Annotated in this window: 28 protein-coding genes and 4 tRNA genes (1 of these 32 running past the window's edge); 21 read left to right on the top strand and 11 right to left on the bottom strand. The window is 67.0% G+C overall.

Annotated features, from left to right (window positions below; translation table 11 throughout):
• Positions 1-558, bottom strand: the beginning of a protein-coding gene (locus tag A5707_RS12145) for a glycoside hydrolase family 15 protein (protein WP_065014712.1). Its footprint begins 1,230 nt before the window's first position; only the first 558 of its 1,788 coding nucleotides appear in the window; the start codon lies at positions 556-558; its stop codon lies beyond the left edge, outside the window.
• Positions 559-618: 60 nt separating this feature from the next.
• Between A5707_RS12145 and A5707_RS12140 the strand changes: the two genes are divergently transcribed.
• From A5707_RS12140 to A5707_RS12130, 3 genes are all read left to right on the top strand, one after another.
• Positions 619-1,731 carry an enolase C-terminal domain-like protein gene (locus A5707_RS12140; protein ID WP_065014711.1) on the top strand — a complete coding sequence of 371 codons (1,113 nt, stop codon included), beginning with the start codon at positions 619-621 and terminating at the stop codon, positions 1,729-1,731.
• A gap of 154 nt (positions 1,732-1,885) precedes the next feature.
• Positions 1,886-3,625 (top strand): DUF7159 family protein, encoded by a 1,740-nt coding sequence (locus A5707_RS24765; RefSeq protein WP_065014710.1) that lies wholly within the window; start codon positions 1,886-1,888, stop codon positions 3,623-3,625.
• 87 nt (positions 3,626-3,712) lie between these two features.
• Positions 3,713-4,486 (top strand): GAP family protein, encoded by a 774-nt coding sequence (locus A5707_RS12130; protein WP_065014709.1) that lies wholly within the window; start codon positions 3,713-3,715, stop codon positions 4,484-4,486.
• A 16-nt stretch (positions 4,487-4,502) separates the two neighbouring features.
• Here the strand turns inward: A5707_RS12130 and A5707_RS12125 are convergent, their stop codons facing one another.
• On the bottom strand, positions 4,503-35,672 hold the full coding sequence (locus A5707_RS12125) for a non-ribosomal peptide synthetase (protein WP_065014708.1): 31,170 nt from the start codon (positions 35,670-35,672) through the stop codon (positions 4,503-4,505).
• Positions 35,673-36,836: 1,164 nt separating this feature from the next.
• Positions 36,837-36,908 (bottom strand) — tRNA-Val (locus tag A5707_RS12120).
• A 170-nt stretch (positions 36,909-37,078) separates the two neighbouring features.
• On the opposite strand from A5707_RS12120, the gene A5707_RS12115 reads away from it, so the two are divergent.
• The 3 genes from A5707_RS12115 to A5707_RS12105 all read left to right on the top strand — a co-directional run bounded on the left by A5707_RS12115 (position 37,079) and on the right by A5707_RS12105 (position 37,341).
• Positions 37,079-37,151: transfer RNA gene (locus A5707_RS12115), tRNA-Gly, on the top strand.
• A gap of 28 nt (positions 37,152-37,179) precedes the next feature.
• Positions 37,180-37,250 (top strand) — tRNA-Cys (locus A5707_RS12110).
• A 16-nt stretch (positions 37,251-37,266) separates the two neighbouring features.
• A tRNA-Val gene (locus tag A5707_RS12105) sits at positions 37,267-37,341 on the top strand.
• A 40-nt stretch (positions 37,342-37,381) separates the two neighbouring features.
• On the opposite strand, the gene A5707_RS12100 is transcribed toward A5707_RS12105, so the two are convergent.
• On the bottom strand, positions 37,382-37,621 hold the full coding sequence (locus tag A5707_RS12100; protein ID WP_065014707.1) for a hypothetical protein: 240 nt from the start codon (positions 37,619-37,621) through the stop codon (positions 37,382-37,384).
• 302 nt (positions 37,622-37,923) lie between these two features.
• On the bottom strand, positions 37,924-38,253 hold the full coding sequence (locus tag A5707_RS12090; protein ID WP_197495317.1) for a DUF732 domain-containing protein: 330 nt from the start codon (positions 38,251-38,253) through the stop codon (positions 37,924-37,926).
• Positions 38,254-38,352: 99 nt separating this feature from the next.
• Between A5707_RS12090 and A5707_RS12085 the strand changes: the two genes are divergently transcribed.
• The 5 genes from A5707_RS12085 to A5707_RS12065 all read left to right on the top strand — a co-directional run bounded on the left by A5707_RS12085 (position 38,353) and on the right by A5707_RS12065 (position 42,315).
• Positions 38,353-39,537 carry an NAD-dependent formate dehydrogenase gene (locus A5707_RS12085; RefSeq protein ID WP_065014705.1) on the top strand — a complete coding sequence of 395 codons (1,185 nt, stop codon included), beginning with the start codon at positions 38,353-38,355 and terminating at the stop codon, positions 39,535-39,537.
• Positions 39,534-40,019: an SRPBCC family protein gene (locus A5707_RS12080; protein WP_065014704.1), complete on the top strand. Its 486-nt coding sequence runs from the start codon at positions 39,534-39,536 to the stop codon at positions 40,017-40,019. Before A5707_RS12085 ends, A5707_RS12080 begins: the two co-directional genes overlap by 4 nt.
• 435 nt (positions 40,020-40,454) lie before the next feature.
• Entirely contained in the window at positions 40,455-41,192 is a 738-nt protein-coding gene (locus A5707_RS12075) for a Clp protease N-terminal domain-containing protein (protein ID WP_065014703.1), read from the top strand.
• A 74-nt stretch (positions 41,193-41,266) separates the two neighbouring features.
• On the top strand, positions 41,267-41,773 hold the full coding sequence (locus A5707_RS12070; RefSeq protein WP_065014716.1) for a hypothetical protein: 507 nt from the start codon (positions 41,267-41,269) through the stop codon (positions 41,771-41,773).
• Positions 41,761-42,315 (top strand): GNAT family N-acetyltransferase, encoded by a 555-nt coding sequence (locus tag A5707_RS12065; protein WP_082969420.1) that lies wholly within the window; start codon positions 41,761-41,763, stop codon positions 42,313-42,315. The genes A5707_RS12070 and A5707_RS12065 overlap by 13 nt, the downstream gene beginning before the upstream one ends.
• Here A5707_RS12065 and zapE read toward each other — a convergent pair.
• Positions 42,312-43,391, bottom strand: a complete 1,080-nt coding sequence (zapE, locus tag A5707_RS12060; RefSeq protein WP_156657841.1) for a cell division protein ZapE — start codon at positions 43,389-43,391, stop codon at positions 42,312-42,314. The two genes, A5707_RS12065 and zapE, sit on opposite strands and share 4 nt — an antisense overlap.
• Between zapE and A5707_RS12055 the strand changes: the two genes are divergently transcribed.
• The 4 genes from A5707_RS12055 to msrB are packed head-to-tail and all read left to right on the top strand — an operon-like array spanning position 43,390 to position 47,486.
• Positions 43,390-44,160, top strand: a complete 771-nt coding sequence (locus A5707_RS12055) for a pyrimidine reductase family protein (RefSeq protein ID WP_065014701.1) — start codon at positions 43,390-43,392, stop codon at positions 44,158-44,160. The two genes, zapE and A5707_RS12055, sit on opposite strands and share 2 nt — an antisense overlap.
• 10 nt (positions 44,161-44,170) lie before the next feature.
• Positions 44,171-45,730, top strand: a complete 1,560-nt coding sequence (locus tag A5707_RS12050; protein WP_065014715.1) for an alpha/beta hydrolase — start codon at positions 44,171-44,173, stop codon at positions 45,728-45,730.
• Between the two features lie 22 nt (positions 45,731-45,752).
• On the top strand, positions 45,753-47,057 hold the full coding sequence (gene aftC, locus A5707_RS12045; protein WP_065014700.1) for an arabinofuranan 3-O-arabinosyltransferase: 1,305 nt from the start codon (positions 45,753-45,755) through the stop codon (positions 47,055-47,057).
• Between the two features lie 15 nt (positions 47,058-47,072).
• Entirely contained in the window at positions 47,073-47,486 is a 414-nt protein-coding gene (msrB, locus tag A5707_RS12040; protein WP_065014699.1) for a peptide-methionine (R)-S-oxide reductase MsrB, read from the top strand.
• Between the two features lie 66 nt (positions 47,487-47,552).
• Here msrB and A5707_RS12035 read toward each other — a convergent pair whose 3' ends face one another.
• From A5707_RS12035 to hemE, 4 genes are read right to left on the bottom strand one after another with little or no spacing between them, the layout of a single operon-like run.
• Entirely contained in the window at positions 47,553-48,293 is a 741-nt protein-coding gene (locus A5707_RS12035) for a class I SAM-dependent methyltransferase (RefSeq protein ID WP_065014698.1), read from the bottom strand.
• Complete coding sequence (hemQ, locus tag A5707_RS12030; protein ID WP_065014697.1) at positions 48,290-48,985, bottom strand: hydrogen peroxide-dependent heme synthase; 696 nt, start codon at positions 48,983-48,985, stop codon at positions 48,290-48,292. The genes A5707_RS12035 and hemQ overlap by 4 nt, the downstream gene beginning before the upstream one ends.
• Positions 48,986-48,989: 4 nt before the next feature.
• Positions 48,990-50,384: a protoporphyrinogen oxidase gene (locus A5707_RS12025; protein ID WP_065014714.1), complete on the bottom strand. Its 1,395-nt coding sequence runs from the start codon at positions 50,382-50,384 to the stop codon at positions 48,990-48,992.
• An 11-nt stretch (positions 50,385-50,395) separates the two neighbouring features.
• On the bottom strand, positions 50,396-51,445 hold the full coding sequence (hemE, locus tag A5707_RS12020) for a uroporphyrinogen decarboxylase (protein ID WP_065014696.1): 1,050 nt from the start codon (positions 51,443-51,445) through the stop codon (positions 50,396-50,398).
• Positions 51,446-51,600: 155 nt separating this feature from the next.
• On the opposite strand from hemE, the gene A5707_RS12015 reads away from it, so the two are divergent.
• The 6 genes from A5707_RS12015 (at position 51,601) to A5707_RS11990 (ending at position 57,290) form a co-directional block, all read left to right on the top strand.
• Complete coding sequence (locus A5707_RS12015; RefSeq protein ID WP_419866422.1) at positions 51,601-52,071, top strand: hypothetical protein; 471 nt, start codon at positions 51,601-51,603, stop codon at positions 52,069-52,071.
• Positions 52,072-52,080: 9 nt separating this feature from the next.
• Complete coding sequence (locus A5707_RS12010; protein WP_065014694.1) at positions 52,081-52,818, top strand: gluconate 2-dehydrogenase subunit 3 family protein; 738 nt, start codon at positions 52,081-52,083, stop codon at positions 52,816-52,818.
• A complete protein-coding gene (locus A5707_RS12005) occupies positions 52,811-54,499 on the top strand; it encodes a GMC family oxidoreductase (protein WP_065014693.1) in 1,689 nt (562 codons plus the stop codon). The genes A5707_RS12010 and A5707_RS12005 overlap by 8 nt, the downstream gene beginning before the upstream one ends.
• A 10-nt stretch (positions 54,500-54,509) precedes the next feature.
• Positions 54,510-55,313 (top strand): enoyl-CoA hydratase/isomerase family protein, encoded by an 804-nt coding sequence (locus A5707_RS12000; protein WP_065014692.1) that lies wholly within the window; start codon positions 54,510-54,512, stop codon positions 55,311-55,313.
• A 182-nt stretch (positions 55,314-55,495) separates the two neighbouring features.
• Positions 55,496-56,032, top strand: coding sequence for a DUF3000 domain-containing protein (locus A5707_RS11995; protein ID WP_232000709.1), 537 nt, complete (start codon positions 55,496-55,498; stop codon positions 56,030-56,032).
• A 1-nt stretch (position 56,033) separates the two neighbouring features.
• Complete coding sequence (locus A5707_RS11990) at positions 56,034-57,290, top strand: HRDC domain-containing protein (RefSeq protein WP_065014690.1); 1,257 nt, start codon at positions 56,034-56,036, stop codon at positions 57,288-57,290.
• Here the strand turns inward: A5707_RS11990 and A5707_RS24150 are convergent.
• Entirely contained in the window at positions 57,287-57,667 is a 381-nt protein-coding gene (locus tag A5707_RS24150) for a glyoxalase superfamily protein (protein ID WP_065014713.1), read from the bottom strand. The two genes, A5707_RS11990 and A5707_RS24150, sit on opposite strands and share 4 nt — an antisense overlap.
• Between the last annotated feature and the right edge of the window lie 4 nt (positions 57,668-57,671).

The raw sequence follows: 57,671 nt of genomic DNA, 5'->3' as shown, positions 1-57,671 counted from the left end.
GTGGTCCGTGCCGGGACTGGCTTCGACGATCGCCTCCAGCGCGCCGTCGTCGCCGCGTCGCGCGTCGCCGGCGCCCACCCAGCGGAAGCGGTGGGGCCCCGAGCGACCGGTCCAGACTCCGTCGGTGCAGGACAAGTCGCCAATGCCCTTAGCGCCGAACTCCGCGCGCAGGTCGAGTCTGATCCGCATCCGGGTGGGCCGGTCAAGCGCGCGAATGCGCCGAAGTATCACCGCGGTGTGCGGGTCGCCGGGAAATGCCAGCGCCTCGCGGCATTCGACGATCCCGTCGGTGGTCACCCACCGTGACCGCCAGATCAGCGACCGGTGTTCGTATCGTCCGCCCCAGACGTAGCGCGGGTGATCCGGTGAGACGGCGTAGACGCCGCCGCCGCCCAGCAATGAGCTGAACACCGCGGGACTGTCCCAGCGCGGCAGACACATCCAGCAGCAATCACCACGCGGCCCGACGACAATCCCCCGCTCTCCGTCGGCCAGCAACGCGTACTCCCGAAGTACATGCGGCGCAAGCTGTTCAGCCAGTAGTGGTTCGTTTGCCATAGTCCCTTTCATTTCGCCACGTCGGGCATACCCGCTTTGCGTTGCGGGTAGTCACCGTCCATGCCTTCGCGTGCCGGCTCAGCAATCCCTGTCGAATCCGTCGATGCTTCGGCCTACTCGATTCCCACCGACGCCCCAGAATCCGACGGCACCCTGACGTGGGATTCGACCACCTTCGTGCTGGTCACCGTGCGGGCCGGCGGTCAGGTCGGCACCGGCTACACCTACGGCGGCACAGCCGTGGTGACCGTGATCCAGTCCAAGCTGGCCGACGTCGTCAAGGGCGCCGACGCGCTGCAGCCACCGGCCCGATGGGCCCAGATGCAACATGCCGTGCGCAATCTGGGCAAGCCGGGCGTGGTCGCCGAGGCGATTTCGGCGGTCGATATCGCGCTGTGGGACTTGCGGTCCCGGCTACTCGACGAACCACTGGCGGTCGCGCTCGGCGCGGTGCACGACGCCACGCCGGTCTACGGCAGCGGCGGGTTCACCTCCTACGACAACGACACTCTGCGCGAGCAGCTGTGCGGATGGGTCGATGCCGGAATACCGCGGGTCAAGATGAAGGTCGGCCGCGACCCGGCCGCCGACACCGACAGGGTGGCCGCGGCCCGCTCGGCGATCGGCGACTCCGCGGAGCTTTTTGTCGACGCCAACGGGGCCTACAACCGCAAGCAAGCGCTGCTGTGGGCGCAACGTTTCGCCGAGTACGACGTGCGGTGGTTCGAAGAACCGGTGTCCTCCGATGACCTCGACGGCCTGCGCCAGCTCTGCGAGCAGGGCCCCGGCGGGATGGACATCACCGCCGGCGAATACGGCTACCACCTGCCGTATTTCCACCAGATGCTGGCGGCGGGCGCGGTGGACTGCTTACAGGCTGACGTCACGCGCGCGTTGGGGATCACCGGTGTGCTCAAGGTCGCCGCGCTGTGCGACGGTCGCGGCATGGACCTGTCGCTGCACTGCGCGCCGCAGATCAGCGCTCACGTCGGGACGGCGGTATGGCACCTGCGCCACCTGGAGTACTTCCACGATCATGTGCGGATCGAAGGCATGGCGTTCGACGGCACCATCGACCCGGAGCCGGACGGGGCCCTACATCCGGACCGGACCGCGCCCGGCCACGGGCTGACCGTCAAAGAGGCCGACCTGCAGCAGTACCGGGTGGCTTGAGACGTCGCACTGCTCATAGCTAGTTCACAGCCTGCGCTCATCTGCGCGGCGTAACGTCACACGTTGTTAGTTCGACAAAGTATGTAGATGACGGCCCGTGCGGTGCACTCCTTCGCCCAGACCGTGGCTCGATGGCAGAGAAGTTGGAGGAGAAGTGGACATTGTCCTCGGCGTGTCGATGGCGCCCACCACTATCCGCATGGTGCTGGTCGAGGGTGATGCTGCCGACGGCGTCACGGTCGAGGAAGACCACTTCGACGTTGCTGACGACGCCGCCACGCTCAGCAGCCCTGACCAGGTGATCTCTGCGATTCTGGGGACGCGCGAGGCCGCAACCGCAGGCGGGTACCGGTTGACCTCGACAGGCGTCACCTGGACCAACCCCGTCGACGCGGTCGCGCTGCGGGAGGCGCTTGCCGCCCGCAAAATCGAGAACGTCATGTTGGTCTCGGCGTTTCTGGCCGCCGCCGCGCTGACCCAGACGGTCGGCCAAGCAATCGGCTACCAGCAGACCGCAATGCTGTTCGTCGAACCGCGGACCGCCACGCTGGCCGTGGTCGATGCGTCCGACGGTTCGGTCACCGACGTCTACCGGCGCCCGCTGCGCAGCAGCGACATGGCCGGCGAGCTCGCCGCCATGGTCGCCGATCTGGACGGATCGGCGACCCGTCCGGATGGCTTGTTCGTGGTCGGCTGCGGGGTCGACATCGCACCGATCAAGCCGGTGTTGGAGAGGGCGACCTGGCTTCCGGTGAGCGCACCCGAGGAGCCCGGCACGGCGCTGGCTCGCGGGGCGGCGCTGGCGTCGGCCAACGCACCGTTGTTCGCCTCGTCGACGGCAGCGTTGGCGTATGCGCAGGATCCCGGTACTGGCCGGGTGGATCCCTATGCCGTCGCCCCGGGTTATCTCGACGTGCCAGCTGTTGGCCCCGGCGTCGAGATCGGGGAAGAAGATATTGCCTACAGTGCGGTGACCGACGACGACGTCGATACCACCGTGCTGTCCGCGGACGGCGGCCTCGACGAACCACGGTCGGGCCGGCGGCCGCTGCTGTTGGTCGGTAGCGCGTTGGCCGTCGTGTTCGTCATCGCGGCCGTGGCGCTCGAAGTCGCGCTGGGACTTGGTATCCGGACGACCGTGGCGCTGCTGCCCAACCCGGTGCAAAACCTCATCGTGCCGACCGAGCAGGCGCCTGCGCCGCCCGCGCCGCCGGCGTCGGAGCCGCAACCGCAAGCGGTTCACATGACCGCACCCGCTGCACCACCCGCACCCGCTGCACCACCCGCGCCGGTTGATCCCGTCGTCGCGCCGCCACCGGTTGCGGTGCCGGCGCCCGCGCCTCCGCCACTTCGGGACGCGGCGCCCGTGCCGGTTCCTGCCGCGGTCCCGGTGCCGGTGCCGGTGCCGGTCCGGGTGCCCGCACCGCCCATTCACGTTGCGGTCCCGCGACCCGTCCAGGCGCCGCAACCGCCTGTCCATTTGCCAAGCCCGCCATTGCAACTGCCGAAGCCGCCCGCCCATCCGCCGACGCCGCCGGCACAGGTTCCGACGCCGCCGGTGCAGGAGCCCACCCCGCCCGTTCAATTTCCGAAACCACCCACCCAGGTACCGACTCCGCCGCCCTGGCAGCTACCGACGCCGCCCTGGAAGCGCCCTGAGCCACCCGTTCACGTGCCCACGCCGCCGGTGAACCTCCCGGCGCCGGAGCCGCCGATGCAGTGGCCGGTTCCGCAGGCACCGCAGATGCCGACGATGCCCGCTCCGCAGGCACCTCGGCTGCCGACCCTGCCGACTCCGCAATTCCCCCGGATGCCCGCGATGCCGGCTCCCGCCGCCCCGGCAATGCCGGCGATGCCGCACTTCGACTTCCCGAAGCCGTCATTCCGGTTCTGAGGCAGGGCAATCGAGGCGCACACCTAGCGGTATACAGCCAGCGCCGAACCAGCCGATGCCGGCCAGCCGGTAGGTAGGGTTCGGGCCATGTGGGGCTCGGTATTGGTGCTCGCATTTCTGGCGGCGCTCAATCCGGTGCGCCTCGGCGTCGCCCTTCTGGTGATGTCTCGACCGCGGCCCGTGCAAAACCTCTTCGCCTTCTGGGTGGGTTGCCTGGCAGTGAGTGTTGTTGCGCTGCTGGTTCCCTTGATGGTGCTGCACTTCACGCCGAGGTTGAGCTCGTTTGCGCACGACCTGGCTACCCCGGCAACGGCCGCGAGCTCGACGGTGCGGCACATTCAAATCGGCCTCGGTGTGTTCGCGCTGGCCGTCGCCGCGCTGATGACAGCACGCCTGTCGACGCGTCGGCGGGGCGGCGCCGCCAAGCAGGAAACCCTTGCGCCGCCTGCGATGTCACGACTGCTGGACGCCACACACGACCCGCGCACCGACGGCGGATCGGTATTGCGGCGGCTGTTCGGCCGGGCGCAGCACGCGTGGGAACACGGAGCCTTGTGGATCTCGTTGGTGGTTGGTCTCGCAGCGGGGCCGTCGCCGGATGGGCTGCTTTACGTACTCGCCATCATCGTGCCGTCCGGAGTTTCGTTCGCCACACAGGTCGTCGCCGCAATCGCCGTCGTCGTCGGAATGCTCGCCGTCATCGAAATCACGCTCGCCGGGTTCCTGGCCACACCGGCCAAAACCGAGGTGGTGGCGCGTTGGCTGCACGATTGGGCATTGGCCCGTCGCCAGCAGATTGTGATAGCCGTCTGCGCTGTGGCCGGGATCTCGCTAGTAGCTCTCGGCATGCATCACGTCTGAGCCGCGGGGCGGGCGCTCAAGCCTGCAGCAAAAGCTTGAGTCGTTTGGCATACGCATTGAGCGATTCGCTATCCAACATTTCGTGGTGCGCGCAGTCCACCGACTGCTCGGTGATGTCCCCGGCGACGTAGGGGCGCCAGCTTTGCAGCTTGGATGCACCGTTTCCATTTCCGTTTCGGGTAGCGGAGAAGATGAACATGTCACCGTCAAACACGGCAGGCACGTGCTCGAGCAGATGCATCCGGTTGGCATTAGCGCTTTCCACGATGAACTTCAGCAGCGGTCGCGGCGGCAGAGGATATTCCGCCTCCTCCTGTTGGTGAATCAATTCCTCCACTTGCCGATAGGTCAGCGGTTCAGGCTGGGCCGGGATCGGTATCCGATTGCTGCGCAAGATGCGATCCAACAGGCGACTCTCGTCGACGGCCCCATTTTTGGTGGCCTTTCCGCTGCCGTTTGTCCCAGCGTCGAGCAGCACGAGACGCCGGACTATGCATCCGCGTCGGCGAAGCTCGATGGCGAGCTCGTGGGCGACCACGCCTCCGAAAGACCAGCCGAGGATGTTGTAGGGCCCAGTCGGATAAACCGCTTGGAGCCGGTCCGCATAGTTCTGCGCCATCTCACGAATCGACCCAGCATCAGGCTCACCATTCTGTTGGGCTTGCTGGATGCCGATGATCGGGCAGTCCAGATGATCGCCCAGCGCGCGATACCGCCAGCTCAGCCCAAGACCGTCATGGATACAGCACAGCGGAACGCCGGTACCTTTCCTGAGGATCTGGACCGGCGCCACTTCCACCGCGTTGGCGCGGCCGCCCAGTTGGCGGCTCAAACTTCTCACCGTGGGCGCGTCGAATAGCGTGCGCACTGCGACATCGACATCCAGCGCACTGTCGATCGCCGCGATCAAGCGCATCGCGGAAATGCTGTCGCCGCCCAGGTCGAAGAAGGAGTCGTCGACTCCGACCCGCTCGAGGCCGAGTACCTGGGCGTAGCTTGCAGCCAAAATCTCTTCGGTCCGGTTGGCCGGAGCGCGATATGTCGTCGCGGTGTATTCCGGCGCGGGCAGCGCGCGGGTGTCGAGTTTGCCGTTGGGCGTCAACGGCAGCGCGTCTAACACCATCACCGCGCCCGGCACCATGTAGGCGGGTAGCCGCTGCGCCAGTTGGCCGCGCGCCTCGGCCGGGTCGGCGGTGCCGGTCACATAACCGATCAGGCGTTTGTGGCCGGGCCGGTCCTCGCGGGCGATCACCACTGCCTGGTCCACGCCGTCCACGGCGTTCAGCGCGGCCTGGACTTCGCCGAGTTCGATGCGATAGCCGCGGATCTTGACCTGCTCATCGGCACGCCCCACATACTGCAGTTGCCCGTCCGCACCCCAACGCACCAGATCCCCGGTGCGATACATCCGCTCCCCGGACTCCCCGAACGGGCAGGCCACAAACCGCGCCGCGGTCAACGAATTCCGGCCCACATAGCCGCGCGCGACGCCGGCGCCGGCCACATACAACTCGCCGACCACCCCGGCCGGGACCGGCCGCAGCCAGCCATCCAAGACGAGCAACGCCGCACCCGGCACCGGCGAACCGATCGGCACCACGTCCGACCCGACGCTCAGCGGCGCACTGATCGCCACACACATCGTCGTCTCGGTCGGGCCGTAAGCGTTGACCATCACCCGCCCCGGCGCCCACTGCTCCACCACCTCGACCGGGCATGGCTCACCGGCCATCACCAGCGCCGTCGACTCCAGTCCCTGCTTCGGCAACGCCGCGACGGCCGAGGGAGTTTGGGTCAACACAGTGACGCCTTCGGCAACCAGCACGTCGTGCAGCTCGTGCGGCGAACGTGCCACCGCGTCGGGCACGATCACCAGCCGCCCACCACCCAGCAGCGCTCCGAAGATCTCCCACACCGAAACATCGAAGGCCAACGAGTGACACTGCGACCACACCCTGACCGCCGGCAAGCCGGCATCCAGCGACGCCAACAGTTGCGTCACATTGCGATGGGTGATCGCCACGCCCTTGGGCACCCCGGTGGTGCCCGACGTGTAGATGACATACGCGGCGTCATCGACGTCCGGCACCGGCAGCGCTGCGCCGGGCGGGATTTCGACAGCATCCTCGACACCTACGAGCGGCACCCCGAACCCGGCGAGCCGGTCCGCCACATCAGCGGTGGTGATCACCGCCACCGGCGCAGCATCGCCGAGCATGAACTCGATCCGCGCTGCGGGCAACGTGGGATCGATCGGCAGATACGCCGCCCCGCTTTCGAGCACCGCCAACATCGCCACGATCGCGTCGATCGAGCGCGGCACCAGCAACCCCACGCGCTGCCCGGGGCCCGCGCCGTGGCCGGCCAGCACGTGCGCCAGTCGATTCGCCGCCTCCGCGAGTTCCCGATATGTCATCGACTCGCCCTGACACGTCACCGCGATTGCATCCGCGGTGCGGGGCAGCTGCTCGGCCAACAACTCCGGAATCGACACCGCTACGCTCGCAGATTGGGCCAACGCCGCCCGGTTCCCGACCTCATCGAGTCGCGCATGCTCAGCTGCTTCGAGTACATCCACCGACGACAGCGGCCGGCTCGGATCGGCCGTCATCGCCGTCAACACCCGCTGCAGCCTCCCGATCAACGCGTCGATGTGGGCGGGATCGAACACGTCGGTGTCATATTCGACGCGCAACCCCAGTTCTCGGCCCGGCTGGGCCTGCACCGTCAACGGATAGTGGTTGTATTCGCTGATGGTGGAGTCGGTCACGGCTAACTCGTTGTCGCCCAACAACGCACCGGTGTCGATCGGATAGTTCTCGTAGGCGAAAAGCGTGTCGAACAGCTTCTCCTGACCGGTGATTCGGTGGATTTCGCTGAGCGCCAGGTGGTGATGCTCGAACGTGTCGTTGTAGGCGCCTTGCAGCTGGTCCAGCAGATCTGCGGTGGTGGTCGCCGGTGTGAAGTGGGCCCGCACCGGCACCGTGTTGATCAACAGCCCGACCATCGACTCGACACCGGCCACCTCGGCGGGCCGACCCGAGACCGTGGTGCCGAACGCGACGTCGTGCTGACCGGTCACTGACGCCAGCAGCAGCGCCCAGGCGCCCTGCAGCACGATGTTGACGGTGGTGTGACGCGACCGCGCCAACTCGTACAGCGCTTGGGTGGTCTCGGCGGACACCGTTCCCGCGATGACGCCGCGGGCACCCAGCCGTCGTGGTTGTGGCGGGCCGACCAGCGTGGGGGCGTCGAAGCCGGCGAACGCCTCGGCCCAGGCGGCGCGGGCGGCGTCGCGGTCTCGGCCGGCCAGCCAAGTAAGGAATGTGCGGTACGGGACCGCCGCGGGCAACGGCTGACCGGTGAAGCTCGCGAATATCTCGCCCAGCAGGATCGGCAGCGACCAGCCATCGAGCACGATGTGGTGAATCGTCAGCACCAACCGGTGCCGGTTCGCCGCGGTGCGAATCAACGCCGCCCGAAACGCGGGTTGGTCGGCGAGGTCGTAAACCGCGGCACGCTCGGCGGCACAGAGCTGTTCGATTTGCTCATCGCCATCGAGGTCGTCGTCGTCGAGTTCGACGTAGCGCCACGCCACCGCGGGGTCGTCCGGGATGATCTGCACTGGCTCGTCGAACTGTCGGCAGAACCGGGCCACCAGGTTCGGGTGCCGGATGGCCGCGGTGTCCAGCGCGTCACGCAGGCGGTGGCCGTCGAGCCGGCCGCTCAACGCGACATTCAACTGCACTGCATACAGGTCGTCTGCGCTGTCCTGTGCGGTGGCGTGGAAGAGCAGCCCCTGCTGCAACGGCGTCAACGGCAAAATATCGGCGACGTCGTAATGGCGCTGCAGATCGTCGATCTGGCGTTGGTTGAGCCGGGCCGGCGCGATATCCGACGGAGTCAGCCCGCCGCCACCGGCTCGCACATGCGCACAGATACCGGTGAGCGCCTCGAACCACAACCGGCTGAGCCGGGTGATCTGCTCTTCGTCGAGCGCCGATGCGGCCCATGCCCAGTCGGCGTGTAGATGTGGGCCTGCCGAAGTGTCGACGGTGCCGGCGTTGAGTTCCACGGTGTGCATCATCGGCATCGGTATGGCCGTCGCCGCGCCGGTGATCGAGGCGGTGTCCGGGCAGATCCGCCAGCCATCCCCGGTGTCGTCGACCGCCGCGCCCGAACGCCCGAAGTAGTTGAACCCGATCCGCGGGTCGGAGCCGCCCAGATCGACGTCGCCGTTCACATAGCGCAGCACACCGTACGTCAGGCCGTCGGGCAGAGCGCGAAGCTGCTCTTTGGCATGTTTGACCACCGCCCCCAGCGCCGCGTCGCCGCCGACCACCTGCGCCCAGGACAGTTCGCCGACGCTCAGCGACGCCGGGTATTTGGCGGTGAACCATCCCACCGTGTGGGACAAGTCGATGCTGGGGCCCAATTCCTCACGGCGACCGTGGCTTTCGACGTCGATACCGATTGGGGCGCTGCCGCTGCCGACGAATTCGCCGACCGCCAACCCGAGCGCGATCAGCAGAATGTCGTGTATCCCGGCGTGGAACGCTGCAGGCACCTCGGCCAGCAGCAGCCTGGTGGTCTCGACATCATCCAGCGAGACCGACAGATGCCCCGCCGTGGCATAGGTATCGGTTTGCGGCTGCACAGCCGGCAAGACCGGAGGCGTCTCCGCCACCTGTCGCCAACGCTGCTCTTGGGCAACCACTTCCGGCGCCCGAGCGTGCTCACTGAGCAGCGCCGCCCATCGGGCGAACGAGGTGCCGGCCGCCGGCAACACCACCGGCTGCCCGCTGTGCTGCTGAGCCCAGGCGATGTTGAGGTCCTCCAACAGAATCCACCACGACACCGCGTCGACAGCCAGGTGGTGAATGATCAACACCAACTGACCGCTGCGGGCGACCCATAGTGCGCTGAGCATCGCCCCGGCGCTCGGGTCCAACCGCGACCGCGCCTCGAACAGCGCCGCATCCGACAACTCCGCCACCGACTGCAGACACCCGCGCGCGTCTACCGAACCGACCTCGGGCACCGTCAACGACCAGCCACCGGCATCATCGTGGGCGATGCGCAACCGCAACATGGCATGGCGATCCAGCAAGGCCTGCAACACAATCCGCACGTCGGCCTCGTCAGCCCCCGCGGGAGCCTGCAACACCATCGTCTGGTTGAACTGCTCGACGGGGCCGTCCACGCTTTCCAGCCAACGGATGATCGGAGTGGCCATCACCGGCCCGACGCCGTCGTCACCCTCGTCAATGCGGCTGTCAGACACTGCGGCCACCACCGCCAAGCGGGCCACCGTCTGCTCGACGAAAACATCGCGCGGCCGGCACGACATGCCCGCGGCGCGGGCCAGCGCCACCACCTGCATCGACAAGATGCTGTCCCCACCGAGTTCGAAGAACGAGTCGTCGACGCCGACCCGCTCCAGCCCCAGCACCTGGGCGTAGATGCCGGCCAGGACCTCCTCGATGGCATTGCCGGGGGCGCGATACCGGTCGGCATCGCGATACTCGGGCGCGGGCAGCGCGCGAGTGTCGAGTTTGCCGTTGGGCGTCAACGGCAGCGCATCCAGCGCCACGACCGCTACCGGCACCATGTAGGCCGGCAGCCGCTGCGCCAGCACGCGCCGCGCCTCGGCCGGGTCGGCGCTCCCGGTGACGTAGCCGACCAGGCGCTTGTCGCCCGGGCGGTCTTCGCGGGCAATCACCACCGCCTGCTGGACGCCGTCGAGTGCGTGCAGCGCTGCCTGTACTTCGCCGAGTTCGATGCGGTAGCCGCGGATCTTGACTTGCTCATCGGCACGGCCCAGATACTGCAGCTGCCCATCCGCGCCCCAGCGCGCCAAATCCCCGGTGCGATACATCCGTTGACCGGAGTCACCGAACGGGCAGGCCACAAACCGCGACGCCGTCAACGGACCCCGGCGCACGTACCCGCACCCGACCCCGGCACCGGCCACGTACAACTCTCCGACCACACCCGCGGCCACCGGCCGCAGCCAGTTGTCCAACACAAACAATGCGGCCCCCGGCACCGGCGAACCGATCGGCACTACTGCCGATTCCGCGGTCAACGGCGCACTGATCGCCACGCACATCGTCGTCTCGGTCGGGCCGTAGGCGTTGACCATCACCCGCCCCGGCGCCCAGCGATCCACCACCTCGGCCGGGCAGGCTTCGCCGGCCACCATCAACGTCGCCGACTCCAACCCGTCTGGCGCCAACATCCCTACCGCAGAGGGGGTCTGGGTGATCATCGTGACTTGCTCGGCAACCAGCAATTCGGCGAGGTCTTTCGGTGAGCGTGCCACCTCCTCGGGCACCACCACGAGGCGCCCGCCGTGTAAGAGCGCGCCGAAGATCTCCCATGCCGAAACGTCGAAGACCAGTGAATGACACTGCGACCACACACCGGTCGTCGGCAGGCCGGCGTCCAGTGTCGCCAACAGTTGGACGACGTTGTGGTGGTTGATCGCAACGCCTTTGGGCATCCCGGTGGTGCCTGAGGTGTAGATGACGTAGGCGATGTCCTCAGGGCGGGGTGCCGGTGGTGCTGTGTTGAGCTGGGCGTCGATAGCGGGCTCATTGACCTCGGTCACCGCGATGTCAACGTACCCATCGAATCGCCCAGCAAGTTCAGCGGTGGTAACCGCAGCGATCGGCGCGGCATCATCGAGCATGAACCCGATCCGCGCCGCCGGCAGCGCCGGGTCGATCGGCAGATAGGCGGCTCCGCTCTTGAGCACCGCCATGATCGCCACGATCGCCTCAGCTGAACGCGACAACAGCACCGCCACACACTGCCCGGGGCCAGCTCCGTGACCGACCAGCAGCTGCGCCAACCGGTTAGCAGCCTCGTCGAGCTCCCGATACGTCAGTGACTGGCCCTCGCAAGTCACCGCCACCGCCTCCGGAGCGCGAGCCACCTGCTGGGCGAACAACATCGGAACCGACACCGGCACTGGCGAATTCGCGGTCAACGCTGCCCGGTTCCCGAGGTCGTCGAGCCCGGCATGCTCGGCCTCGTCGAGCAGATCCATCGACGACAACGACCGCGTCGGATCGGCCGTCATGGCCATCAACACCCGGCGCAACCGCTCGATCAGCGTCGCGATACTGGCAGCGTCGAACACATCGGTGCGGAATTCCACCCTGCCGCCGATCCCGGCCGGCTCACCATCATCGGTCCACCGCTCGGCCAGCGAAAACACCAAATCCATGCGGGCCGACTGGGTATCGATGGGCATCGACGTCACATGCAGATCACCCAGAGCCAGCCCGCCGGAGGGATCGGCGCTGTGCCCGCCGAAGTTCTGCCAGGCCAGCATCACCTGCACCAGCGGGTGATGGGCCATAGATCGAGTCGGGTTGAGCCGCTCCACCAGTACCTCGAACGGCACATCCTGATGCTCGTAAGCGGCCAGGCTGCGTGCCCGCACCTGACCCAGCAGCTCGGCAAAGCTGGGATCACCGGTCACCTCGACCCGCAGCACCAACGTGTTGACGAAAAAGCCGACCACATCATCGAGCACCGGATCGCGGCGTCCGGCGATCGGGAACCCTACCGCCACATCAGAATTCATGCTGACGTTGGACAACAGGATGGCCAATGCGGCTTGCATCACCATGAAGCTGGTGGCGTTGTGCTCACGGGCCACCCGGGCAACCTGCTGTTGCAACTGCCCCGGCCACTCCACCGCCACGGTAGCGCCGCGCTGATCGGCCACCAGTGGATAGGGCCGGTCGGTGGGCAGCTGCAGCCGCTCGGGCATCCCGGCCAGCGCCTCTTCCCAGTAGTCCAGCTGGGCGGCGATGGGACTGCTGCTGTCATCGAGGTCGCCGAGCTGGGCGCGTTGCCACAGCGTGTAATCGACATACTGCACGGCCAAATCGGCCCACCCCGGGGCTTGCCCCGCACACCGGCTGGCATACGCCATACCCAGGTCACGCACCAGCGGAGTGATCGACGAGCCGTCGGCGGCAATGTGATGTACTACTGCCGCCAACACGTGCTCGTCTTCGGCGATCTGGAAAAGCTTCGCCCGCAAAGGGATCTCGGTGGCCAGATCAAATGCGTGGCGCGCTGTCGCGCCGACAGCCTCGGCAAGCCGGTCGGTCGTCCAGGTGCTGGCATCGACATTCTGCCAACCGAAGTCGGCCCGCTCGACGGGGATAACCACCTGCTGAGGCGTGCCCTCGGGCGCCGGGAACAGCGTTCGCAGGCTTTCGTGACGGGCGATCACATCGACTAACGCCGCATGCAGCGCGTGGGTATCAAGCTGGCCCCGCAGCCGCAGTGACACCGGGATGTTGTAAACCGACGAGGGGCCCTGCAACTGGTCCAAAAGCCACAATCGGGTTTGGGCAAACGACAGCGGGACAGTCGCGGGCCGCTCAGCTGCCGCCAAACCGGGTAGCCGGCCCGCACCCTCGCCGACGCTGCGCGCCAACTGGGCGATGGTGGGCGCCTCGAATACCGCACGTACCGAAAGTTCGCCATCCAGGGCAGCATTGATCGCCGCGATCAAGCGCATCGCGGAGATGCTGTCGCCGCCCAGATCGAAGAACGAGTCGTCGATCCCAACGCGCTTGAGTCCGAGGACCTCGGCGTAAATGCCGGCCAGAAGCTCCTCGGTGGGGTTGGCCGGGGCGCGGTAATGATCGGCGTCCCGGTATTCCGGCGACGGCAGGGCCCTAGCGTCGAGTTTGCCGTTGACGGTCAACGGCAGTGCGTCTAACACCACCACCGCTGCGGGCACCATGTAGGCCGGTAGCCGCTGCGCCAGTTGACCGCGCGCCTCGGCCGGGTCGGCGGTGCCGATCACATAACCGACGAGGCGCTTGTCGCCGGGCCGGTCCTCGCGGGCGATGACCACCGCCTGCTGGACGCCGTCGAGGGCGTTCAGGGCGGCCTGGACTTCGCCGAGCTCGATGCGATAGCCGCGGATCTTGACTTGCTCATCGGCGCGCCCCAGATACCGCAGCTGCCCATCAGCGCCCCAACACACCAGATCTCCGGTGCGATACATCCGCTCGCCGGTCCCCCCGAACGGGCAGGCCACAAACCGCGCCGCGGTCAATCCTCCGCGGCGCACGTACCCGCAGGCCACCCCGGCGCCGGCCACATACAACTCGCCGGCCACCCCGGCGGGGACCGGCCGCAACCAGCCGTCCAACACGAACAACGCCGCGCCTGGCACCGGCGAACCGATCGGCACCACACCCGTCCCCGCGGTCAACGAGCTGACCGTCGCATACACCGTCGTCTCGGTCGGACCGTAGCCGTTGATCATCACCCGACCGGGCGCCCACCGGTCCACCAACTCGGTTGGGCAGGGCTCCGCGGCGATCACCAACGCCGCTGAATCCAGCCCCTCGCGTGACAACATGCCTATCGCAGAAGGGGTTTGGCTCAACACGGTGACCTGTTCATCAACCAGCAGATTGTGGAGGTTCTCCGGGAAACGGGCTACCGACTCGGGCACCACCACCAGGCGACCGCCGTGCAGCAGTGCACCCCAGATCTCCCACACCGAGTAGTCGAAGGCGTAGGAGTGACACTGCGTCCACACGTGTTCCGGCCCGAGGTGCAGCCCCACCTGCAGTGAGTCGAACAGCCGAGTCACGTTGTGATGGGTGACTGCCACGCCTTTCGGAATCCCGGTGGTGCCGGAGGTGTAGATGAAGTAGGCGATATCGTCGGGCTCCGGCGCCGACGGCGCGGTGCTGGGTTGGGCGTCGACGGCGGGGTCGTGCACATCGATGATCTCTAGTTCGTATCCGTCGAGCCGGTCAGCCAAATCAGCGGTGGTGATCGCCGCGCGCGGTGCGGCATCGGCGAGCATGAACTCGATCCGGGCCGCCGGCAGCGCCGGGTCGATCGGCAGATAGGCCGCCCCAGCCTTGAGCGCCGCCAAGATCGCCACGATCGCATCGGTCGAGCGTGAAAACAGAAGCGCCACAGACTCACCCGGGCCTACGCGGCGGCCGGTCAGCAACTGCGCCAACCGGTTAGCGGCGTCGTCTAGCTCCCGATACGTCAGTGACCAGCCGTCGCAGGTCACCGCCACCGCCTCCGGAGCGCGGGCCACCTGCTCGGCGAACAACGCCGGGATCGACACCCGCGCCGACGGTCGGGTCAGCACCGCCCGGTTGCCGAGCGCATCAAGCCGGGCATGCTCGCGCTCGTCGAGCAGATCCATCGACGACAACGGCTGTGCCGGGTCGGCGATCATCGCCGCCAACACCCGCCGCAACCGTTCGACCAGTGCCTCGATACTGGTCCCGTCGAACACATCAGCGTCGTATTCGAGGCGCAGCCGCAGTTCGTGGCCCGGCTGGGCTTGCATCGTCAGCGGGTAATGGGTGGATTCCCGGCTGGTGATATCGGTGATGGCGAATTCGTGGTCACCTACCAACGCTCCGCTGTCGATCGGGTAGTTTTCGAACGCGAACAGCGTGTCGAACAGCTTGTCCTGACCGGTGATTCGGTGAATCTCGCTCAGCGCCACGTGCTGGTGCTCAAGCGTGTTGGTGTAGGCGCCCTGCAGCTGATCCAGCAGGTCGGTGGTCGTCGTCGATGCGGTGATGCGCGCACGCACACCCACCGTGTTGATCAGCAGTCCGACCATCGATTCCGCGTCGGCCAGGTCGGCCGGCCGCCCCGACACCGTGGTGCCAAACGCGACATCCTGTTGGCCGGTCAGCGAACTCAACAGCAGAGCCCATGCACCCTGCAGCACGATGTTGACCGTGGTATGACTCGAGCGGGCCAGTTCGTTGACGGCTTGGGTGATTTCTGCCGGCAGCCCAAGGGCTTTCACACCTCGAGGGCCCGGCTCCAACCCGTCCTGAGGCCCGACCAACGTCGGAGCGTCGAAACCGGCGAACACCTCGCGCCAGGCGGCGCGGGCACCCTCGGCGTCCCGGGCGGCCAGCCAGGTAACGAAGCTGCGGTAAGGCGATGCCGGGGGCAGCTGCTGCCCGTAATACGCGGCGAAAAGCTCGCCCAGCAGGATCGGCATCGACCAGCCATCGAGCACGATGTGGTGATTGGTCAACACCAACCGGTGCCGGTCTGGTGCGGTGCGGATCAGGACGCTCCGAAACGCCGGCTGGTTGGCGAGGTCGCAGACCGCGGCGCGCTCGGCCGCGCAGAGCCGCTGGATCTGCTCATCGCGGTCGACGTCGTCGTTGAGTTCGAGGTAGCGCCACGCCACCACCGGATCAGCGGGGATGATCTGCACTGGCTCGTCGAACTGCGGGCAGAACCGGGCCACCAGGTTGGGGTGCCGGTCGACCACTGTGTGCATCGCGTCGCGCAGCCGGTGGGGATCGAGGCCGCCGGTCAGGCTGATGTCCAACTGCCCGGCGTACAGGTCGTCGGTGCCCCGCACCGTATTTGCGTGGAAGAGCAGCCCCTCTTGCACCGCTGTCAGCGGAAGCACGTCGGCGATGCGGCATTGCGTCTGCAGTTCGTCGATCTGATGCTGGCTGAGCCGGGCCGGAGTGATATCGGATGGCGTCAATCCCCCGCCACCGTCTCGGACATGCGTGCAGATTCCGCCCAGCGCCTCAGACCACAACCGGCTGAGCCGGCTGATCTGCGCTTCGTCGAGCGCCGACGGCGCCCACGTCCAATTCGCCTGCAGCCGCGGTCCGGCTTCGGTGTCGACGGCGGCCGCGTTGAGCTCCACGGTGTGCATCAGCGGCATCGGTATGGCCGTCGCCGCGCCGGTAACCGACAAGCCGTCCGGGCTGATTCGCCACAGGTCACCGGACGCCTCGGCCGCCGAGATACCCACGCGGCCCAGGTAATTGAATCCGATCGGCGGCTCGCAGTCACCGAGGTCGACATCGGTGTTCAGATAGCGCAACAGACCGTACGTCAGACTGTCGGGCAGGGCGCGAAGCTGCTCTTTGGCGTCTTTGATCATTGCCCCCAGCGCCGCGTCGCCGGCGACCACCTGCGCCCAGGACAGCCCACCGACGGTCAGCGCCACCGGGGATTTGGTGGTGAACCATCCCACTGTGTGAGACAAGTCCACGTGCGGGCTCAGCTCCTCGTGACGCCCGTGGCCTTCGACGTCGATGCCGATCGGGGCGCTGCCGTTGCCCACGAACTCCGCTACCGCCAACCCGAACGCGATCAGCAGGATGTCGTGTGTCGCGGCGTGAAACGCTGCCGGCACCTCGCTCAGCAACATGCGGGTGATTTCGGCGTCCACCGGCATCGACAAATGCCCGGCCGTGGCAAACGTGTCGGTTTCGGGCCGCACAGCGGGCAAGGCCGCCGGTGTCGTCGCCACCTGCCGCCAATGCTGCTCGTGGGCAACGACTTCCGGTGTTCGAGCGTGTTCACTGAGCAGCGCCGCCCACCGGGCGAACGAGGTGCCGGTCGCCGGCAACATCACCGCATGACCGTCGCGGTGCTGAGCCCACGCAGTGTTGATGTCTTCCAACAGAATCCACCAGGAGACCGCGTCGACGGCCAGGTGGTGAACGATCAATACCAGTTGGCTGCTGTCGGCTACCCACAGGGCGCTGAGCATCGCGCCGGTGCTCGGGTTCAGCCGCGCCCGGGCCTCGATCAGCGCTGCATCCGTCAACTCCGGCACCGCCTGCAGGCGCCCGCGCGCGGCCACCGTCCCTGGCTCGGGCACCGTCAACGAGAAGCCACCGGCACCGTCGTCGTTGACGCGCAGCCGTAACATGGCGTGGCGATCGAGCAAGGCTTGCAACACAATCAACGCGTCGGCCTCGTCGGCCCCGCCGGGAGCGTGCAGCACCATCGTCTGGTTGAACTGGTCCACCGGACCGTCGACGCTGTGCAGCCAATGCATGATCGGAGTGGCCGCGACCTCGCCGACGCCGTCGTCACCGTCGTCGGCGCTGTCGGCCACTTCGACCACCCGGGCCAGCCGGGCCACGGTCTGCTCGACGAACACGTCGCGCGGCCGGCACATCAGGCCCGCGGCGCGCGCCCGTGCCACCACCTGCATCGCCAAGATGCTGTCCCCGCCCGAGTCGAAGAACGAGTCGTCGATTCCGACCTGCTCGAGCCCCAGCACCTGGGCGTAGATGCCGGCCAGGATCTCCTCAACGGCGTTGCCCGGAGCGCGATACTCCCCGGCCGTGTATTCCGGTGCCGGCAGGGCGCGGCTGTCGAGTTTGCCGTTGGGTGTCAGCGGCAGCGCGTCGAGCACCATCACCGCCGCCGGGACCATGTAGCCCGGCAGTTGGTCGGCCAGCCGGGAACGCACCTGGGCTGGATCGGCAGTCCCGGTGACGTAACCGACCAGGCGCTTGTCGCCGGGGCGGTCCTCGCGGGCGACCACCACTGCCTGCTGGACGCCGTCGAGCGCACTCAATGCCGTTTGGATTTCCCCGAGTTCGATACGGTAGCCGCGGATCTTGACCTGCTCATCGGTGCGCCCCAGGTACTGCAGTTGCCCATCGGCGCCCCACCGCACCACATCACCGGTGCGATACATCCGTTCCCCGTCCCCGCCGAACGGACAGGCCACAAACCGCGACGCAGTCAATGCCGCGCGTCGCACATACCCGCATGCCAATCCGGCACCGGCTACATACAATTCACCGACCACACCGTGTGGCGTCGGCCGCAGCCACTCGTCAAGGACAAACAGTGCCGCGCCGGCCACCGGCGAACCAATCGGCACCACATCGGATCCCGCGGTCAGCGGTGCACTGATCGCCGCGTACACGGTGGCTTCAGTCGGGCCGTACGCGTTGATCATCAGCCGCCCCGCCGCCCAGCGGTCCACCAACTCGGTCGGGCAGGCCTCACCGGCCACCACCAGCGCCGTCGACTCCAAACCGTCGGCGGAGAGCATCCGCGCCGCCGACGGCGTCTGACTCAACACGTTGACCTCTTCAGCGACCAGCAACGCGTGCAGGTCTTCCGGCGAGCCCGCCACCGATTCGGGTACCACGACTAGCCGTCCGCCATGCAGCAGCGCGCCCAGGATCTCCCACACCGAGACGTCGAAAGCCAACGAATGCCATTGGCTCCACACCGCCATGCGCGGCAGGCCAGTATCGGCTGTTGTCAACAACTGGGTGACGTTGTGATGGGTGACGGCAACCCCTTTGGGAACACCGGTGGTGCCCGAGGTGTAGATCAGGTAGGCAATGTCGTCCGGCTCCGGCGCCGACGGCGCCGTGTCGGGCTGCGTGTCGACGGCGGGGTCATGGACATCAAGGACCCGCACGTCATGACCGGCCACCCGCTCCGCGAGATCAGCGGTGGTGACCGCAGCGATCGGCGCGGCGTCGGCGAGCATGAACCCGAGCCGGGACGCCGGCAGAGCCGGGTCGATCGGCAGATAGGCCGCCCCGCTCTTGAGCACGGCCATGATCGCCACGATCGCTTCGGCTGAACGCGACAACAGCAGCGCCACACACTGCCCGGGGCCGGCCCCGTGGCCGACGAGCAGCTGCGCCAATCGGTTAGCAGCCTCGTCGAGTTCGCGATATGTCAGTGACCGGCCCTCGCAAGTCACCGCCACCGCTTCCGGAGTGCGAGCCACCTGCTGGGCGAACAACGCCGGAACCGACGCCGGCGCCGGCAAATTCGCTGTCAACGCTGCCCGGTTCCCGAGCGCATCAAGGTGGGCATGCTCGGCCTCGTCGAGCAGATCCATCGACGACAACGACCGTGTCGGATCGGCGGTCATGGCCATCAACACGCGGCGCAACCGCTCGATCAGCGTCGCGATACTGGCAGCGTCGAACACATCGGTGCGGAATTCCACCGTGCCGCCGATGCCTGCGGCCTCACCATTTTCGCTCCACCGTTCGGCCAGCGAAAACAGCAAATCCATCCGCGCGGTGTGGGTGTCCACCGGGATCGGGGCGACGTGGACATCACCCAACGCCAGCCCGCCGGAGGGATCGCTGGTGTGGCCCGGCAGGTTTTGCCAGGCCAGCATCACCTGCACCAGCGGATGATGGGCCAGGGATCGAGTCGGGTTGAGCCGCTCGACCAGTACCTCGAACGGCACGTCCTGATGCTCGTAGGCGGCCAGGCTGCGTGCGCGCACCTGAGTCAACAGCTCGGCAAAGCTGGGATCACCGGCCGCGTCGACCCGCAGCACCAACGTGTTGACGAAAAAGCCGACCAAATCATCAAGTGCCGGATCGCGACGCCCGGCGATCGGGAAACCCACCGCCACATCAGAACTGGCGCTGAGCTTGGCGAACAGTACCGCCAGGGCGGCCTGCATCACCATGAAGCTGGTGGCGTTGTGCTCACGGGCCACCCGGGCAACCTGCTGCTGCAGCTCCGCCGGCCAATCCACCGCCACGGTGGCGCCGCGCTGATCGGCCACCAGTGGATAGGGCCGGTCGGTGGGCAGCTGCAGCCGCTCGGGCATCCCGTCCAGCGCCTCTTCCCAATACGCCAGTTGCGTAGCGATAGGACTGCTGTCATCGTCGAGGTCACCGAATTGGGCGCGTTGCCACAGCGTGTAATCGACATACTGCACGGCCAAATCGGCCCACCCCGGGGCTTGCCCCGCACAGCGGCTGGCATACGCCACACCCAGATCACGCACCAGCGGAGTGATCGACGAGCCGTCGGCGGCGATGTGATGCACTGCGGCCACCAACACATGCCGATCCTCGGCGACCCGGAAAAGGGTTGCCCGGAGCGGGATTTCGGAAGAAAGAACAAAGGCGTAGCGCGCCGCAGTGTCGATCGCCTCGTCCAGCTGCGCCGTCGGCCAGCCCGCCGCATCGACGACGTGCCAATCCAACTCGGCTCGGTCGGCGGGCACCACCACCTGCTGAGGTATCCCGTCGGGAGCCATGAACAATGTGCGCAGGCTCTCGTGACGTGCCACCACGTCGGCCAGTCCCGCACCCAACGCCTCGACGTCAAGGCGCCCGTCCAACCGCAACGCTGTCGACATGTTGTAAACCGGCGAGGGTCCCTGCAACTGATCCAAGAACCACAACCGGCTCTGGGCGAACGACAACGGGACCACCGCCGGACGCTCCCCGGCCGTCAGCGGCTCGAACCGGCCGGCGTCCTCCCCGATTCGCGGCGCCAACTCGGCCACCGTGGGCGCTTCGAACACAGCGCGAACCGCAAGCGCGGCATTCAAATTGGTGTTGATCTTCGCGATCAGGCGCATCGCCGAAATGCTGTCGCCGCCCAGGTCGAAGAACGAGTCGTCCATCCCGACGCGCTGGACGTCGAGCACCTGGGCGTAGATGCCGGCCAGGATCTCCTCGACGGCGTTGCTCGGTGCTCGATACTCGCCGGCGGTGTATTCGGGCGCGGGTAGGCCGCGAGTGTCGAGTTTGCCATTCGGTGTCAGCGGCAGCGCATCGAGCACCACCACTGCAGCTGGCACCATGTACGCCGGTAACCGGTCAGCCAGCGCCGCGCGCATCCCGGCGGGATCACCGGTGCCGGTCACATAACCGACCAGGCGTTTGTCGCCGGGGCCGTCGTCGCGGGCGATGACCACGGCCTGATCCACCCCGTCGAGCGCGTTCAGGGCGGCTTGGACTTCGCCGAGTTCGATGCGGTAGCCGCGGATTTTGACCTGCTCATCAGCGCGCCCCAGATACTGCAGTTGTCCGTCGCGGCGCCAACACACCAGATCACCGGTGCGATACATGCGCGTTGCGGGCGCCCCGAACGGGCACGCCACAAACCGCGATGCGGTCAACCCCGCGCGTCGCACATACCCGTATCCCAGACCGGCGCCGGCGACATACAACTCCCCGACCACGCCTGCGGGCACCGGACGCAAGGAGCCGTCCAGTACGAACAGCGCCGCGCCTGCTACCGGCGAACCGATCGGCACCACACCGGGCGCTGGTGTCAGCGGCGCGCTGATCACCACACACATCGTCGTTTCGGTGGGGCCGTACGCGTTGACCATTACCCGTCCCGACGCCCAGCGGTCCACCACCTCGGCCGGGCACGCCTCACCGGCCATTACCAACGCCGTTGATTCCAGCCCGTCGGGTGATAACGCCATCACCGCCGACGGAGTCTGGGTCAAGACGGTGACCCGTTCATCGATCAGCAAGTCGTGCAACGCTTTCGGAGAGCGCACCGCCGGCTCGGGCACCACCACCAGCTGTCCACCGCGTAACAACGCGCCGAACATCTCCCACACCGAGACGTCGAAGGCCAGCGAGTGACTCTGGCTCCATACCCCCGCGGCCGGGAGCCCGGCTTCCAGCGAGGCCAGCAGCTGGGTCACGTTGTGGTGCGTAATTGCCACACCCTTTGGCGTGCCGGTGGTACCGGATGTGTAGATGAGGTAGGCGATATCGGCCGGGCTTGGCTCCACCGGCGCGGTGCTGGGATGCGCGTCGACGGCAGGGTCATTGACGTCGACGACCAGCACGTCGTTGCCGTCGAGCAAATCGGCCAGCTCGGCGCTGGTGATCGCCGCAACCGGCGCGGCATCGGCAAGCATGAACTCGATCCGCGCCGCCGGTACCGCCGGGTCGATCGGTAGGTACGCTGCCCCGGTTTTCAGCACCGCCAACACCGCGATGACCGCCTCGGCCGACCGCGGCAACAGCAGCGCCACACACTCCCCTGGGCGCGCTCCGTACCCAAGCAGCAAGTGCGCCAACTGATTCGCCGACCCATTGAGCTCGCGGTAGGTCAGCGACCGACCTCCGCTTGTCAGCGCCACCGCCTCGGGTGCGTGGGCGACCTGCTGGGCGAACAACGCCGGAATAGACAGCGGTGCCGGCACCGGCCCGGTCAACACCGCCCGGTTCCCGACCTCATCCAGCCGGGCGTGCTCAGTCTCATCGAGCAGATCCACCGACGACAACGACCGCGTCGGATCGGCCGCCGCGGCCGTCAGCACCCGCTGCAACCGCTCGATGATTGTCTGAATGCTGACCGCGTCGAACACATCGGTGCGAAATTCCACCCTGCCGCCGATCCCGGCGGGCTCGCCGGCCTGACTCCACCGTTCGGCCAACGCAAAGACCAGATCCATCCGGGCGGTGTGGCTTTCCACCGGCAGCGGCGTGACTTCCAGGTCACCCAAAGTCAGCCCGGCGGCGGGATCGTCGTCTTGCCACGGCAAGTTCTGCCAGGCCAACATCACCTGGACCAAAGGGTGATGGGTCAGGCTTCGGGTGGGGTTGAGCCGTTCCACCAGCACCTCGAAGGGCACGTCCTGATGCTCGTAGGCGGCTAGGCTGCGCGTCCGCACCTGGTCCAGCAGCTCGGCAAAGCTGGGATCACCGGACAGGTCGACCCGCAGTACCAGGGTGTTGACGAAAAAGCCGACCAGCTCATCGAGTGCGCGGTCACGACGTCCGGCGATCGGAAAGCCAACCGACACATCAGGACTCGCGCTGAGTTTGGCGAGCAGTACCGCCAGGGCGGCCTGCATCACCATGAAGGTGGTCGCGTTGTGCTCGCGGGCCACTTGCCGAACCTGCTGCTGCAGCGCTGCCGGCCAATACACGGCCACGGTGGCGCCGCGATGGTCAGCGACCGGTGGGTAAGGCCGATCGGTGGGCAAGTCGAGGCGTTCGGGCATTCCGGCCAGCGTCTGCGTCCAGAACTCGAGCTCCGCAGCGACACGGCTATCCCGGTCGTCGAGGTCGCCAAGCCAATTACGCTGCCACAAGGTGTAATCGACATACTGCACCGCCAACGCAGCCCACCCGGGGGCTCGGCCGGCGCACCGGCTGGCATAGGCAACCCCCAAATCAGCGGCCAACGGCCGCAACGACCAACCGTCCGCGGCGATATGGTGCACCACGATCAGCAGCACATGTTCGTGCTCGGCGACCCGGAACAGACTTGCCTGCAAAGGGATTTCAGCGGCCAAGTCGAACGTGTAGCGTGCCGCCGAATCAACGGCCTGATCCAGTTGGCTTGCCGGCCATTCGGTGGCGTCAACGACGTCACACCCGATGTGCACCCGCTCAACGGGCACGACCACTTGCTCAGGTGTTCCCTGCGGTGCCGGGAACAGTGTGCGCAGACTTTCGTGGCGGCCGACGACGTCGGCCAGCGCCGCCCGCAGCGCCTCGACATCAAGCGGCCCGGTCAGCCGCAGCGCGGCCGCGATGTTGTAAATCGGTGAGGGGCCCTGCAACTGCTCGATGAACCACAACCGGCTCTGGGCGAACGACAACGGAATCGCCGCGGGTCGTTCCCCAGCCGCCACGAGCTCCAACCGGCCCGCGCCCTGATCGACATGCGGTGCCAGTTGGGCGACCGTGGGCGCTTCGAATACGGTGCGCACCGAAAGGTCGACGTCCAGCGCGCCGTTGATCGCCGCGATCAGGCGCATCGTCGACAGCGAATCCCCACCCAGTTCGAAGAACGAATCGTCGACCCCGACCCGCTCGATTCCCAGCAGTTCGGCATAGATGCCGGCCAGGATCTCCTCGGTGGGGTTGGCCGGAGCGCGGTAACGGCCGGCCTCCTGATATTCGGGTGCGGGTAGCGCGCGGGTGTCGAGTTTGCCGTTGACCGTGATGGGCAGAGCATCCAGCACTACCACCGCCGACGGCACCATGTAGGCCGGCAGCCGCTGAGCCAGCGCGGCGCGCGCCTCGGCGGGATCGGTTGTCCCAGTGATGTAGCCGACGAGTCGGTGGTCACCGGGCCGGTCCTCGCGGGCGATCACCACCGCCTGCTCAATTCCGGGCAGCCCGGACAACGCCGAGCGCACTTCACCGAGTTCGATGCGGTAGCCGCGGATTTTGACCTGTTCATCGGCGCGGCCCAGGTAGCGCAGCTGTCCATCGGGCCCCCAGCACACCAGGTCCCCGGTGCGATACATGCGAGTCCCGGCACCGCCGAACGGACAGGCCACAAACCGTGATGCTGCCAGCCCGGACCGCCGCCAATAGCCAACCGCCACACCGCGTCCCGCCAGATACAACTCACCCACCACGCCCGGCGGCACCGGCCGCAACCAGGCATCGAGCACGAAGAAGGCCGCGCCTGTCACCGGCGAGCCGATCGGCGGAGCGCCCGATCCCGGGGTCAACGGGGTGCTCTTGGAGGCCCACATTGTCGTCTCGGTCGGACCGTAGACGTTGACCATCACCCGTCCGGCCGCCCACCGATCCACCAACTCGGGCGGGCACGGCTCAGCGCCGATCACCAACGTCGCCGACTCCAGCCCCTCGGCTGCGAGCACCCCCACCGCTGAAGGGGTTTGGGTGAGCACGCTGACGTGCTCGCCGACCAACAGCGTGTGGAAGTCTTGCGGTGAGCGTGCCACCAAGTCGGGCACTACCACCAGTCGCCCGCCGTGCAGCAGCGCACCCCAGATCTCCCACACCGAAAAGTCGAACGCGTAGGAATGGAACTGCGTCCAGACCTGTCCGGTCGCCAATTGCACGCCGGCTTCCAGTGAGTCGAACAGCTGGGTGACGTTGTGGTGAGTGACGGCCACCCCCTTGGGCACACCGGTAGTGCCCGATGTGTAGATCAAGTGAGCGATGTCGTCCGGCGCGGGCGTCGGCAGCGCCGTGCCCGGCTGGGCGGCGACAGCGGCATCGTTCACGTCGACGACGACGAGGTCATGGCCGTCGAGCCGGTCGACGAGATCCGTGGTGGTGATCGCCGCGACCGGCTCGGCGTCGGTGAGCATGAACCCGATGCGCGCCGACGGCAGCGCAGGATCGATCGGCAGATAGGCCGCCCCGCTCTTGAGGACCGCCAAGATCGCCACAATCGCCTCGGCGGAACGCGAAAACAGCAGCGCCACAAACGTGCCCGGGCCGGCGCCGTGCGCGGCCAACAGGTGAGCCAACCGGTTAGCCGCCTCATCAAGCTCGCGGTAAGTCAGTGACCGACCCTCGAAGGTCACCGCTGCCGCGTCCGGGGTGCGGGCCACCTGCGCGGCGAACAGTGCCGGCACCGACACCGGGGTCGCCGGCCGCGTCAACACCGCGCGATTACCCCAGCTATCCAGCCGGGCATCCTCGCGCTCGTCGAGCACACTCACCGACGAAACCCGCTGTGCGGGATCGGCGGTCATCGCCGTCAACATCCGCTCCAGTCGCCCGACGAGCGCCCCGATGCTGGCGGCGTCGAACACATCGGTGCGGAATTCCACCTGTCCGCCGATCCCGGCGGGCACCCCGGCCTCGCTCCACCGTTCCGACATCGAAAACGCCAGATCCATTCGAGCGGTTTGGGTGTCGACCGGCATCGGCGTGACGTGCACGTCACCCAACGCCAGGCCCGCGGCCGGATCATGGTCCTGGAAGTTCTGCCAGCCCAACACCACTTGAATCAGCGGATGGTGAGTGAGGCTCCGGGTGGGATTGAGCCGCTCCACCAGAACCTCGAAGGGCACATCTTGGTGCTCGTAGGCGGCCAGGCTGCGCCGCCGCACCTGACCCAGCAGCTCGGCGAACGTGGGGTTACCGGACACGTCGACCCGCAACACCAAGGTATTGACGAAGAAGCCCACCAGCTCGTCGAGCACCGGGACGCGGCGCCCGGCGATCGGGAAGCCCACCGCCACATCGCTGCTGCCGGTGATGGTGGATAGCAGCGCGGCGAAAGCGGCCTGGATCACCATGAAACTGGTCGAGTTGTTTTCGCGGGCCACCCGGCGAATCTGCTGCTGCAGCTCGGCCGGCCAGTCGATGGCTACCCGGGCGCCGCGGTGGTCGGCCACCGGCGGGTAGGGCCGGTCGGTCGGCAGCTCCAGGCGCTCGGGCATGCCGGCCAAGGCCTGCTCCCAGTAGGCCACCTGCGCGGCGATCGGGCTGTCGCTGTCGTCGAGATCGCCGAACTGCGTGCGCTGCCACAACGCGTAATCGACATACTGCACGGCCAGCGGCTCCCAGTCGGGGGCTTGACCTGCGCAGCGGCTGGCATAGGCCACCGCGAGGTCGCGCGCCAGTGGCCTGATCGACCAGCCGTCGGCGGCGATGTGATGCACCACCGCCACCAGCACGTGCTCGTCGTCGGCGATCTGGAAAAGCGGTGCCCGCAAGGGGATCTCGGCTCCCAAGTCGAACGCATACCGTGCCGCCGCTCCGATGGCCTTGCTCAACCGGTTCTCCGGCCACCCGGCCGCATCAACGATCTCGCAACCGAATCCGGCCCGCTCGGCCGACATGACCACCTGCTGCGGGATCCCGTCGGGTGCCGCGAACAGCGTGCGGAGACTTTCGTGACGGGCCACGACGTCGCCCAGGGCCGCACGCAGCGCCTCCGCGTCAAGCCGTCCGCGCAGCCGCAACGCCACCGCGATGTTGTAGGTCGGTGAGGGTCCCTGCAGCTGGTCGATGAACCACAACCGGCTCTGGGCAAAGGACAAGGGAATCACCGCGGGCCGCTCGCCGGCCACCAGCGGCTCCAGCCGGCCCGCGTCTCCACCGATCCGGGGTGCCAATTCGGCCACCGTCGGCGCCTCGAACAATGCGCGCACCGAAAGGTCGGTGTCCAGCGTGGTGTTGACCGCGGCGATCAACCGCATCGCCGAGAGCGAATCGCCACCCAGATCGAAAAACGAGTCATCTCCGCCGACCCGCTCCAGTCCCAGGACTTGGGCGTAGATTCCGGCCAGAATCTCCTCGACCGCGCCGACTGGAGCACGGTAACGATCCGCGTCCTGATACTCGGGCGCGGGCAGGGCTTTTCGGTCCAGCTTGCCTGACGAGGTCAGCGGGAACTCGTCGAGCACCAGAATGTGCTGCGGCACCATGTATTCGGGCAACCACGCGCTCAACCGCCGACGGACGGCGCTGACTTTGGTGTTGGTTTGTGGATCGTTGGCGTAGCTCGCGCGTTGCGGGGTCCCCGCCGGGGGCAGATACACGTCGGTCAGCGGTGGGCTGCACTCGCGGTGCGGGCCGACGGCGGCGAGGAAAACCGCGTCCAGGGTGCCCGGTTGGGCGTCCCAGGTCACGGCGACGTGGTATCCGGTGGCTTCCCCGAGGCGATGCAGTTCCTCAGGGACGGCGGTGTCGGCGGTCGCGGGGGCGTGGGCCAGCGCGTCGCCCAGCGACTGCCCGGCGGCCAGAGCGGCTTCGAGATGGACGTCGGCGATCACCCCGGTGCGCGGGATGCCGGTGACCCGAACGACGGCCGGGCGTCGAGTCGCCAGCCTGCTCTGCAGGCCCGGCAGGTCGGTGCATTGGGCCCACGTCCAAGTGTCCGCGGTGGCCGTCGAGTGCACCGGTGCAGGAGTCTTGTAGGCGACGACGTCGTAGCGATACCGGGTCAGTTCGTTGTCGGCCCATCCGCGTTTGACTTGCACGTCAACGCCAGCCACCGCCGAATGGTCAGCAGCCCAGGTGGTGAAAAACTCCGGGGCCAAAAGTAATTCGGGCTCACCGCGCAGTGCGTGCTGGACTCGTTGACGGATCTCGGCGGCGTCGGCACTGTCGGTGCGGGCCAACGCGATCGCGGTTTGGAACGCACCCTGCAAGCTATGGTTGCGCACATCGCCGATGAACACTGCCCCGCCCGGTGCCAGCAATCGCATCGCCGCTGCCAGCACATCGAGCAGATAGCTCGCGCTCGGGAAGTACTGGACCACCGAGTTCAGCACCACCACATCGAAATGCCCTTCGGGCAATCCATCCGCCACATCCGCCGGCTGCACCCGCAACCGCACCCGGTCACCCCAGGACTGCGCAGCCACCTGCTCTTGCAGGGTCTGGATCGTCGGTGCGGAGAAGTCGGTCGCCCAATACTCGGCGCACGTCGGGGCCAACTGCGCCAGTAACAGCCCCGAACCCACCCCGACCTCCAACACCCGCTGCGGCGTCAGCGCGCTGATCCGGTCCACGGTCGCCGACCGCCACTCCATCATTTCCTCGAGCGGAATCGGATCACCGGTGTAGCTGCTGTTCCAGCCCCGGAAATCCATTCCGAATCCCGGTGCCTCCAGCTCAGCGCCGTACAACTCGTCATACAGGTGGTGCCACTCTTCGACCACCTCGACGTCGTGGTCGGCGGTGGCGGCGGGGTCGAGAATGAGGTAGGCCACCAGGTGTGCGCCGGTCTCGCCTTCGTGCACGGTGACGGCGGCCTGGGCAACCTGCGGGCAGGTCAGCAAGGTGTTCTCGATTTCGCCCAGTTCGATGCGCTGCCCGCGCAGTTTGATCTGGGTGTCGGCGCGCCCCAGGCAGTCCAGGGTGCCGGCGGACGTCCAGCGCACCAGGTCACCGGTGTGGTACATCCGAGATCCGGCCGCCCCGTAGGGATTTGCGACGAACCGTTCCCCGGTCAACTCGACTCGGCCTACATACCCGTGCGCCAGCACGGGTCCGCCCAGATAGAGCTCACCGACCACGCCCACCGGGGCCGGCTTCAACCAGGCATCGAGCACCAGCGCGCACACCCCGGGGAGCGGGGTGCCGATGCTGATCGGCTGTCCGGGCGCCAATGGCGCACTGGCGGTGACCCAGATGGTGGTTTCGGTGGGGCCGTAAACATTGAGCATGCGCCGGCCCGGCGCCCAGGCGGCGACCAACTCTGCCGGGCAGGCCTCTCCGCCGGCCATCAGCGTGCCCAGCCCGTCCAGCCGGGTCCGGTCCAGCGACGACAAGACCGACGGAGTCAAAAACGCCGCGTTGACCTGTTGGTCCTGGAGCAGCGCGGTGAGTGCCTCGCCGGCGTAGACGCCCGGCGGTGCCACGACAACTGCGGCGCCAGACCCCGCCGCCCACACCATCTCGCCGATCGACGCGTCGAAGGTCGGCGCGGCCACCATAAGCACCCGTCCATCGGCACCAAACTGGGACCTGTCGCGTTGCGCTGCAGCCCAACCCAATAGACCGCTGTGACCGACGACCACCCCCTTGGGTACGCCGGTTGATCCCGACGTGAAGATCACATACGCGGTGTTGTCCACCTGCAACGGTGCCAGCCGATCAGCGTCGGCAATCGAATCCGCGCTGTGACCGCGGAGGTCCAGGCCGTCGATGCGCAGCACCGGCCGAGCGTCGGCAGCCGCCAGATCATCGGCGCCGCAAGTCAATACGCACACAGCCTTCGCCGCATCCAACACCGCAGCGATCCGCTCCACCGGATGGGCCCGATCCACCGGCACATACACGCCGCCGGCTTTGACCACCGCCCACCACGCCACCACCAATTCCACAGAGCGCTCGATCGCCACACCCACGGCGCGCTCTGGACCGGCCCCGGCTTCGATCAGCACCCGCGCCAACCGCGTCGACCACGCATCGAGCTCGCTATACGACAGCCGCCGGTCACCGTCGATCACCGCCACCGCTGCGGGATCGGCGGCCACCGCCGCAGCCAACAACTGCGGCGCCACCTCCACTGGCGCCGCAACGCCGGCGCCAGACCACTTCGACAGCAACAGGTCTCGCTCACCATCGTCGAGCAGATCCAGCGACGACAGGCGGCGGGTGGGATCGGCTGTCATCGCCGCCAGCACTCGTCGCAGCCGTCCGATGAGCGCCTCGATGCCCGCCGCGTCGAACACGTTGGTGTCGTATTCGACGTGCAAACCGAGTTCGCGGCCCGGCAGCGCTTCCACCGTCAGCGGGTAGTGGTTGTATTCGCGGTTGGTGAACCCGGTGATGACCAAACCGTCGGCACCCAAAGGGACGTCGGCGTCGATCGGATAGTTTTCGTACACGAAAAGGGTGTCGAACAGTCTCTCGTGACCGGTAGCGCGATGGATCTCGCTGAGCGCCAAGTGTTGGTGCTCAAGCGTGTCGTTGTGAGTGTTCTGCAGCTGGCACAGGAGGTCTGCGGTGGTAGTTGCCGCTGTGATGCTGGCCCGCACCGGCACCGTGTTGATCAACAGACCCACCATGGATTCCGCGCCGGCTACTTCGAGCTGACCTACCCGAGAGCGCGGCGTGCCGAAGACGACATCACGTTGGCCGGTCAGCGAGGTCAGCAGCAGCGCCCAGGCGCCCTGCAACACGGTGCTGACGGTGGTGTGGCAGGAGCGCGCCAGGTCCTTAAGTGCCTGTGCGGTTTGCGCCGGCACCCGGAACGACGCAGAGCCTCGGTCAAAGCCTCGGCGCCCCAGGTCCAACCGATCTTGCGGGCCGACCAGGGTTGGGGTTTCGAAGTCGGCCAGCACCTCACGCCAGGCGGCGCGCGCGGCATCGAGGTCTCGATCGGCCAGCCAGGTAAGGAATGTCCGGTAGGACCCGGCCGCGGGCAGCCGCTGGCCGTAATAGCTGGCGAATAGTTCCCGCAGCAGGATCGGCAGCGACCAGCCATCGAGGACGATGTGGTGGTTGGTCAACACCAACCGGTGCCGCTCTGCGGCGGTACGGATCAACGCGACCCGGAAAGCCGACTGGTCGGCCAGGTCGCAGACCGCGGCACGTTCGGCGGCGCACAAGTGCTCGATCAGCTCGTCGGGATCGCCATCGAGGTCAGCGCCGACGCCGAGATCGACATACCGCCACTCGACGACCGGATCGGCGGGGATAACTTGCACCGGCTCGTCGAACTGTTGGCAAAATCGGGCCGCCAGATGTGGATGGCGGTTGACCACCGTGTGCATCGCATCGCGGAGCCGACGGGAGTCGAGGGGGCCGGTGACCGTGAAATCCAGCTGCACCGCATACATGTCGTCGCTTGCCTGCGCGGTGCTGGCGTGGAAGAGCAGCCCTTGCTGCAGGGGTGTCAACGGCAAAATGTCGGCGATCGCATGGTCGCGCTGGAGCTCGTCGATCTGCTGCTGGCTTAATCGGGCCGGCGCGATATCAGAGGGCGTCAGGCCGCCCCCACCCGATCGCACATGCGCGCAGATACCGGTCAGGGCCTCGAACCACAATCGGCTCAGCCGGCTGATCTGTGCTTCATCGAGCGTCGAGGCCGCCCAGGTCCAATTGGCGTGTAGATGCGGACCGGCTTCGGTGTCGAGCGTGACGGCGTTGAGCTCCACGGTGTGTGCCAGCGGCATGGGCACTGCCGCGGCCGCACCGGTGACCGACAAGCTGTCCTGCCCGAACCGCCAAACCCCCTGGCTCCCATCAGTATCCGGGACGCCCAGGCGGCCCAGATAATTGAATCCGATCGGCGGGTCGGCCTCGGCCAGGCTGACATCGGCGTTGAGATACCGCAGCGCCCCGTAGCTCAACGGGTGTGGCAACGCCCGGAGCTGCTCTTTGGCATCCTTGAGCAACGCCCCCAGCGCCGCTTCACCGGCAACCACCTGTGCCCAGGACAGCCTGCCGACGTTCAACGACACCGGGTATTTAGTGGTGAACCACCCGACCGTGTGCGCCAGGTCGATATCGGCGTCTAATTCCTCGTGGCGGCCGTGGCCCTCGACGTCGATACCGATCGGGCCGCTGCCGTTGCCCACGAATTCGACTACCGCCAACCCAAGTGCGATCAACAGAATCTCGTGTATCCCGGCGTGAAACGCCCCGGGTACCTCTCCGAGCAACGTGCGGGTGATCTCGGCGTCGAGCGATGCCGACAGATGACCGGCATTGGCATAGGTGTCGGTTCCGGGCCGCACGGCCGGCAGCGCAGTGCTGGTCGCCGCCACTTGCTTCCAGGCATCCGCCTGCCGTACGACATTCGGGTGTTGTGCGTGCTCGGCCACGAAGGATGCCCACCGCGCGAACGAGGTGCCGATGGCCGGTAACACCACCGGTTGCCCGCTGTGCTGCTGAGTCCAGGCGGTGTTGAGGTCCTCCAACAGAATCCACCACGACACGGCATCAACGGCCAGGTGATGAATGATCAATACCAGCTGGCTTGCCGGGGCCACCCACAGCGCGCTGAGCATCATCCCGGCGCCCGGATTCAATCGTGACCGCGCCTCGAGCAGCGCGGCATCCGACAATTCCGGCACCGACTGCAGACACCGGTGCGCATCCACCGAACCGACCTCGGGCACCGTCAACGACCAGCCACCGGCATCGTCGTGGTCGACGCGCAGCCGCAACATGGCATGGCGATCGAGCAAGGCCTGCAAGGCAATCCGCACGTCGGCTTCGTCGACCCCGTCGGGAGCCTGCAACACCATCGTTTGGTTGAACTGCGCGACGGGACCGTCGACGCTTTCCAGCCAACGGATGATGGGAGTGGCCGCTACCGGGCCGATGCCCTCATCGATCGGGCCAACCTCACCGTCGGACACCGCGGCCACCACCGCCAACCGGGCGACGGTCTGCTCGACGAAAACATCGCGTGGTCGGCAGATCAGGCCCGCGGCGCGGGCGCGCGCCACCACCTGCATCGACGAAATGCTGTCGCCGCCCAGTTCGAAGAACGAGTCGTCGATGCCGACTCGCTCCAGCGTCAAGACTTCGGCGTAGATGCCGGCCAGGATCTCCTCGACCGCGTTGGTCGGGGCCCGGTATTCACCGGCGGTGTATTCGGGTGCGGGTAGGGCGCGGGTATTGAGTTTGCCGTTGGGAGTCAACGGCAAAGCGTCCAGCACCACTACCGCGGCGGGAATCATGTAGGCGGGGAGCCGGTCGGCCAGTTGGGTGCGTAGCGTGGCCGGGTCGGCTGTGCCGGTGACATAACCGACGAGGCGCTTGTCGCCGGGGCGGTCCTCGCGGGCGACCGCTACCGCCTGCTGGACGCCGTCCAGCGCACCCAAAGCCGTTTGAACTTCGCCGAGTTCGATCCGAGACCCGCGGATCTTGACCTGCTCGTCAGCGCGCCCCACATAGCGCAGCTGCCCGTCGGCGTCCCAGCAGACCAGGTCCCCGGTACGGTAAGCACGCGCTCCGGCAGCCTCCCAATGATCTCCAAAAGGATTTGCCACGAACCGTTCTGCGGTCAACGCGACCCGGCCCACATAGCCGTGCGCCAACCCTGGGCCGCACAGATACAACTCCCCCACCACCCCGATCGGGGTCGGGTTCAGCCGCGCATCAAGCACCAGCGCGCAGACCCCGGGGATCGGAGCGCCGATGCTCACCGGCTGGCCCGCCGCCAGCGGCTTGCAAGTCGACCAGATGGTGGCCTCGGTGGGGCCGTAGCCGTTGAACATGCGCCGGCCCGGCGCCCAGGCGGTGACTAACTCCTCCGAGCAGGCCTCGCCCGCGGTAAGCAGCGTGTCCAATCCGTCCAGCCGGGCCGCATCCAACGACGACAGCACCGAGGGCGTCAGCACCGCAGCGCTGACCTGCTGGTCCTCCAGCAGTCCTGTCAGCGCCTCGCCGGCATACGTGTCCGGTGGCGCCACCACGACTGCCGCCCCCGACCCCACTGCCAACATCAGCTCGAACACCGACGCGTCGAAAGTCGGTGCGGCCACCGTCAAAACCCGTGCGTCTGAGCTCAATCCGAACAACTCGCGTTGCGCCGCGGCCACCCCTAGCAGGCCGGCGTGGCTGACCGCCACGCCCTTGGGCACGCCGGTGGACCCGGACGTGAAGATCACGTACGCGGTGTCATCCACCCGTAACGGCGCCAACCGATCGGCGTCGGCGATTGGATCGGCGCAGCGCGCCGACACGTCCAGACCGTCGATGCGCAGGACCGGTCGCGCGCCGGCTCCCGCCACTTCATCGGTACCGCAAGCTAATACGCACACCGCCTCCACCGCGTCCAGCACGGTGGCGATGCGCTCGACGGGATGGACGGGGTCTACCGGCACATATGCCCCGCCGGCCTTGACCACCGCCCACCACGCCACGACCAACTCCGCACACCGGTCGATCGCCACGCCCACCGCACGCTCGGGGCCCACTCCGGCCTCGATGAGCACCCGCGCCAACCGCGTCGACCATTCATCAAGCTCGCGATACGACAGCCGCCGGTCGCCGTCGATCACGGCCACCGCGTCCGGATCGGCAGCCACCGCCGCCGCCAGCAACTGCGATACCAACCCCACCGGCGCGGCCGCCCGAGCGCCAGACCACCGCGATACCAACAGATCACGTTCATCGGCATCCAGCAACGGCATGCTGCCGATCGCCACCGACCTGTCCGCCGCCAGCAGTCGCTCGAAGAGCGATTCCAAACGGCTGATGTGCCTGGCGATGTCGTCGGAGGTGTATCGCTCCGGGTTCCAGCTGAATTGAATTCGCGGAGCGCCATCACCCAGTTGTGGATAGATGTTGACGGCAATGTCTTGGATGGGGAACGTGGTCAATACGTTGTACGCCGTTTCCGACGGACCGAACTGAAGCGTCCCGGAAAAGTCGAGGACGTTGATCACCGGGCCAAACTCGACGTTCATGTCGACCCCGGCCGTGTCGGCAATGAGATCGGGCCAGCGTCGGAACTGTTGATGGCGCAGTGCACCGACCAAGGCCGTGCCGGCTCGATCGGTTATTGCGCCAATCGTGTCGTCTTCGGCGACGTTAATGAGCAACGGCACCAGGTTGGACACCATGCCCGCGCGTCGTTTCAGCGCAGCGGTGGTGCGCGCCGAAACCGGCAGCGACATCGAGACATCTTGTCGCCCGGTGGTTTTCGCGAGGAATACCGCCACTGTCGCGACAACCCTTGCGACGTCGAATTGGTGATCCGGGTTCTCCGGCCGCTGATGGATGCACTGCAGCTCGCGTACCAGCGGGTGGCGTGGTGGCACGGATCGTCGCGTGCCGGTCAGGTCGGTGACGTCCAAGGGCCCCTGGACAACTGTCTTCCAGTACTCGGCATCGGCTTGACTGCGCGAAGACTGCTGGTACTTCTGGTCGGCGTCACGAATCAGGGCAAATTCGGAGAAGTCAATCTCTCCGGTGTCGGCAGTCGCCCCCGAATAGACGGCGGCGATGTGGCGGATGAAATTGTCGGCGCCGTAGCCGTCACACAGAGCGTGGTGTGCACGCAAGTAAAAGTACGAGAGGTTGTCGGTGATCTGCAGCAGCGCGAAGTTCGTAAGCCGGTCACGAACCATGTCAACGGGCTCGCGGTAATCGTCGTTCATCCAGTCAGTGGCGGCGGCTTCGGGATCGGCCTCGTCACGCAGATCGATGCAGCGCAACAGTCCCGTCTGCTCAAGAGTGCGGTCAACCACGAAAACCGGCTCGCCGTCGACGAGCGAGAGCCGGGCGCAGGGCGTGCCGAAATGCGTCGCCGCCGCTTCGCACGCAGCTGCGAGCCGCTCGACGTCGACATCGTGATCGATCAGCACAAACGCGGCGAAGTTGTACGGGACCTCGGGGCGGAGCTGTTGGGCAGCCCATATCGACCGCTGAGCGGCGGTCAACGGCCCCAGCATGTCTGGTTGCGTGCCGTAGTTGAGCATGCTGACGAAGAACCCCCTGCTTAGGCCGACATACCGGCGTCCGAAATGCGTGCATCGTTGAATCGCCTTATCCCACAACGTTGATCACACCCAACGGGTGCATCCGCCCTGTGGGGATTGGCGCGAGGCGTTCCGCCTGGACTTTGGCCGCTGCCGGTCACGGCCAGTCGATGGGGTACCCCGATTCGCTCGCTTCGCTCACGCTGTAGCAGCAGCAGTTTGTCGATCTCGTCACAGGCATGCGGGCGCCAGATACGCATGGCAAACTGCCGTCTCCCGGCCCCGGTCCACTTAGGGACCGGTGCCGCCAGTGCCGCCATCAGGTCATCACGGCCTGAGGTGGCCATCACGTTGGCTTACTGCTCTGTTGACGCGCGGGTGATGCACCGCCTTGACGAATGACTCCGCACTTGAGCGAACTGGCGTCGGCGAAAAGACCGGATGCGCAACCCCCATGAAATGCCCCCACCAAGCAAATGTGGCGATGCGTCAAACGCCGGGTCCCGATCCGGCCCTTCACGCAAACCCCGTCGGCTGTTTCGATACGGCCGAGACACCCGGCACGCGCCGCCTCACCGGTATTCACCCGGCAGCGCGCCCGAACTTCAGCAAAGCCGACCCCAGGCTCTGCTGGTGCTCGTCAGTGACAATGGCAGCTACGCCGCCACTGTCCTCCTTGAATCAGAACTGTGCATACCCTCGGTATGTTCACTTAAACACCGAAGAGAAGGTTCCGCAAGACCTGGCGGTGCCGCAGCCGAAAGATCGTCGCACTCACAGGATGCCGTGCCAGCCGGCGCGACTCGACGAATTCAACATCGGTGTAACAAGCGATCTTTCGTGCAGCTTGGAAATATCTGAGAGCTTTCTTGGTGAACTCTATGCGGCGGGCAATACGCAGGGTGGTTTCGCGTCTTGCTCTGCCAAAGAACATCTGTCCGTGCGAGTTCTATCTCTCACTGAGAGGCGCAGTTCGATAATTGCCCGGATGCGCAATAGGAATGGTTAATTGGGCGGCTGCCTAATAACGTCGGCTGCTCGGACGCGAGGCGCGTCAGCAAAGTTTTTTTCCTGTTCAGCATCTGCGCGGGGCGGAGCGACCAGACCGCCACGCCTAGCGCCGTGCCGGAGTCGGGAGTCGGGGAAACGGGGCTGCGATAGGAGTGGTCCCGGCTGGGATCGAACCAGCGACCTTCCGCGTGTGAAGCGGACGCTCTCCCACTGAGCCACGGGACCGGTGCCGAAAGGCGAACGAGGACGAAGATTAACACGGGAGGGGCATGACGGCGGAATCCACTGCATTCGAGCGCGTGAGGCGCGCCGAACCGCACCGAGGAATTTGTGCGGGCCCGCTTAAGTGGACTATCGTCGTGCTTCGCGACGGGCGACGATCTCGTCCGTGGCTCGCGGATGTAGCGCAGTTGGTAGCGCATCACCTTGCCAAGGTGAGGGTCGCGGGTTCGAATCCCGTCATCCGCTCGAAGGTGCTAATGGCATCAACCCCAGCGGTGGAGTGGCCGAGTGGTGAGGCAACGGCCTGCAAAGCCGTGCACACGGGTTCGATTCCCGTCTCCACCTCGATTCCTCGATCCACGCGCGGTTAGCTCAGCGGGAGAGCGCTTCCCTGACACGGAAGAGGTCGCTGGTTCAATCCCAGTACCGCGCACCAGTGTTTATGCAGGTCACAAACCTGTCATCCACTCATGGCGTCACGTACTGGCGCAGGCGCCCGTCCCCGGGTCGCAGATCAGCGGCAATGTCGTCCATCCGCCATAGGTGCCGGGGACGTCCCAAGTGTTCAGGCCTGGGCCGTTGTACTGGGGCGGCCCCTGACAGTTCCAGTCGCCGTTGAACAGGCAGCGCGGATGCGCATGCGCCGGTGCCGCGGCCAGCAGTCCGCCGGCCAACGCCAGGGCCGCCGCCGCCATCGCCAAGGCGATTCGAGTCATGTCCGTAGTCCTCTCTCGATACCTCGACGGCGAAGTGCCCCAACACCGAGCGCTGAATACAGCCCGGGCCTTGTCGGGGGGCGGAACATCGCGCCCGTCGCATCCATCGCCGTCGTGTCGAAGACCCTAAGCAGGGTGTCCGACATGTAGCGCTTGGCGCAGCGCCGGATGTCGAACCGGGCCAGGTCGTCGGTACCCGGAGTTAGCATCCCCCCGGAAGGCATTGAGATGAAAACACTCGGAAGGGTTAAGCGGCTTTTAGCTGTCGCTCGACGGCTATAGCTAACCCGGTCTACGGCAACCTAATTGGCGTCTTGGCTGGGACTGCCGACGACATATTCGGGGCAGTATGCGCTCGCTGCGATCGCGGCGAACTTGGCGGCACCAGAGATGGTGAATCCGGGATTCTGCTCGGCCACCTTCCTGACGATGTCGATGTCTTGCTGACCGCTGTTCATCAGCGTGCACACCTGTCGGCCCGCCGCGACGGCCTGTTCGGGACTGCCGTAGGTGATGCCGGCCTTGTTCAGGGCACTGACGAACTCCGCATCGACACCGGCCGGATCGGCGTTGGCCGGTACGGCCACACAGATCATGGCCGCCACGCCGGCCAGCACCGAGAGCAGTTTCACCGCTCCATCATCGCCTACCCGGGCAGTGCTGTCCTGTCGACAGCTAGGGCTAGTCTCGATCCGGGCTCGATAACACGGACGCTGAGGAGGAATTACGTCATGGCCAAGGTCGTGCTGGTGCTCTATCCCGACCCGGTAACCGGTTATCCCCCGGAGTATGCGCGCGACAGCATCCCGGTGCTGCAGGGCTACCCGGGCGGCCAGAGTCTGCCCAGCCCGTCGTCGATCGACTTCACTCCCGGTGAGCTGGTGGGCTGCGTGTCCGGCGCCTTGGGATTGCGCAAGTTCCTCGAAGAGGGTGGGCATCAGTTGGTGGTCACCTCGGACAAAGACGGCCCGGATTCGGAGTTCGAGCGTGAGCTGCCTGACGCCGATATCGTGATCTCCCAGCCGTTTTGGCCGGCGTATTTGACCGCAGAGCGCATCGCCAAAGCACCCAAGCTCAAGCTGGCGATCACCGCCGGAATCGGCTCAGACCACGTCGACCTCGACGCCGCGATCAGCCGGGGCATCACGGTGGCCGAGGAAACCTACAGCAACAGCATCAGCGTGGCCGAGCACGCCGTCATGCAAATCCTGGCCCTGGTGCGCAACTTCGTCCCGTCCCACCAGTGGGCGGCCGAGGGCGGCTGGAACATCGCCGACTGTGTGGCGCATGCCTACGACGTGGAGGGCCTCGACGTCGGCGTCATGGCCGCCGGCCGCATCGGACAGGCCGTGCTGCGCCGCATGGCGCCCTTCGACGTCAACCTGCATTACACCGACACCCGCCGGCTGCCCGCTGAGCTCGAGCAGGAATTGAACGTGACGTTTCATCCTGACGTGGCCTCGCTGGTGCGCGCAGTCGACGTGGTGTCCATCCATGCACCGCTGCACCCGCAGACCTATCACTTGTTCGACGAAAAGCTGCTGGCGACGATGCGCCGCGGCTCCTACATCGTGAACACCGCCCGCGCCGAAATCTGCGTGCGCGACGCAATCGTGGCGGCGTTGGAAAGCGGCCAACTCGCGGGTTATGCCGGCGACGTGTGGTATCCCCAACCGCCGCCCGCCGACCACCCCTGGCGCACCATGCCGCACAACGCGATGACACCGCACATCTCGGGGAGCACCCTTTCGGCCCAGGCGCGCTACGCGGCGGGTACCCGCGAGATCCTCGAAGACTGGTTCGCCGGGCGCCCCATCCGCGAGGAATACCTCATCGTCGACGGCGGAAAGCTTGCCGGCACCGGCGCCGCCTCCTACACCGCTGGCGGCGGCAGCAGCCCCGGCAGCGGCTCGTGACCGAACGCATCGAGGTGCAGCGTCGCATCGCGGCCCCGCCCGGCGACATCTTTGCGGTGCTGTGCGACCCCGATGGCCACGTCGCGATCGACTCATCGGGGATGTTGCAGGACGCCGACGGCGGACCGGTCGGTGCGGTCGGGGACAGCTTCGTGGTGCACATGGACCGCGAGGCGCTCAACGACTTTCCGCAAATGGGCCGCTATGACGTCACCGTCAGCATCCGGGACTTCGAACCCGACCGGCTGATCTCCTGGACGATTCTGGGTCAGATCCGACCGCAGATCGGCCATGTCTACGGCTACCGCCTCGAGCCTGACCAGGATGGTGAAACCACCATGGTCACCTCGTTTTACGACTGGTCGGAAATTGACGAAAAGTGGCGTGCGGCGGGAATTTTCCCGGTCATCTCCGAACTCGCCTTGCGCGCCACGCTGGGCATCTTGGATCGCACCGTGCGGCGCGGCTACCCGAAGGGCTGAGGCGCGACGGTCAGCGCCGCCGACTCAGACGCATCCGCTCACGCTGACCCGACGCCGCCCGCCGAGGTTGACGCACGCATTGACATTGGGGCGCGGTACCGGCACCGGGACGAAGGCCGGCGGTGGCGCCTGGCAACCGTCTGAGTCGTCGCATGAACTGTCCGAGCAGTCCGGCTGACCGTCCTCACACACATCGGCGCGACTCGGTGGCGGCACAGTGAGCGTGACAACGGAGAACGGAACCCCGGCAAACGCGAGCGCGCAGGCGAGCGCCGCAGCCAAACGTCGTATCGGCCGAACCATAGGCCGCCAATCGGTAACCACGGTTGGACGCATGGTCGGCAGTGTAATTCAACACACGCCAAAAGAATGGCCAAATAGGCGTCAGTCAACTCAGGGTTGACGCGACCAGAACGTCAACCTACTGTTGACGCCATGACAGGACCCGCCGCCAAACCGACGCCGATCGCCTACCCCGTCCGCCTCGACGAGTTGATCGCTGCCATCAAGCACGTGCATACCGATGTGCTGGACCAACTCAGCGATGCCGTTTTGGCGGCCGAACATCTCGGCGAGATCGCCGACCACCTGATCGGACATTTCGTCGACCAAGCGCGCCGCTCCGGAGCGTCCTGGACCGACATCGGCCAGAGCATGGGCGTCACCAAGCAAGCCGCCCAGAAGCGGTTCGTTTTCCGCGCGCAACCCTCCGCGGTGGATCCCGAGCAAGGCTTCGAGCGCTTCACACCGCGGGCCCGCAACGCCGTCGTCGCCGCCCAAAACGCCGCGCACGCAGCACACAACAGCGAAATCACCCCCGATCACCTGGTGCTGGGTGTGCTCGACGACCCCGAGGGGCTGGCCCCCAAACTGCTCGCGGCCCAACAGGTCGACGTCGAATCCCTCCGAGCCGCCATCACACTGCCCGCGGCGGTGGAGAACCCGCCCCAGCTGATTCCCTTCAGCGGCCCGGCCCGCAAGGCGCTCGAGTTGACTTTCCGTGAAGCACTTCGCTTGGGCCACAACTACATCGGCACCGAACACATCTTGCTGGCACTGCTCGAGATGGAAGACGGCGTCGGCCCGCTGCACCGCGCCGGTGTCGACAAAGTGCGGGCCGAGTCCGACCTGATCGCCGTGCTGGAATCGCTGGTCGCGCGCCAAAGCGACTGACCTTGATTGCTGGCCAACCCGGCGACGCGGAAGCGGCGATGTGCCATCATGCGAAGGTCGCCGAGGAGGAAACAATGCACCGCTGGTTGATTGTCGTGATCACCGTCATGGTCGCGGGGTTCGTCGCCGCTCCACCTGCCTCGGCCGGTGAGGCACCGATCGGCCGACTCGGTGACACGTTGCGGGTGGACACCGGCAAGATGATCGCCGACATCACCGTCAGCAGCGTCCAGCGGGTCGAGGCGCCACCCGGATTCGGCTACCAGCGCGGCGGCAACTACGTCAAGGGCTTTCCCGGCAGCGGCGTAGACCGCGCCGACGTGGCGATCCACGCGATCAGGGTGCCTAACCCGTTCCAGATGGGCACTGATTTCGTCTTCGTCGGCGTCACACCGTTCGCCGACGCCTACCGGCCGCGGCCGTCCGATGCGCCCGACGCCCTGGAGGTCGCGCTGGGGAATGCACCGGCCGGGTCGGTGGTCCGCGGCGGCGTGTACTGGGACGTCCAACGTGATCCGGTCTCGAACGTGGTGCTGCTGGACAAGAAGACCGGCACCCACCTGGCGCAGTGGAACCTCTGACGACAGACGCTCTCACCGTTCGCATTGCCGGCCCCGATTCCGTCGACCTCGACGAACTGGCCGCCGTCGCCGCTGACACCTTTCCCCTGGCCTGTCCGGCGTCGGTGACACCGGCGAACGTCGCGGCGTTCATTGAAGCCAATTTGTCCGCGGCGCGGTTCGCCGAGTATCTCGACGATTCCGAACGTGTAGTGCTGGTCGCCGAACACGCCGACCGGATTGCCGGCTACGCGATGCTGGTCCGCGGCGTCACCGACGATCCCGACGTCGGGCGCGCCGTGGGCGTCGGTCCCGCCGTAGAGCTTTCGAAAATCTACGTGCTGGAAGGTCATCACGGTACGGCAGTGTCGACGGCCTTGATCACCGCCGCGTTGGCTGCCGCCGAGAAGCTGGGCGCCGCCTGCGTCTGGCTTGGCGTCAACCGGCAAAACCAACGCGCTCAACGCTTCTACACCAAGCACGGCTTTATCGTCAACGGCGCCAGAACGTTTCAGGTAGGCGACCAACGCGAGGACGACTACGTCATGGTCCGGCGGCTCTAGCCCGACGCCGTCAGCGCCAGCAGGCGCGACGTGGCGCGCAGGTACTTCTTGCGGAACCCGCCGGCGAGCATCTCTTCACTGAAGATACGGTCGAGCTTCTCCCCCGACGCTGCCACGGGTATGCCGGCGTCATAGAGCCGGTCGGTCAGCGCCACCAGTCGCAGTGCGACGTTTTGGTCGTCGATGCCGTGTACGCCGGTCAGATACACCGCGGTCACCCCTTCGATCAACGCCAGATAGCGCGACGGGTGCATGGTGGCCAGGTGCGCGCACAACGCGTCGAAGTCGTCGAGAGTGGCTCCGTTGACATGAGCGGCACGCGCGGCGACCTGCTCATCCGACGGCGGCTCGGGCGCCGCCGGCAGGTCGCGATGCCGGTAGTCCGGCCCGTCAATCCGCACGACGGTGAAAATGCTTGCCAGCGTGTTGATTTCACGCAGGAAATCCTGGGCGGCAAAGCGACCTTCGCCGAGTTGTTCGGGCAGCGTATTCGACGTGGCGGCCAGCGACACACCGCGCTCGACGAGCTGGGCGAGCATCCGGGCGATCAGCGTGGTGTTTCCCGGATCGTCGAGCTCGAATTCGTCGATGCAGACCAGCGTGTAATCGGCCAGCAGGTCGATACATTCGGCGAAGCCGAACACCCCGGCCAGCTGGGTCAACTCCATGAACGTCGCAAATGCCTTGCGGTGCATGTCGTCCGGTATCTGGCGGTAGGCGGAGGCCAGCAGATGGGTTTTGCCGACGCCGAAACCGCCGTCGAGGTAGAGCCCGACACCGGGCGCTACCGCCCGCTTGCCGAACAACTTGCGGCGACCGGCCCGGCGCTCGACGGCCTGCCGACAAAACTGTTGGCAGGCGTCGACGGCAGCGGTTTGGCTTGGTTCGGCGGGGTCGGGACGATACGTCGCAAAGCTGACCCCGGCGAACATCGGCGGGGGCGTCAGCTGGCCGATCAGCCGCTCCGGGGAGACAGTCGGATGCCGATCCACCAGGTGCCCAATCCGGCCGGTGGCGTCCGCAGAGGTGGGGCCGTGCATGCAGGCACTGTAACGACGTGCTGCAATCAAACTCATGGCCGAGCTTGGACCCGACCTCACCGCTGGGCTCACACTGCTGGGCTCCAGCCGCCGGCTCGACGACGGCGACCTGCCCAACCTGTACGCGTATCCATCGGACGGGTTGTGGGTACGGGCCAACTTCATCGCCAGCCTCGACGGCGGCGCTACCGTCGGCGGCACCACCGGTCAATTGGGCGGGCCCGTCGATCGGGCGTTGTTCAGCCTGCTGCGTGAACTCGCCGACGTCATCCTGGTCGGCGCGGGCACGGTGCGCATCGAAAGCTATTCCGGCGCGCGCCCGGGCGTATCGGCCCGGCAGCGGCGACAGGCCCGCGGCCAAAGCGAAGTCCCGCCGCTGGCAATCGTGACCAAGTCCGGCCGGCTGGAGCGTGACATGCCGGTGTTCACTCGCACCGAGGTGCCACCGCTGGTGCTCACCTGCGCTGCGGCCGCCGAGGCGACTCGTCGTCATCTGGGAAGCCTGGCCGAGGTCGTCGACTGTTCGGGCCGTGATCCGGCGCTGGTCGACGAGGCCGCCCTGCTCAAGGCGCTGACCAGCCGCGGCCTTCACCGGGTGCTGACCGAGGGCGGCCCGATGCTGTTCGGCTCGCTCGTCGAACGCGGCATGCTTGATGAACTGTGCCTGACGATCGCACCGTGTGTGGTCGGCGGCCAGGCCCGCCGCATCGCGACCGGCCCGGGCCAGGTGCAAAGCGCGATGCGCTGCGTCCACATCGTGTCCGACGAAGACGGCTACCTCTACACCCGCTACGTGAGGTCTTAGGGTGGTCGGCATGATCGGGCGCGCCACGTTTGCCGCAACCCTGGTCGCGGTGACCGCGATGGTGGCGGGCTGTGCACCGGGGTTGGCCGCCAACCCGCGCTTTGCCACCAATTCCGGCGCCCACCCTCAAGGGAAGGCCGCCCAGTCCCAATCACCCGACGGTCCGCCGCCGATCGCGGCTCCCAAGAACGACTTGTCGTGGCGGGACTGCACGTCGCGGGTGTTCGGCGACGCCGCCGTTCCCCCCGCTCCCGGGGTCAAGCTGGATTGCGCGAACTACGACGCCGACCTCGACCCGGTCAACGGTTCGTCGGGGACGCTGAGCATCGGTGTGGTGCGCGCCCGCTCCGTGCAGACGCCGGCCGATGCCGGGCCGCTGGTCTTCACCACCGGTTCAGATCTGCCGTCGTCGCTGCAATTACCGGTGTGGCTGTCCCGCGCGGGCGCCGACGTGCTGCGTACCCACCCCGTCGTCGCCGTCGACCGCCGCGGCATGGGCCTGTCGAGTCCGGTGGACTGCCGTGACCAGTTCGACCGCCAGGAGATGCGCAACCAGTCGCAGTTCGAGGCGGGCGACGACCCGGTGGCCAACCTCGCCGACATCACCCAAAACGCCACCACCAGCTGCACTGACACCATCGCGCCCGGCGACTCCGCCTACGACAACACGCACTCGGCCGGCGACCTCGAGCGGCTGCGCAGCATCTGGGACGTGCCCGCGCTGGCGCTGGTGGGAATCGGCAACGGCGCCCAGGTGGCGCTGAGCTACGCCGGGTCGCGGCCCGACAAGGTGTCCAGGTTGATCCTGGACTCGCCGATCGCGTTGGGAGTGGGCGCCGAAGCCGCAGCCGAGCAGCGGGTCAAGGGCGAACAAGCGGCCCTGGACGCGTTCGCCGCCCAGTGCGCGGCGGTGAACTGCGCGCTGGGACCCGATCCCAAGGGCGCCGTCGACTCGCTGCTGGCCGACGCGCGGGCCGGCCACGGGCCCGCCGGCGCGTCGGTGGCGTCGGTGGCCAACGCCATCTCCACCGCGCTGGGCTTCCCCACCGGCGACCGCATCGGAACCACCACCGACTTGGCCACCGCGCTGGCCAACGCCCGCTCCGGCGACACCAACCTGTTGACATCGCTGATCAACCGGGCCGAATCCACCCGCGGCACCGACGGCCAGTTCATCAACTCCTGCAGCGACGCGCTCAACCGCCCAACTCCCGACCGGGTGCGTCAACTGGTGGTCGCCTGGGGCAAGCTCTACCCGCAGTTCGGCACGGTCGGCGCGCTGGATCTCGTCAAATGCGTGCATTGGCCAAGCGGCACCCCACCGCAACCACCGAAGAGCCTCAAGATCAACGTCTTGTTGATGGGCGTGCAGAACGATCCGATCGTCGGCTCCGAGGGCGTCGCCGCAACGGCGGCCACCATCATCAACGCCACCGCGGCCAGCAAGCGGGTGATGTGGCAAGGAATCGGCCATGGCGCCAGCATCTACTCCTCGTGTGCGGTACCGCCGCTGATCGGGTACCTGGACAGCGGGCACCTGCCCGACACCGACACCTACTGTCCCGCCTGATACTTGGGCCGGCAGGACACCGGTGTACGGTGCGCTGGTGACGACGGTTGAGTCCTTGTTTCGTCCCCGCACCGGGGCCCCCAGCGTCGCGACGGTGCTGCGGTCGGTGTTGTGGCCGGTGGCCATTCTGGCCATCATCCATCGCAGCGTGGTAGTGACCACCAACGGCAATATCACCGACGATTTCAAACCGGTCTACCGGGCGGTGTCCAACTTCCGGCACGGCTTGGACATCTACAACGAGCATTTCGACTACGTCGACCCCCATTACCTCTACCCGCCCGGCGGCACCCTGCTCATGGCACCGTTCGGCTACCTGTCGTTCGCGGAGTCGCGCTACCTGTTCATTGCGTGCAACACCATTGCGATCGTGATCGCGGCCTACCTGCTGCTGCGGATGTTCAACTTCACCATCACCTCAGTGGCCGCTCCGGCGCTGCTGCTGGCGATGTTCTGCACCGAATCGGTGACCAACACGCTGGTGTTCACCAACATCAACGGCTGCATCCTGCTGCTGGAGGTGCTGTTCTTCCGGTGGCTGCTAACCGGCCGCCAGTGGGCGGCCGGTCTGGCGATCGGATTGGCGCTGGTGGTCAAACCGGTACTGGGACCGCTGCTGCTGCTGCCGCTGCTCAACCGCCAGTGGCGCGCGGTGGTGGCCGCCATCGTGGTACCGGCGGTGTTCAACCTGGCCGCGCTGCCACTGCTCAGCGACCCGATGGACTTCTTCACCCGCACGCTGCCCTACATCATGGGCACCCGCGACTACTTCAACAGCTCGATTCTGGGCAACGGCGTGTACTTCGGTCTGCCCACCTGGCTCATCATGTTTCTGCGAATCCTGTTCACGCTGATCGCGGTTGGCAGTTTGTGGCTGCTGTACCGCTACTACCGGACCCGCGATCCACGGTTTTGGTTGCTCACCTCCTCCGGTGTGGTGTTGCTGTGGTCCTGGCTGGTGCTGTCGCTGGCGCAGGGCTACTACTCGATGATGCTGTTCCCGTTCTTGATGACGGTGGTGCTGCCCAACTCGGTGATCCGCAACTGGCCGGCCTGGCTGGGCATCTACGGCTTTTTGACGATGGACCGCTGGCTGCTGTTCAACTGGATGGACATCGGACGTCCGCTGGAGTACCTGAAGATCACCTACGGCTGGTCGCTGCTGATGATTGTGGTGTTCACCGTGCTGTACTTCCGCTATCTGGACGCCAAGGCGGAAAACCGGCTGGACGACGGGATCGATCCGGCGTGGCTGACGAGCGAGCGACCGCGCAGCGCGGTGATCGCAAGCGCGGCGGAGCCGGGCGCAGCGGGTCACCGCGATTAGAGCTAGCGTGGAAGCATGACCTCCGCCCCGAAAGTGCAGTTGAGCGACGACGAATGGCGGCAGAAGCTCACGCCGGAGGAGTTCGCGGTGCTGCGCCGCGCCGGCACCGAGCGGCCGTTCAGCGGTGAGTACACCGACACCAAAACCGAAGGTGTCTACCAGTGCCGGGCTTGCGGGGCCGAATTGTTCCGCAGCAGCGAGAAATTCGAATCCCATTGCGGCTGGCCATCATTCTTCGACCCGTCGGACTCGGATGCGGTGATCCTGCGGCCCGACGACTCGCTGGGCATGCGTCGCGTCGAAGTGCTGTGCGCCAACTGCCACAGCCACCTGGGCCACGTCTTCGAAGGCGAGGGCTATCAGACGCCGACCGATCAGCGCTATTGCATCAACTCGATCTGCCTGAAGCTGGTGCCCGCCGACTCCTAACGAGCCGAGCGTGGGCTTGATGTCACGCCTTTTCGCGAGAAGCGTGCATCAATCCCACGCTCGGCGTCAAAGACGGACTGCGTGCACTTCCCAGAACGGGGCATGTGCCCGGCCGCCCTCCAGCCACGGTTCGATGATCTGGAACCGCTCCGCTACCGGCTTGATCTGGTCAGCCATATCGGGATTGCGTGCCAGCATCATCTCGAAGGATTGCGCGCTGAGATTGACCTGGTAGGTGGTCGGACCCAAATAGGTGATCTCCCAGCCGCCGGCGGGAAGCACCTGTCGAAAGTCGTCCTCCGACAGTGCCCGCGGCATGCGAAAGCCGTTGACGCTGTGCGGACCGAACTCGAACATGTACAGCCGCGCACCGGGTTTGGTGGCGCGGTGCAACGCCTTGGCGTAGGACTGCTGTAGCTCGGGGTCGGTGCTGAATGTGTGGTAGAAGGCGCAATCGACGACGGTGTCGAAGCGGTTGTCCAGCCCGTCGAGCCGGGTGGCATCGGCCAGTTCGAAGTTCACCGAAACCCCGGCTTTCCGCGCGTTTTCCCGCGCGCGCTCCAGACCGCTCGGTGACGCGTCGATGCCCGTGGCCGAGTAGCCCTTCGACGCGTAGTAGATCGCATGGTGACCAGGCCCGGTGCCCGGATCGAGTACCTCGCCGTTGATCGCGCCCAGCGCGACCAGCTGCTGAACCACCGGCTGCGGCCCGCCGATGTCCCAGGGCGTGGCCGTCGGTAGCCCATGCGAGGTCCGCTCGTCGCGGTACATCTCTTCGAAACGGCTGGGATCGACCGGAGACGTCATGGCAGCGAAGCCATCAGCTGCTCGACCGGCACCCGCGGCCCCGTGAAGAAGGGAGTCTCCGCGCGGGTGTGCCGACGTGCGTCGGTGGCCCGCAGATCGCGCATCAGGTCGACGATCCGGTCCAGTTCGGGCGCCTCGAACGCAAGGATCCACTCGTAGTCGCCCAGCGCGAAGGCCGGCACGGTATTGGCTCGGACGTCCTTGTAGCCGCGCGCGGCCATCCCGTGCTCGGACAACATGCGGCGGCGCTCCTCGTCGGGCAGCAGATACCACTCGTAGGACCGCACGAACGGGTAGACGCAGATGTAGGCGCCCGGCTCCTCGCCGGCGATAAACGCTGGGACGTGGCTCTTGTTGAACTCCGCGGGCCGATGCAGCGCCACACTGCTCCACACCGGCGTGCAAGCCCGGCCCAGCGTGGTGGTGCGACGGAAGTCGGCGTAGGTCGCTTGCAGCGCTTCGACTCGTTCGGCGTGCGTCCAGATCATGAAATCGGCGTCGGCCCGCAAGCCCGAGACGTCGTAGAGTCCGCGCACCACCACGCCGCGTTCTTCCTGCTGCTTGAGGAAGGTAGCGGTCTCGTCGACGATGGTGTCGCGCTCGTCCCCGAGTACCCCGGGCCGTACCGAGAACACCGAAAACATCAGGTAGCGCAGGGTCGAGTTGAGGGTGTCGTAGTCCAGGCGGGCCATGGCTCTATCGTGCCACGCCCACCTTCAGCAGTTCCGACACCGCTCGACCGGCCGCGCCGACACACGCCGGCACGCCGATCCCGTCGAGGTAGCTGCCCGCTACCGCCAGTCCCGGCGGCAGGCCGGCACGCAACTCGGCAACCACATGGGCATGGCCGGGGCCGTATTGCGGCATCGCATCCGGCCAGCGCTGCACGCGGGCATCCAGCGGGTCGACGGCAAGCCCGAACACGGTGGCCAGGTCGTCGACCGCCCATGCCAGCAGTTCGTCGTCGGAGGTCCGCACAGCCAGATCCTCGCCGAACCGGCCGAACGATAACCGCAGCAACTCGACCTCGCCACCGCTGCCCCATTTGCGCGACGACAACGTGATCGCCTTGGCGTGCAACGCTTCGCCGGTGGCCACCAACACCCCGGACTGCTGCGGAAACGCGGTGTCCGGCGGCACCGCCAGCGCCACCACCGCAGAGGATGCACTGCGAATCCGGTGTGCGGCCGCGGCGCTACGCGGGGCAATGCCGTCGAGCAGAGGCACCAGCCGCGGCGCGGGGACGGCCAGGACGACCCCGTCGGCCGGCCAGGGTGTCCCGGTGTCGTCGTGCAGCACCCAGCCCCCGTCGACGTGCTCGAGGCGCTGCACCGCCGCCTGCACCCAGCGCAGTTGGCTGCGCCGCGCCAACGCGTCGACCAGCACGCAGTAGCCACCGTCGACCGCGCCGAACACCGGGCCAGCGCGGGTCGTGCCGAGCACCTGGCCGACCGCCCCGGTCAGGCTTGCCGCACCGGCATCAAGCGCCGCGGCCACTGTCGGTGCCGCCGAGCGCAGCCCGATACTGGCTGCCGAACCCGCATACACGCCGGCCAGCAGAGGGTCCACCGCCCGGCTCACCACCTGCTCGCCGAACCGGTCGGCCACCACCTCGGCGACGCTCGGGTCGCTGCCCTGTCGCCACTGCAGCGGCCGGTTGGGCTCCTCAGCGATGCGTGCGACGGTCCCGTCGTCGACCAGACCCGCGACCGATTCGGCCGACGACGGAATCCCGACCACCGTGTCGCTCGGCAGTGGATGCAGCCGGGCCTGGCTGTAGATCAGCGGCCGGGCACCGGTGGTGTCGCGTTGCCGGTCCGCAAGACCCAACTCGGCAAGCAGCGCCGGCACTTCGGGCCGGCGCTGCACGAACGCCTCGGCGCCGACGTCCATCGGCTGCCCGCCGACGCGCTCGGTGCGCAGTACTCCGCCGAGCCGGTCGGCCGGATCGAACAGGATGATCGCCGCGTCGTCGCCGACGGCCAGCCGTAACCGGTATGCGGCCGTCAAACCTGAGATGCCGCCTCCGACAACGCAGTACGCCGTTCGGCGACGATGCGGGCCGGCACGGCCCGAGGAGGAGCCGGGCAATAGCTCAGGAGTCACAACGAGTGCACCAGCGACACCAGCTCGGTCAGCACGTCGGGATCGGTGTCGGGCAGCACCCCATGGCCGAGGTTGAAGATATGCCCCGCCGCGCCGGCCTCGACGGCCCGCCGCCCGTCGTCGGCCACAGCCCGGGCCGCCCGCTCCACCGCCGGCCAGCCGGCCATTAGCACGGCGGGATCGAGGTTGCCCTGCAAAGCCGTGCCAGCCTCGACCCGCCAGGCGGCGTCGAGCAGCGACGTCCGCCAGTCGACGCCCACCACCGAGGCGCCGGCCCCCGACATCGCCCCCAGCAATTCGGCGGTGCCCACGCCGAAGTGCGTCATCGGGACGCCGTATTCGGTCAGCGCGGCGAAGATCCGCGCACTGTGGGACTGCACATACCGGCGGTAGTCCGACAGCGACAACGCACCGGCCCACGAGTCGAACACCTGGATGGCATCCACCCCGGCGTCGAGTTGTACCCGCAGGAAGGCGACGGTCAAGTCGGTCAGCTTTTCCATCAGCGCATGCCAGCTGTCCGGGTCGGCCAGCATCATCGCCTTCGTCCGGGCGTGGTGACGGCTCGGACCGCCCTCCACCAGATAAGACGCCAGCGTGAACGGCGCACCGGCGAAACCGATCAGCGGGACGTCGCCGAGAGCCTCCACCAGCATCCCGACCGCATCCGATACCGGTTGAACCTTTTGCGGCTCAAGGGGTTTCAATGCGCTGACGTCGTCGGCACTGCGCACCGGCGCGGCGATGACCGGCCCGACGTCGGGGACGATATCGAGCTCGACGCCCGCACCGCGGAGCGGCACCACGATGTCGGAGAACAGAATCGCCGCGTCGACGCCGTGGCGGCGCACCGGTTGCATGGTGATCTCGGTGATCAGCTCGGCGTCGAAGCAGGCCGCCAGCATGCTGTGTTGTGCCCGCAGGGCCCGGTATTCGGGCAGCGAGCGGCCGGCCTGGCGCATGAACCACACCGGCACTCGGGCGGGGTTGCGGCCGCTGGCCGCAGCCAGATACGGCGAGTCGGGAAGGTCGCGACGAGTAGTCATCGCGCTCAATGCTGCCACGCCAGCCAATGCAGATGACCCGAAGTGTGCGCACGGCCGTTTTGGGGAATGCGGTCGGTGCGGCGGCGGCCCGCTCCTCTCGGCGTGCCCATCCCCCGCCGCCCCGACGGCGTGAAAGGAGACGGTTGATGTTCCTGATGGACAAGCCGGCCAAGGACACAAACCTGGTCGGCGAGGCGGAATACCTGATCGACCGGGTGTTGCGCAATATCGCACACGGCCGTTTCGAACGGACGTTGTCGGGTCTGACGGCGTTCGCAGCGGTGGTGACGACGGCCGAGGTGTACTTCGAGCACTACCGGGCCAGCTTCGGCAACAAATGGATGTGGAGCCCGATCGTGGTCACCCCGCCGGTGGTGGTCGCCGGAGTGGCCGGGGTGTTCTCGAAGCACTGGGCCAAGCGATGGCTGCCCGTCACCGCGGGGGTTTACGCGGCGAACGGGCTGATGGGCCAGTATTTCCACGCCCGCGGCGTAGCGCGCCGGCCCGGTGGCTGGCGGCTTTACAACTACAACGTGCCGATGGGCCCGCCGATCGCCGCGCCCGGGCTGATGAGCATCGTCGGCGCAATGGGCCTGCTGGCGGCGATCATGCGGCGCGAGAAGTGATGCGCGGCTGTGTCTGATATAGCCAGCGGCAAGCATCTGCCCAACCTGCGGCCCGACGGCAAGCCGCTGCACCCGTCGTGGCTGCCGCGCCAGCGCCGCGGCACCACACCGCAGATGATCGGCCGCTACCCCGACTACGACGTGCTGTCCACCGCCGACACCTGGGACGAAGCCACCCGCAAAGTAGTGCTGGCCCGGCTGGATGAACCCGGACCGCTGCGGTTCTTCGAGCCTGCCGAGGAGCCAACGCTGCGGATGTTCTGCGACACCGTACTGGCCCAAGACGGCGAGCCGCGGATACCGGTTGCCGAGTTCGTCGACGCCAAGCTCGCCGACGGCCAACTGGACGGCTACCAATACGACGACATGCCCGACGACCGGGACACCTGGCGGCTGGTCCTGGCCGGCCTGGACGAGGCGGCCCGTGACGCCGGTGCGGAGTCGTTCGCCGACGCCGAAGCGACGACGCGCGAAGCGGTCGTCCAGCGGTTCGCCGACGCCCAGTTGTACGGCGGTAGTTGGGAGAAGTTGAACGTCTCCCGCGCGTGGTCGGTGGTGATGCGGATGGCGCTGTCGGCTTTCTACAGCCACCCCTGGGCGTGGAACGAGATCGGGTTCGGCGGGCCGGCCTATCCCCGCGGGTTCATGCGGCTCGGCGGAGTCGGCAGCCGCGAGCCGTACGAGAAGCCCGGCGCCACCGACGAGGACCCGGTCAAGACCGTCGACGAGGACGATATCGATGGGTGACTTTTGGCGCGGGTTGCTCAAGGGCGCAGTAGGACCCGTCGACAACGACTCCCGTTTCCTGCTCGACGTGCACTCGCGTGACCTGCCCGGCGAGGCCACCATGCGCCGCTACCACGACGACGAAGAGGTCGACCTGGTGGTGGTGGGGGCCGGCGCCGGCGGTTCGGTGCTCGCCCAGCGGCTGGCGCGCGCCGGCTGGCGGGTCGTGATTTTGGAGGCCGGGCCGTTCTGGCATCCCGACGAGGACTGGGTCTCCGATGAGGCCGGGTCGCATCAGCTGTATTGGACGCAGAAGCGGATCATCGGCGGCTCGGACCCGATCGAGTTGGGCAAGAACAACTCCGGCCGCGGGGTGGGCGGCTCGATGGTGCACTACGCCGGCTATACGCCGCGCTTCCATCCCAGCGACTTCGAGACGTTCACCCGAGACCGTGTCGGCGCCGACTGGCCGATCAGCTACGCCGACCTGCGACCGCACTACGAGCGACTGGAGCAGGAGTTGCCGGTCGCCGGCCAGGACTGGCCGTGGGGCTATCCGCACCGCTACCCGTTTGCGCCGCACCCAGTTTCGGGTGCGGCGATGAAGCTCTGGGAAGGGGCGCTCAATCTCGGCATCGAGATGCGGGTCGGGCCGGTCGGCATCGTCAACGGCACATTCGGCAACCGGCCGCACTGCATCTACCGTGGCTACTGCCTGCAGGGGTGCAAAGTCAACGCCAAGGCCAGCCCGTACGTCACACACCTGCCTGACGCGCTGGCCCACGGTGTGGAGATCCGGGCTAACTGCATGGCCTCCCGCGTAGAACTCGATGAGGCTGGAAATGCCAGCGGTGTAACCTATTTCGACGAGGACGGAAGCAAGGAGCGCTTCCAGCGTGCCAAAGTGGTTGCGGTGGCCTGTTACTCGATCGAGACCCCACGGCTGCTACTCAACTCGACCAGTCAGAAGTTTCCGAACGGATTGTGCAACAACAGCGACCAGGTCGGCCGCTACGTGATGGTGCAGGGCGCCTCGCAGACCGCAGGCCGCTGGCCCGAGGAGTTGCGGATGTACAAGGCGCCGCCGCCGGAGGTGTCGTCCGAGCAGTTCTACGAGACCGACCCGGATCGCGGCTTCGCGCGTGGATTCTCCATTCAGACCGTGTCACCGCTGCCGATCGGCTGGGCCGAACACGTGCTGGCCGACGGGCATTGGGGTGCTGCGCTGCGCGAATACATGCGCGACTACAACCACTGGGCCACCATCGGCGTGCTCAACGAGCTGCTTCCGCACCCGGACAACCGGGTCACGCTCGCCGAGGAGACCGATCAGTACGGCATTCCGGTCGCCCACTTCGACTACTCGCTGTCGGAGAACGACAAGGACAACATGGAGTACTCCACGAACGTCATCACCAACATCCTGCACGCGGCCGGTGCTCAGGACGTGCTGACCATCCAGCGCTTCGCACATCTGATCGGCGGCGCACGGATGGGCAGCGACCCCGAGACCAGCGTCGTCAACTCCGACCAGCGGAGTTGGGCAGTGCCGAACCTGTTTTTGGCCGACGGTTCGGTCTGCCCCACTCAGGGCAGCGCCAACCCCGCGCTGACCATCATGGCGCTGGCATCGCGATTGGCCGAACGGATTGTGCGCGGCGACATCAAGGCCGACGTGGGGACCCGAGCCGTGCGTGCGTAACCTCATCGGTATGCCAGTACAGCAACCTCCAGTCAACTACGACGAATTCCCAAGTCTGCGAATCGAACCCGGCGACGACGGCGTGTTGCAGGTGATTCTCGACGCTCCGGGGCTGAACTCGGTGGGCCCGCAGATGCATCGCGATCTCGCCGAGATCTGGCCGGCGATCAATCGCGATCCCGACGTGCGAGTGGTCCTGGTCCGCGGCGAAGGCAAGGCGTTCTCCTCCGGCGGCAGCTTCGACCTGATCCAGGAGACCATGGGCGACTTCAGCGACCGGATGCGCATCATGCGCGAAGCCCGCGACCTGGTGCTCAACATGGTCAACCTCGACAAGCCGGTGGTCTCGGCGATTCACGGCGCGGCCGTCGGCGCCGGACTGGTGGTGGCGCTGCTGGCCGACGTGTCCGTGGCGGGCCGCAACGCCAAGATCATCGACGGCCACACCAAGCTGGGGGTGGCCGCCGGGGATCACGCCGCGATCTGCTGGCCGTTGCTGGTCGGCATGGCCAAGGCCAAGTACTACCTGCTCACCTGCGAGGCGCTGAGCGGCGAGGAAGCCGAGCGGATCGGGCTGGTCTCGACCTGCGTCGACGACGACCAGGTGCTGGCCACCGCCACCCGCATCGCCGGCGACCTGGCCCAGGGCGCGCAATCGGCGATCCGGTTTACCAAACACAGCCTCAACCACTGGTACCGGATGTTCGCACCGGCTTTCGAAACCTCGCTTGGCCTGGAGTTTCTCAGTTTCAGCGGGCCAGACGTGGCCGAAGGTCTGGCCGCACACCGCGAGAAGCGACCGGCTCGCTTCTAGCCTTCCGTTGACTCTGCGCTGAGCAGGTAGGCCACTCGCACTTTTGCTTGGTGCGCGCAGAGTCAAACGGCTGGCGCGAGAACTAGGCGGCGCGCCTGTTTCCGCGCGTCGCCAAATGGGTCTAGCGTCTAGAGGTTGTGACCTCAGCCGAACCGGTCCCATTCCGCGAGGCGGTGACGGCGATGAACGCCGCCACCGTGCGGCCGGAGATCGAGCTGGGCCCCATCCGGCCGCCGCAGCGCCTTGCCCCCTACAGCTACGCGCTGGGCGCCGAGGTCAAGCATCCCGACGTCGCGATCGTCCCCGAGCGCTCCGAGGGTGACGCCTTCGGCCGGTTGATACTGCTGTATGACCCTGACGGCGCCGACGCCTGGGACGGCACCATGCGGCTGGTCGCCTACATCCAGGCCGACCTGGACTCCAGCGAGGCCATCGACCCGTTGTTGCCGGAAGTGGCGTGGAGTTGGCTGGTCGACGCTCTGGAGGCACGCGCTGAGGAGGTCACGGCCCTCGGCGGCACCGTCACCGCCACCACGTCGGTGCGCTACGGCGACATCTCCGGACCGCCCCGCGCCCACCAGCTCGAACTGCGAGCCTCGTGGACCGCGATCACCCCCGACATCGGCACACACGTCGAGGCGTTTTGCGAAGTGCTCGAGCACGCTGCAGGGCTGCCGCCGGTGGGGGTGACCGACCTCGGGTCGCGGTCCCGCGCCTGAAATGTCCGACGCGCCCGGTCAACCGGAAGACGAAGCCGACGTCACACCGTTGCTGCAGCCCGCCCAGGGCGTGCCCGACCTCTCGGCGACCGCGGACCAGATCACGGCCGCCGCAAAGCTGCTGGCCGGCGGGCACGGACCGTTCGCGGTAGACGCCGAACGGGCCTCGGGATTCCGCTACTCCAATCGGGCCTACCTGATCCAGATCCGACGCGCCGGTGCCGGCACTGTGCTGATCGACCCGGTCAGCCACGGCGGTGACCCGCTGACGGTGCTGCGGCCGGTGGCCAAGGTGCTCGCCGACGACGAGTGGATCCTGCACGCCGCCGACCAGGACCTGCCCTGCCTGGCTGAGGTCGGCATGCGGCCACCGAGTTTGTACGACACCGAGCTGGCCGGCCGGCTGGCCGGATTCGACCGGGTCAATCTGGCGGCGGAGGTGCAGCGGCTGCTTGGGCTGGGCTTGGTCAAGGGCCACGGCGCGGCCGACTGGTCCAGACGTCCGCTACCGGCGGCCTGGCTGAACTATGCGGCCCTCGACGTCGAGTTGCTCATCGAATTGCGTCAGGCGATGGCCGGGGTGCTGGCAGAGCAAGGTAAAAGTGCTTGGGCGGCCGAGGAATTCGAATACCTGCGGACGTCCGCCGCAGAGCCGGCCCAGCCCACCCGGCGCGACCGGTGGCGACGCACGTCGGGCATCCACAAGGTGCGCAACCAACGCGGGCTGGCCGCGGTCCGGGAATTATGGACGGCGCGCGACCGCATCGCCCAACGTCGCGACATCGCGCCGGGGCGGATCCTGCCCGATTCGGCGATCATCGCGGCCGCTGTCGCCGACCCGAAGACCATCGACGACCTCGTCGATCTGCCCATATTCGGTGGGCGCAAGCAGCGTCGCAGCGCGCCGATGTGGTTCGCGGCGCTGGAGGCCGCCCGGCAGAATCGCGAGCCGGTCGAGGACACCGAACCACCGAACGGCCCGCCGGCACCGGCGCGCTGGTCTAGGCGCAGACCTGAGGCCGCCGCGCGGCTGGAGGCGGCTCGCGCCGCGCTGAGCAAAGTCGCGGAGCGGGTGGCGGTGCCGACGGAGAACCTGATCTCCCCCGACCTGGTGCGACGGCTGTGCTGGGACTGGGACGGCCCCGCCGACGCGACGACGGCCATCGACGATTTTCTGCGTACCGGGGGTGCCCGCGATTGGCAACGCCAGCTGGTGGTGCCGGAGTTGGCGGCGGCATTGCAGCCGACACGCGACTAGCCGGCGCGCTGGCAGAACCTCAACTGGTTGCCGAACGGATCAACGACGGTCATCGTCGGCCCGCCGGGGGCGTCGTTCTCGATCCCCGGCCTGGAGTAACCGTGACGCCGGCCGATCAGCTCGGCGTGCAGCGCGTCGACGTCACCGACCGGAATCCACAGCACGGTGTTGGGACTGCCGTCGCCGTAGTGCTCAGTGAGGTGCAGCACCACATCCGACCTGCTCACCTGGATATAGGCGGGCAGGTCGGGCTCGAAGCGATGTTCCCAGTCGCGGCGAAAACCGAGGTAATCACAGTAGAACTCCAGCGCGCCGGCGACGTCGAAGATCCGCAGCAGCGGCACCGGCGGTCCGATATCCGGCCGGGAGCAGCTCATTTGC

Source organism: Mycobacterium kyorinense, from assembly GCF_001672775.1.
In the GTDB taxonomy this organism is placed as follows: domain Bacteria; phylum Actinomycetota; class Actinomycetes; order Mycobacteriales; family Mycobacteriaceae; genus Mycobacterium; species Mycobacterium kyorinense_A.
The sequence above is the reverse complement of the archived record's forward strand: the minus strand, read 5'-3'. Positions and strand labels throughout refer to the sequence as shown.

Bases quoted from the DNA above. Each gene is read 5' to 3' on its own strand.
- A5707_RS12140 (WP_065014711.1), top strand. From the start codon at position 619: ATGCCTTCGCGTGCCGGCTCAGCAATCCCTGTCGAATCCGTCGATGCT.
- A5707_RS12130 (WP_065014709.1), top strand. From the start codon at position 3,713: ATGTGGGGCTCGGTATTGGTGCTCGCATTTCTGGCGGCGCTCAATCCG.
- A5707_RS12125 (WP_065014708.1), bottom strand. From the start codon at position 35,672: ATGCTCAACTACGGCACGCAACCAGACATGCTGGGGCCGTTGACCGCC.
- A5707_RS12100 (WP_065014707.1), bottom strand. From the start codon at position 37,621: ATGACTCGAATCGCCTTGGCGATGGCGGCGGCGGCCCTGGCGTTGGCC.
- A5707_RS12085 (WP_065014705.1), top strand. From the start codon at position 38,353: ATGGCCAAGGTCGTGCTGGTGCTCTATCCCGACCCGGTAACCGGTTAT.
- A5707_RS12075 (WP_065014703.1), top strand. From the start codon at position 40,455: ATGACAGGACCCGCCGCCAAACCGACGCCGATCGCCTACCCCGTCCGC.
- A5707_RS12070 (WP_065014716.1), top strand. From the start codon at position 41,267: ATGCACCGCTGGTTGATTGTCGTGATCACCGTCATGGTCGCGGGGTTC.
- A5707_RS12055 (WP_065014701.1), top strand. From the start codon at position 43,390: ATGGCCGAGCTTGGACCCGACCTCACCGCTGGGCTCACACTGCTGGGC.
- zapE (WP_156657841.1), bottom strand. From the start codon at position 43,391: ATGAGTTTGATTGCAGCACGTCGTTACAGTGCCTGCATGCACGGCCCC.
- A5707_RS12050 (WP_065014715.1), top strand. From the start codon at position 44,171: ATGATCGGGCGCGCCACGTTTGCCGCAACCCTGGTCGCGGTGACCGCG.
- msrB (WP_065014699.1), top strand. From the start codon at position 47,073: ATGACCTCCGCCCCGAAAGTGCAGTTGAGCGACGACGAATGGCGGCAG.
- A5707_RS12035 (WP_065014698.1), bottom strand. From the start codon at position 48,293: ATGACGTCTCCGGTCGATCCCAGCCGTTTCGAAGAGATGTACCGCGAC.
- hemQ (WP_065014697.1), bottom strand. From the start codon at position 48,985: ATGGCCCGCCTGGACTACGACACCCTCAACTCGACCCTGCGCTACCTG.
- hemE (WP_065014696.1), bottom strand. From the start codon at position 51,445: ATGACTACTCGTCGCGACCTTCCCGACTCGCCGTATCTGGCTGCGGCC.
- A5707_RS12015 (WP_419866422.1), top strand. From the start codon at position 51,601: ATGGACAAGCCGGCCAAGGACACAAACCTGGTCGGCGAGGCGGAATAC.
- A5707_RS12005 (WP_065014693.1), top strand. From the start codon at position 52,811: ATGGGTGACTTTTGGCGCGGGTTGCTCAAGGGCGCAGTAGGACCCGTC.
- A5707_RS12000 (WP_065014692.1), top strand. From the start codon at position 54,510: ATGCCAGTACAGCAACCTCCAGTCAACTACGACGAATTCCCAAGTCTG.
- A5707_RS11995 (WP_232000709.1), top strand. From the start codon at position 55,496: ATGAACGCCGCCACCGTGCGGCCGGAGATCGAGCTGGGCCCCATCCGG.
- A5707_RS11990 (WP_065014690.1), top strand. From the start codon at position 56,034: ATGTCCGACGCGCCCGGTCAACCGGAAGACGAAGCCGACGTCACACCG.
- A5707_RS24150 (WP_065014713.1), bottom strand. From the start codon at position 57,667: ATGAGCTGCTCCCGGCCGGATATCGGACCGCCGGTGCCGCTGCTGCGG.